A 55,411-nucleotide genomic window follows, 5' to 3' on the forward strand; every position below is an offset into this window, starting at 1 on the left:
ATCACGCCCAATACCTGAATCACGAAAGTGGCGAGAAACAGGTGGCCGAGAATCTTCTTGTACGGCTTGAGGTAGCCGACAAAGCGAATCCACGGCGAGCGCGCGGCGGACATCTGCAGTAAATGCGGTCCGCCGGTAAACAGCAGGCAGGTGCCGCTCCAGCCGCGCTCGAAATCTTCGACCGTCATTTTCTTGAAGCCGACCGCCGGATCCGCGACCCACACGTAATCCTTGGAGAGCCCGTACACCACGACGTAGTGATAGCCCTCCCAGTGGACAATGAACGGCAGATCGAAACCGCGCAACGAATCGAATGTGCATTGCACGCCGCGCGCTGTAAAGCCGAGCGATTCGCCGGCGCGCGCCAGACTGTCGAGCGTCGCGCCCTGGGTCGTGACGTTGGCGAGCTCGCGCAATTTGCCAAGCGTCATTGGAATACTGTAGTGGCGGCATACCATCGCAAGGCACGCCGCACCGCAATCCATTTCTTCCGCCTGCTCGACCAGCGCGAAGCGTTTGATGACTTTCTCGCCGAACTCGGGCTTGCTTTGCAAATCGAGCATCAGCGGCAGCTTGCGCCGCTGCTCGACCCGCTTTTGCCGCTGCAATTCACGGTCGCCGTAGCGAATCCGCTCGTCGAGCACTTCGCGCAGTTTCGGATTGCGTTCGAGGATGAAGTGAACCGTACGCTCCGGAATCACCAGCAGCCGCGTATCGGTCGTCGCGACCACCGACGCCATCTGCTCCTGGCGCATCAGGCATGCTTTCTCGCCGAATATCTCGCCTTCTCCCAGCGTGGCGAGTGTATAGTCATGCCCCTCCTCGTGCCGCACGATACGCACTTCGCCGTGGCGAACCACGTACAGGCGCCGATCCTCGCGACCGTCCTGTTTAAGGATTTCCTTGCCCGCGGCCACGCGTTTCACGCCGACGCTGCGCACATACTCTTCGAGTTCGGCCTTGTTCAGTTTGCCGCGCAGATCGAACAATTGCGCGACGAAACCGCCCGCCGAATTGATCGCCACGTAGCTGGCAACGAACGCCAAAGCGGCCTGATTGCCGGCGATCACAGGTTCGATCGCAGCTCGCGGAATGAACAGCAATTCGGTTTTCGCCGACGAGCGCACCGACGCTTCGTGGACATAGGTGCGCAACATCGCGATATCGGCGAAGATCTCGCCCGACTTGCGCACCCCCATGCTGGTTTCTTTACCGTGCTCCTCAGTAAATATCCGCACGGAACCCGAACGAATCACATACAGCCCGTCAGCCGTCTCGCCCGCTGAGCAAACCGTTTCTCCGAACGAATAGAAGCGCGCTTGCGCATATTCGGCAAGACGCTCGATCTCGTCGCGCGAAAACGGCGAAAAAATTTCCACCGAGGTGAGAAACTCGGCTGCGGAGGGCGCGGTCTGGGGTGCATCCATGTGCTTACGGACCTCGAATCGGCGTGTCGCGGTGTTGTTTCAATACGGCGCGTGGTCTCGAACGGCCTAGCGCGCTTCGATCACATGCTCCTGGGCGCGTGAGATCAACCAGCTTTCGCGCAGCAGGCGCCGGACTTCGGATGCCACGTCGGCGTCGAGCGTCGCCGGATATTTGGCCGTCACGGCGAAAATCTCGAAGCACGAACGATCCGCCGACGGAAACGGTCCCAGCAGATCGCCCACCGCCGCGTTGAAAATCTTCGCTTCGATATCGGGCTTCAACGAGCCGCGCAGCACCTTGCCGATCACGCCGCCCGCCTCGCGCGTATCCGCGATGGAATGCTCGCGCGCCATGTCGGCGAAACTGTCGGGATCGTCGTGCAGGTACGAAATCATTTCCTTCGCCTTGCCCTCGCTGTCGAGCACGATGTGGCTCACCTCGATCGCATCGAACTTCGGCGAATTGAGCGCGAAGTAATCCTTGATCGCGGCCTCGTTGCCGATCTCGTCGAGCATCTTCTCCTGATACAACCCGTCGGTAATGAAGACCTCGAATTCGTCGAGACTGACATTCAGGGCGTCGAGATACTGATTCATATCCGTCGCGCGATGCAGACCGCGCACGCGGCGGAACTGATCGGCGCGTTGCTGGATTTCATCGGCGGTCACGGTGATGCCCTGCTTCTTCGCTGCGTGAACCGTGAGCTTGTCGCGCACGATCTGCTCGATCAGGCTCTCGAACTGGCCGGTCAGTTTCAGAAGACGAATGAACTCGGCCACGTCCACGACTTCGTCATCGATTCGCACTATCGCGGTCATTTCTTCCGCTCCTTTAATTGACGTGTGATCCGTGCGGTCATCCCGCCACCTGCCTGAACGGATCGAGACCCAGATCGATCAGGCGCCGTTCGCGCACCACGATCTCAGCGCTTGCCGTCATGCCGTAGCGCAACGGATAGCGCGTGTCGGCAATCTGGTAGTAATTTTTGTCGAGCGTGACGCGCCCTTCGTAGACTGGCTGCTTGTCCGTCGCCGACGGCTTGGTGGCCGGCGAAATATAGGCCAGCGTGCCGCTGATCAGCCCGTAGCGTTGATACGGGAAAGCGTTGAATTTCAGTTTGACCGGCAAGCCCTCGTGCAGAAACGCACGATCGTGTTCGGCGATCTCGATCTTCAGCACGGGCCGCGCGTCTTTGGGCGCAATGCCGCCGAGCGGCGCATTTGCCTGAATCTTGTCGCCGCGCTGGGTCGACGTCACGTCCGTGATGACGCCCGAAACCGGCGCGAGAATCAGCAGGAAATTGTCTTTGTCGATGTTCTCGAAGCGAATCCGCGCGGCCGCTTCGGACACCAATCGTGCGCTTTGCAGTTGCAGGCGCAACTTGTCTTCGGCGTCGGTAATGTCGCGCACCGCCGAATCGTATTGAAGCTGCAGGTCGGTGGTCTGCTGGCCGCTGGTTTCCAGTTGCGCGTTCGCCTGCGTGTATTCGTGGCTCAAGCGGAAATCCAGTTCCGCGAGCTTCGATTGGGCGACACGGTACGCGTTATCCGCCTCCATTGCCGCCGTGCGTTTTTGCTCCACCTGCAATTCGGCAATGCCGCCGCCACCCGGCTGCGCGAAGAGCCGCGAGTAGCGGTCCAGTTCCTGGCGCGCCGCTTCGCGCGTGCGCCGGGCGTTGTCGAGCATGCTGCGCGCCTCGTCGAGTTCGGCCTTCTGTCCTTCCGCTAGTTTGGTCGTGCCTTCGGAGACGCGCGTTTCGTGCTGGCGGGCCTCCACTTCCATCTGCGTTTTGAGCGCGGCGGCCTTACGCTCCATTAGCGCTTTCTTCTCGGGGAACTGCTTCCAGTCGCGCTCGGCGTCTTCCAGTTTGAGTTGCGCTTGCAATGCATTGCTGGCGGCCTCGATCGCGCCGCGCGCATTCAGGCGCGCCAGCACATCGCCTTTCTGCACCGGTTGCCCTTCGGCGATATACAGATCGGCGAGTTCGCCGTCGATTGGCGCATAGATGCGGCGCACCTCCGATTCCGGCGACAAGGTGCCTTGCGCGCTGACGATTACGTCGGCACGCCCCACGAACGACCACAACAGCCCGACCACGACCAGCGCGACCATCGCCCAGATCAGCGCGCGCGCGAGCCGCACCGGCTCCGCCATCAGGATCGCGATGCCCTCGACGCTGTGATCTTCCAGCGCCTCCGACAACGGCCTAGGGTGACTGTCGCGTTTCACTCTGCTCGCCTCCGATCAATGCCAGCTTCGCTTTCAGAAGCCCCGGGTCCAGCACCATGCGCAACTCCGTTAGCGAACGGCGCTGCAAATTCGCTTCGGCTTCGATGTCCGCCAGCAGACGGTCGAAGTCGGCCGGATGATCCGCCTTCAGTTGCGTGTAGATGCGCATGCCCTGTTGCGCCGACGTTTGCGCATCCGAAAGCAGACGGGCCTCGCTGCGAAATCCCGGTGAAATGCCGGCTTCGAGCCGCTGCGTACCGCCGATCGATCCGCCCGCGCGATACTGCTTCCACAAGCTCTGGGCGCGCAGCAGCAGATCTTGCGCACGCGCCAGCGCTTTGTCATGCAAGGCGGCGACGTCTTTCTGGATCGACTGCAGGAACCACACGTCCGTTGCCGGATCGAGGCTGGCGTAGAACGACAGCAGACGCTGGTCGTAATCCTTGTCGCCGCGCGTCTTCTGCAACTGTGCGTAGTGGTCGAGCAATGACTTCTTGTGCGCCAGTTCCGCCGCGAGCACGTCGGACCACGGCCCCGCGGGCATGGCCTGCAGACCGGCGAGCGCCTGTTGCGCGTCGCCGCGCTGCCAGGCCGCCGTCACCTCATCGTGGCGAGCAATCACGTCCGGCGAAGGCAAACGGCTCGCCGCCAGTTGTTGAAACTGCGCCTGAAACGGCGGCGTGCTGAAGCGCGCCGTTTTCAACATCGCGAGCAACGGCACCAGTTGCCGGCTCAGCGCGGCGTTCAACAAATCGGTGTACTGGCGCAAATCCTGACGCACCCGGTCGATGCCCGCGAGACGCGGGTAACGCTGCGCGTAATCGTCGAGCACGGGCGGCAGCGCGTCGGGCTTATCGCGCGCCAGTTCGGTGCGGATCGTCCCATTCAGACGGTCGATGGCGGCGAGATACACCGAATCATCGCTTTCGAGTTTGCGCAGATGGCTCAGCGCCTGCGCATACGGATCGGCGAACACGGGCACGTAGGAGGCGATGCGGTCCAGCGCGCGCTGATGACTCTTCGCGTCGTCTTCCCAGCGTTGCAGCAGATTGTTGATCGTGCCCTCGTCCGCGTACATGCGAATCGGCGCGTCCATGCCGCCGCGCGCCGCGACGAAACGCTCCAGATCGCCTACCCATTGCAATTCGTTGATCAGCGACGCGGCGTCCGCGTTATTAGCGCTCAACGAACGCATTTCGTTGAGCAACGCGTCGGCCTGATCGAACTGCGCCTTTTGTAGCGCATTCAGCCAACTGGGGAGCTTCGCCTTCAACAACGCTTCGCTCGCAAGCGCGCTGACTTTAGTGTCGGTGGGATGGCTCGACAGATAGCCCGATGCCGCCGTGACCGCGCTCGTGTAATCGCCGTTCGCCAGCAGATTCTTCAACTCGCGCTCCGACGAACCGCGCATATACAGCGTGGTTCCAATCGCTGCCAACACCACGACGCCCACGCCGCTCCATATCGCCACGCGCCGTACGCTCGCGCGATCGTCGATCGCAAACGCCTTGCCGAGTTCGCCCGCGAGCAAGCGCCAACGGCGCGGCCGGCCCTTCGCGGCAGCCGCGTTGGCGGCGCCATGCGCACCGTTGGTTCCTTGCGTGCCGGTCGCCCCTTTTGCCGAGCCGGACGGCGTGTCGCGCTTCGCATGCGCGGACGCGGGCTGTGCCGCCTCGTTGACTTCGTCTTCACGTTGGAGGCTTGGGTCGACGCAAAAGATATCGAGGAATGAATGCGCGGCGCCGACGAAAGTGGTCTTGTCGGGATCCACCGCTTCGTCGGCGGCCGGATTGACGAATAGTTGTGTCACGGTGGGCTCGACTTCAGGGGGTTTCTGCAGCGTCACCCTGTAGACGAAGTGGTCTCCGCCAAATGCAACGAGGTCTCCTTCCACCAGCGGCAGCGCGGATTCATCCAGCCGCTTTCCACCGACAAATGTGCCGTTGGTGCTGCCGAGATCCTCGACATAGAGCTCGCCGCCCTTCAGAAAGATGTGCGCGTGACGGCGTGAGATGTAGTTGACCTGATGCGGATAGCGGTCCTTGTAGCGCGCAAAGACGTCGTCTGTCTTACTGACGAGAAAGGGGAATGCCTGCACCTCGATAGGTTGCAGGCCGAGGTCGTCGCGCTGCGGCACCAGCAGCAATCCCGGCGCGGCGGACGGACTGGCGGCCGCCACGATGCGCGCGCGCGGCTCGATGCTCACGCGGTAGCAGAGTTCGCCACCAAAGCACAGTTCGTCGCCGGCGCGCAGACGCGCCGGAGTCTGCCGCACCGCCACGCCGTTCACCGTCGTGCCGTTCTTGCTGCCGAGGTCGGCGACGTAGACCGCGCCGTGTTCCGTGAAAACCCGCGCATGACGGCGCGACAGGCGCGCAATCCGCTCGGCGGGATAATCGGTAAAAGGTGCTTCGCTGCGCCCGATTGCAAACAGGTTGTCGACGATACGAATCGCGTCGAGCGCGGGACGTTGCGCGGACGCGGCCGGCGACAGCACCACGTCGAACGCGGCGTCTTCTGTCGCGCGCATCTCAGCAATCGGAGCTTCGCCGGCGGCCATTTTATCTGGATCACTAAGCGTTTACCCGTTGCGGCGAGTGCGCAACGGAAACGGGACGAAGGACTACGGCGAAAAGATATTGTTCATGTGAGCCGTGCAAAAGCCGGCTCCTCAATGATTGTAAGTCACACATGGCGAGTGTCAATTTTCCGATCATCGGTTATGAACGCAACAAGTGCGTCGAATGCAGCCGAAATACCCCACGCTGCACGCCACGTTGCGGATTAGCTCAGTGTTCCTTTACTTGTGCCTGCACGTCGACGCTCGGCCAACCACCGCCCAGCGCCTTATAAAGCAGCACCGTGTCGGACAGAATCTGTTGATGGTTGGCAAGCAGTTCCTGCTGCGCCTCCAGCAAGGTCCGTTCGGTTTCGAATACCTCCAGTTGCGACACCACGCCGAGGCGCAATTGCGACTGGATCTGATCCGCGACGATCTGCAGCCGCGACGCCTCCTGCTCCAATTCCACGCGCTGCTGCTTGTGCGAATTCAGGTTGACCAGCGCGTTTTCCACTTCCTCGAACGCACCCATCACTGCCACGCGATACTGTTGCTCGGCCACCGTCGATTGCGCTTTGGTGACTTTCACATGCGCCCGCACGCCGGGATCGAGTAGCGGAATGTTGATGCTGGGCATGAAGCCATACGTGAACGATTTCAACAGATCGGTCAACGCGAAACTCGCGGTGCCGGCGTGGCCGGTCAGGCTGATGGTCGGCAGTTGCGCGAGCTTGGCCTGCCCGACGAGGTCGTACGCTTCCAGCACTCTGAACTCGGCGGCCACCACGTCGGGACGCCGCGCGAGCAGTTGCGCGGGCAAACCGTCCGGCACGGACGGCAGTTGCACACGCTGCTGCAAATGCCCTTTGGGCATCTGGAATTCGCCCGCCGGCACGCCGATCAACGTACAGAGCGCGTTGTTGGCGAGCGCGCGCGAACGGCGCAGGTCAAGCAACTGATTGGTCAGGCGGTTGATCTCAGCCTGCTGCCGCAACACCTGGGTTTGTGGCACGAGCCCGTTGCGGCGCTGCCCGTCGTAAATGGCGAGGATCTGCCGGTTCGTTTCGAGCGTTTTCTGCTGCTGTTCGATCTGGTCGTCGAATTGCAGAATCTGGAAGTAGGTGCTCGATACGTTCGATACCAACTCAAGATAGCCGGCGCGCCAGTCGGCCTCGCTGGCGTGAAATTCCGCCTTCTGCGCCTGCACGCCTTTTTCTACTTTGCCCCAGATATCGATGTCCCAGTTCACCTGCGTCGCGAGGTTGTACTGCTTCGAGAAAGTTTGATGCGTGGTCTTTTCGAAACTGGCGCCGGCGCCGATATCCATGGTCGGCAAGGCGCCCGCCCCGGCTTCGCCGATCTGCGTGCCGGCCACGTCGATACGCGCGGCCAGCACCTTGATATCGAAGTTGCCGGCAATCGCCTTTGCAATCAGCGTGTCGAGATAGGGATCGTGGAAGCCTTTCCACCAGTCGGGTTCGATCGTCGCGGCGGCCGAGACGGGCGAGCCTTTCTGATCCGACCACGAGGCTTTGGCGGGTGTGTCGGGACGCTTGTAGTCGGGCATGCTGACATCGATACAGGCCGACAGCGAGAGCGCGCATACCGTCGCCGCGCAAACGCTGCGCAGTGCGGATGTCCTGCGGAAATAGCGCTGACGAACTGACGAAAGCAACGCTGACACGATGGTCTCCGATGACGCCCACTTCGTTGCACGAGAAGCACGCGCCCTTTAAGTAAAGCATCTCCTGCGCGGCTTCACCATCGAAGCGAGGCGGGAAGATCGGCGCGGGAATCGGGCGGTGGAACGGGGGTGGCGTGAAAAGAACGATTGGTTGCGAAATCTTTTTGAGGAGCGGCCGGTAAGCGCCCGCGGAGGCTGTCGCGCCTCCGCGGCGGCCTGCGCCGTTTAGTGCACGTTGATGTTGTTGCTCGCGGTCACGTGCGGGTCGATCGTGCTCGAGATGCCGGCGACGAACGCTGCGTTGTTGCCGTTGGCGCTCTGGATGTTCAGCGTCGTGTTGATCAGCTGGGTGGCGTCGACGGTCTTGCTGTTGTTCGGCGCATACACCGGCATGAAGTTGAAGTACGACGAGGACGGATAGTAGCCGGTACCGCCACGCACGGCGCTCATGGCCTTGCTGTCGAGTTGTTCGGTGATGGACAGGTCTTTGATCATCAGCGTGTTCATGGTAAATCTCCTGGAAGGGAATACAGCACAGTTTGCGGTTGGGTTCGAGCAACTTGTCTGCTCGAGTGTCACTAATGCATGGGCTGTGCCAGGATTGCTTTCCTATCCTAAGAAATGTGCCTGAACGCCGTGGATAAAGGGTTGCGGAGCCGGCGGGATATTGAACGCTAGATTGAGCGGTGAAACGGCGCGCGGAGGATGGTGGATCGTGGCCAACAACCCGCGCGAAATTGTCGGTTGCGGCGTGACACTGAGGCGTTAGCCAGCGCGCCGCGTCTCGCCGCGCAATGGACAAGCGCGCGTCACCGCGCGATGACGGTGATCTTCTTCGAATACACCGGCGGATTGTGCGGCACATGCATGTCGTCGCCCATTAGCAACTGCAGTGTGTGCTTGCCTGGGGGGAGTTGAATCATGGTCTCCGTTTCACCCGCGCCGAAGTGCAGATGATTGCGATCCGACGGAATCTCCTGATCCATCGGCGGCAAGTCGGTGTCGATCAGCAAGTGATGGTGGCCGGTATTGGGAAACTTGACGCCTTTCGGCGCCACGCCCATGTACCGCAGGCCGAACCACACCTTGAACGGCTTGTTGGCAGGCACCACCTGGCCGTCATTGGGATAGCCGATATACGCATGGGCGCCGGCCGGCGCCGGCGTCGTACCTGCAAGGGCGGCATTCGGCGAAGCCAATGCCGCCGACATGACGAGCGCCGCGACCGCGATGATCTTGTACATGAAGGCCTCTCCGTCCTGACGGATTCGCTCTGAACGAACGGATCGCGCTAGTCTTTTAGCACGGTGATAGTGATCTTTTTCGAATACACAGGCGGCACATGCGGCACGTGGTTGTGGTCGCCGAGAATGAGCTGCAACGTGTGCTTGCCCGGCGGCAACTCGATACGTGCGTCCGTCTCGCCTGCACCGAAGTGCAGATGATTGCGATCCGACGGGATCTCCTGATCGAGCGGCGGCAGATCGGTGTCGATCAGCAAATGATGATGGCCGGTGTTCGGGAACACGACGCCCTTCGGGCACACACCCATATTCCGCAGCCCCATACGCACCCACAACTTGCCGCCGTGAATCACGGTGCCGTCCGATGGCCAGATGATGTATTCCTCGGCGCCCGGCGGCGACGCCGTATGCTCGGCCGCCGCGAATACGCTCGGCACCATGTTGCCGACCATGAGGAGCAGCGTTACGCGCAACGTTCGGCGTAATGCGTCGCGACGCGCATTCGATCCATGACACACGTCGAGAACAACGGGGGTAACGGTTCTTCGCATAGCGCACTCTCCCGAAGAGTGGTCATGGCCGAAGGCGTTCGGCTGGATGTCGCGGATGTGCGCGAGATTGGACGGCCACCTGCTTAAAACGAGCTTGCCGCCCTACTTTGTGAAATTAGCTTAGGACGTAACTTGCCAAAAAGATACGCCACGCTCGTTAACCGTATGACGCATTCGGGGCACGCGGACAGTTGTGGCGCGCAAAGCGCGTGCTATCGTTATTAAGAGGTTGCAGATGGATGGTCGATAAGGGGCGTCGATGTTTCGCGCGATTTATTCCGGCGGCGGCCGCGAGTTGTGCGGTCCTCGATTGCCTATGTTCTGTCCGGAACAAACAGGATGTGAAGATGTGGCGAATATTCATGCTGGTGTGCGTGGCCGGGGCAATGCAGACGCATTGGGGCGATGCGTTTGCAGCGCAACAACGTGAGGGCGCCGAGCGGGGTGCGAGTGCAACGAGCTTGCCGCTTACGCTGGTTACTCCGTTCGCGCCGCAACCAGGCAACGCGCCTTCTCCCCGGATCGCGCTTGTGATCGGCAACGGCGCATATGGTGCGGACGGTGTGGGTGGTGCGGGTCGCGATGGCTCACAAGTGGACGCCCTGCGGGAAAACGCGCCACGCGACGCCGCCGCCATGCGCGACAGGCTCCAGACGCTTGGCTTCGACGTCATCATGCGCACGAACGCGACGCCACGGCAAATGCGCGAGGCCATCGGCGAATTCCATCAGCGCTTGCAGGCGGGTGGTATCGGTCTCTTTTATTTCGCCGGACACGGCATGCGGATCGGCCCGCAAACCCTGCTCATTCCCGCGGGACTCGATGCTCGCTCACCGGCTGCGGTCGTGAGCAACGGCGTCGATCTGCACACCGTATTGCAGGCGATGCGCGGGCCGCGAGACGGCCGGCTCAATCTCGTGATCCTCGATACGTGTCTGAACGATCCATTCGCGGCGAGCCCGACGGACGATACATCCGCGCTCCCCGACAATACGGTGATTACCTACGCAACCGCGCCCGGCGGTTTCGCTGCGGACGGGACACGGCACGGCGTCTATACGAATGCATGGCTGCACGTGCTCGACAGCGCGCCGTCGCTAACGCTGGCGGACCTGTTGCAACGTGTCGCAGCGCAGGTACGCGAGGCCACCGGCGGCCAGCAATCGCCGTGGCTTGCCTCGTCGCTTCCTCGGCCCGTGCTGACGGCCGATGCCGCATCCACAGCGCGGGACAATCCCATCGTCACGCTGCACAGTAGAGGCATTCTGCCGAAAGACAGCAGCGAACAATACGAAATCACGTTCTGGAACTCGATCAAGGACAGCAACTACCCGGGCGACTACGAGGCCTACTTGAACGCCTATCCGAACGGTCGCTTCGCCGCGCTCGCTCATGCGCGCATCGACCGTTTGCGTGCTGCGGCGCCCTCGAACGCGCCGTCCGCCGCCACGCCTGCTGCGCCGTCAGCAGCACCCGCGCCACAGGCCGCACGGCCGACACCGCCGGCCAGTAGCCCGACACCCAAGCCCGCTCCGAGCGGCGCCCCACCTGCCGCACCACCCGCGGCGGCGGTCGCGCAAAAGCCCGTCACGCATACGCCGGTTGCCGGCGAAAGCCGCGATTGCGCGACCTGTCCGATCATGATTGCCGTGCCCGCCGGTTCGTTCTCGATGGGCAGCAGTACCGACGACCCGTCCGAAAAGCCCGTTCATCGCGTGACCATCGGCGCGCCGTTCGCGATCGGCAAGTATGAGGTAACGGTCGACCAATGGAACGCGTGCGTCGCCGCCAATGCCTGCCAGAAACTCACGCCGGAGAGCAACGCCAATAAAGCCGCCCCGGCGCGCGACCTCAGTTGGGACGACGCGCAGCAATACGTGAAATGGCTGAGCAAGGCCACCGGCAAACCGTACCGTCTGCCCACCGAAGCGGAATGGGAATACGCGGATCGCGGCGGCACCACCAGCGCCTACTGGTGGGGCGACCAGATGCGCAAGGGCAACGCCAATTGCAAGGACTGCGGTGACCCGTGGCACAAGGAAGGACCCGAGGCCGCCGGTTCGTTCGCACCGAATCCGCTCGGCCTGTACGACATGAACGGCAGCGTCTGGGAATGGACCGCCGACTGCTGGCACAACTCCTACCAGGGCGCGCCTGCCGACGGCCATGCATGGGACAGCCCCGGCTGCGACATGCGCGTGATTCGTGGCGGTTCGTGGCGCGAAGGCGGCGGCTACATGCTTAGCGCGACGCGCTTCAAGTACAGCGCGGGCGTGCGCCAATCGCAGGATGGCTTCCGGGTGGTCAAAGACCTGAAGTGAGTTGCCGGGGCCGTGTTCGAGTCTCGGTCGGACTCGCAGCCTATTACGAAAGAATACGAGAGAAACCGCGCTCCCGCTCCCGTCAGGGCGAGCGCGGTTTCGTCGTGATCGGCGCGAAATCGGCGACGATGTGATCGCGGCCGTATTTGCCGCCGATCTGCGCGAGGCGCGCATCGAGTGCCCGCAGATAATCGGCGCGCGATTCGCTCTCCGGGCGCGGCTTGTCGAAGAGCGGCGCCGGCGTGATCAGCAGCACCACCATCTCCGATCCGAACGGCTTCGAAATGATCCAGTCACCGGCGCCGCCGACCGTCGCGGCGTAGTGAGGCGGCGCCTGATTGTCCTTCGCGCGCGGGCTCGGCACCATGTGCACGACGCTGCCGTCGAGCTGGTAGTAGTCGAGGTTCACATACGAGTCATAGCCCGGCGTGGTGATGTCGACCACCAGCGGGTCACCGTCGCTCAACTGGCCGCCCGGCGGCCGCACATGCAAGGCCGCGACGTGGCCCGCCTGCATGTTGTGAATCCAGTAGGGCGCGAACGCCTTGATGGTGTCGCATTTGTCGTCGGCGAGCGGCTCGACCTGGAGCGTCAGTGTATCGACGCCCGGCAACGCCGCCACCGTGTCCTTCAGATGCGCGGCGCCATAGCGTTGCGAGACGTAGCCTCGCACCGTCAACGAGTGATCCTGTACTGAGGCGGATAGCGCGGAACAGGGCACTTGCGTCAGCGCCGGTGTGACGGCGGCGAGCGTCAGCGCCGGCTTCGCCGCGGGCGCCGCCGGTGGCGTCGCGGGCACTGCCGCGACCGGACTTGCCTGAGGTGCCACGGGCGGCGCGCTCACTGTCCCTTCGGAAATCGACGAAGCCGCCTGCTCGGTCAAAGCCTGCGATGCGCCTGCTTCCGTCTGTGCTCCGTTATGCCGGTTCGCCCCCGAGCGGAACGCGAACACGCCGACCGCCGCGGCGCACACCACCGCGAAACTCGCGAGCCCGACCTTCGCCAGGGTGCCCGACTTTTCCGCGCGTGCTTCGTTATCGAACTCGGCGATGAAGCGCGCCACGCTCGGCATGCGCGTATTGCGATCGAACGACAGCGCGGCCCGCAGCGCGCGCCATTGCTTTGAATCGAGATTGGCCGGCCGCTGCGGTTTGAAATCGGAGTTGCGGGCTTGCGTCGCGGACAAGCGGTCGAACGGATGGTGGCCGGTCAGCAATTCATACGTGATGCAGCCGAGCGCGTAAATGTCGTCGCGCGGATCCGGCTCGCGGTGCTCGATCATTTCCGGGCTGGCGTACGCGGGCGTCAACGCGCCGAGGCTGCCCGGATCGAAGACGGTTGCATCGCTCTCTTCTTCCGGACGCTGGAACACGCGTGCAATGCCGAAGTCGATCACCTTCACTTCGGCGTCCGTCGTGAGAAACACGTTGGCGGGTTTGAAGTCGCAATGCACGAAGCCGCGTTCATGCGCGTAGGCAAGCGCGCTGCACATGCCGCGCACGATCGGCAGCGCCGCGCGCACCGGCATGCCCTGATAGCCCGGCGTGCGCAGCAACTGGCTGAGCGGCTTGCCGGACAGATACTCCATTGTGAGGTAGACGATCGGCCCGTCACGATCGAAGTCGTACACCGTGATGATGTTGCGATGCGCGAGCACTTGCGCCTTGCGCGCCTCGCGCTGCAACGCGACGAGTGAATTCGGGTTGCCGCGGAACTGGACGTTGAGCACCTTGATCGCGAGATACGGTTTGCGATCCGAAGCCTCGAGCTTGCGCAGATCCAGCGCCTTGTAGACCGTGCCCATGCCGCCCACGCCGAGGCATTCCTCGAGCACGAAGCGGTTGTTGAGCGTATCGCCGGTGCCTTTGATCTGGTCGTGGCCCGTGGTACTGCCGGCGCCCGCTGCGTTCGCCGCGCTGCCCGCACTTGCTGATCGAATCGACGGAATCTCGACGGTGGTCTGGATGCCGGTTTCGTCGCCGCCCGCGGCCACGTTCGAGACGCGCAACTGCTCGATGCGCCGCCGCACTTCCACGTAGAGATCGTCGGGGAGCGGCGCTTTGCGATGTGCCGCGCCAAGCATGTCCAGCAGCTGCGTAGGGCCGAGTCCTTCGGTGGTCAGCGTGCTGTCGAGTTGAGCCACGAACTCGTCACGGGACAGCTCGCCGTTCTGAAAGTCGTGAATCACACGCGCAAGGCTAGCCATATGTGCGAAGCGCCGCCGCTGCCGTGGGGCCGGGTCGCGTGCGACCCAGGCCTGTCGGGCTGATAGAGAACCTTTCGTAACCAGTTACATGTGCCGCTTCGATACTAGCTCCCGCTCCGTCCTTTCGCAAACCAGGATTGCCCCGCTGCCGGCGCAGCGCGCCCGTGTCGTGCGATATCCGACAGCATGCGGTGGTCTGTCGGGCGCATGCCGTCGGCCGGTCATCGCGTCCGCGCCGCAGTGCGTTCGCGCGCGCCCGGCACGACGACGCGAAACCCTTATTCCGCAGGCCTTCCCGAACTTTCTTAGGAACCTTGAATAAAACTGGCACAGCCTGTGCATGAGTGACACCCGAGCAGACAAGTTGCTCGCACCCGATCGCAGCACCCTGACCTTTACCCTCTGGAGACTCACCATGAACGCACTGATGATCAAGGACCTGTCCATCACCGAACAACTCGACAGCAAGGCCATGAGCGCCGTGCGCGGCGGCACCGGCTACTATCCGTCCCCGTCGTACTTCAACTTCAGCCCCGTCTTTGCTCCGAACGACAGCAAGAAGGTTGACGCCACCCAGCTGATCAACAACCAGCTGAACCTGCAGAACGCCAACGGCAACAACGTCGCGTTCGCCACCGGCATCAGCTCGACGGTCAACCCGTACGTCACGACCAGCAACAACATCCACATGTAATACGTGGCGACACGGAGCGCCCGGCTCGCCGGCGCGCTTCGTCCGCCGACGATTACCTCCGTCTTCCGCGCACCTTTGGAGAAGCACCATGTCATCCCTCATGATTCGCGATCTGTCCGGCACCCGCGAGCTCGACCGCCGCGCCATGTCGGCGGTGGCCGGCGGCACCGGCAGCAGCGTGCCCGGCCTGCCCTCGGCCGCCGGCCTCGGCGGCATTGCCAACGTCAACGTCTCGATCAACCAGAACCTCAACCAGTTGCAGTACGTCAACGTCGCCGCACTCAACAACGTCGGCGTGATCGGCGCGGGCTTCGTGCCGCTGCACCTGAACGTCAGCCCGTCGCTGTGGGGCGCCAACTACGCCAACGTCTGACCGCTTGGCGTCGCGAGGGCCGGGGGGGCCTCAACCATGCCGGCAGATCATCGCCGGCCGGCGAGTTGCAGCGAGATTTCCTATACTGATTGTGCGGGGAGACCGCAGCACATTTCACGACACATCCGGGCGGCGGCCGGCGCATTGCACCGGCCCACCGCCCGCTTTCATTTCTGGAGCCATCATGGCCAGGCTGATCATCAGGGACCTCACCGACAGCGTCGAACTCGATCGTCAGGCAATGACGGCCATCGTCGGCGGCGCGCGTATCGGCGCGCGGCTGAACGCGGCCGTGCCACTGGTGCCGGCTTCGGCACGCGTGGTCGAATATCCGCCGGGCTTCCCCGCCGCGCATCAGACGATTGCCAAAGCGGCCATGCAGCGCAAAGCATAGCGCGCCCCGCTTCGGCGTCGCGCAGTCACGGCAACGGCACGCGTTACGCACGCGTGCCGTTTGCTTTTGTTGTCGGCAGAACACCATAAGCCGACATCCCACTCTCGATTGGTGGGAACTCGCCGAACAGTTCCGTCGAATCTCAAGCTCACTTAACGCCATAGTGGAAGAACGCATATCGTCTATTGCCTGCTGGCCTTGCGTCGCCGCCTCGCATTCTGTTCCTCGTTTATTGCTCATAGAAATTGGCATGCCCCTTGCAGAACCACGGTCGAGCACCGCACCGTGCTCACTCATCCACCCTCAGGAGTATTGCCATGAAATCCATCGTCATCATCAAGGATCTGCCACGTTCCGCGGATCGCCCACACGACGAAACGACACTCACTGCCGCGCAGATGAAGGCTGTGCGCGGCGGCCGTTCCGTCATTGTCACCGTCGATCACGGCCCTCTCGGCCAGGTCGACGACTTTGGAATCAACACCGCCATCTTTGAAGGACGTATCAAAGGGCCTTACTTATAGGACGCGCGAAGTGTCCGCAATTAGAAACGGGCCCCCTTCATATCTTGGCCGTTGGAGGGGGCCTGTTCATTGATGGGAGTCTGGTTTGAACACCGTAGTCAGGTCGAATACCGTCGCCGCTGCCCGTGTCGTGCGATCTCCAACAGCATGCGGTGGTCTGTCGGGTGTGTGCCGTCAGTCGTTCGTCGCTCACGTGCGGCAATGGACCGGCGCCGTGGCTGCATCTCGACGCGAAACCCTTATTCCGCAGGCCTTCCCGAACTTTATTAGGAACCTTGAATAAAACTGGCACAGCCTGTGCATGAGTGACACCCGAGCAGACAAGTTGCTCGCACCCGATCGCAGCACCCTGACCTTCACCCTCTGGAGACTCACCATGAACGCACTGATGATCAAAGACCTGTCCATCACCGAACAACTCGACAGCAAGGCCATGAGCGCCGTGCGCGGCGGCACCGGCTACTATCCGTCCTCGTCGTACTTCAACTTCAGCCCCGTCTTTGCTCCGAACGACAGCAAAAAAGTCGACGCCACCCAGCTGATCAACAACCAGCTGAACCTGCAGAACGCCAACGGCAACAACGTCGCGTTCGCCACCGACATCAGCTCGACGGTCAACCCGTGCGTCACGACCAGCAACAACATCCACATGTAATACGTCGCGACACCGAGCGCCCGGCTCGCCGGTGCGCTTCGTCCGCCGACCATTACCTCCGTCTTCCGCGTACCTTTGGAGAAGCACCATGTCATCCCTCATGATTCGCGATCTGTCCGGCACCCGCGAGCTCGACCGCCGCGCCATGTCGGCGGTGGCCGGCGGCACCGGCAGCAGCGTGCCCGGCCTGCCCTCGGCCGCCGGCCTCGGCGGCATTGCCAACGTCAACGTCTCGATCAACCAGAACCTCAACCAGCTGCAGTACGTCAACGTCGCCGCACTCAACAACGTCGGCGTGATCGGCGCGGGCTTCGTGCCGCTGCACCTGAACGTCAGCCCGTCGCTGTGGGGCGCCAACTACGCCAACGTCTGACCGCTCGCTGTCGCGAGGGCCGGGGGGCCTCAACCATGCCGGCGGATCATCGCCGGCCGGCGAGTTGCAGCGAGATTTCCTATACTGATTGTGCGGGGAGACCGCAGCACATTTCACGACACATCCGGGCGGCGGCCGGCGCATTGCACCGGCCCACCGCCCGATTTCATTTCTGGAGCCACCATGGCCAGGCTGATCATCAGGGACCTCACCGACAGCGTCGAACTCGATCGTCAGGCAATGACGGCCATCGTCGGTGGCGCGCGTATCGGCGCGCGGCTGAACGCGGCCGTGCCACTGGTGCCGGCTTCGGCACGCGTGGTCGAATATCCGCCGGGCTTCCCCGCCGCGCATCAGACGATTGCCAAAGCGGCCATGCTGCGCAAAACGTAGCGCGCCCCGCTTCGGCGTCGCGCAGTCACAGCAACGGCACGCGTTACACACGCGTGCCGTTTGCTTTTGTTGTCGGCAGAAGCGCAGTGCCGCAACCCGTTAACGCAAACGACCTACGAAATATTCCCCTCTGGCGACAGCGATCTCCGCTTTTTCGCCATGAAAGTTGGCTTGTGCAATTAGCCTGGCGAATGTCCGCACGCGGCGACGCCGCCCGCCCTGCGCTCACCTATGATGCTTAGGACGCCACGTGGTTTTCTTCGCTGTCCGCCAATAGCACGCACTATCCGGACAGCTTGCTGGCGCAGAACTGAACACGACGCACCGCATCCGCGACGCGCCGTACCCATAAGCGACGATGGCAGCGCGCCACGAGCCGGCATCGCCATTCACGGATTGGAGGAACGCAATGAAATTTATCGTCCTATGGAACGGTCTGCCGACCGCAGAGGGTTCCGTCATAGAACGTTTCATGAAGACCGGCGGCCAGGTGCCGGACGGCGTCAAATTGCTGGGACGCTGGCATGCTATCGGCGGCTTGCGCGGTGTTGCTATCGTGGAGGCCGACGACACGCGCGCGATCGCGGCGCTGGCGCTCGGATGGGGCGACCTGCTCACGATGGACATCTCCCCGGCCCTGACCGACGAAGACCTGGGCGCCGCGCTCGGCAAGCATATGGCCGCGGGCAACAAGTAAGTACGCCATGAGCACCGGGTTCACCGCGCCGCCTCCGAGCGGGCAACTGCTGCCGTTCCGCGAATCGCTGCTTGCGATGCTGGTGGCGCTGGATCAAACCATCGTCGGCACCGCGCTGCCGCGCATCGTCGCCGATCTGAAGGGCTTCGACCTGTACGCGTGGGTCGCGACATCGTACATGCTGGCCTCCGTGATCACGATTCCCATCTTTGGGCGGCTAGGCGATCTGTTTGGCCGCAAGCGGTTCCTGATCGCGGCGATCCTGTTGTTCACCGGCGCCTCTGTGTTATGCGGCTTTGCCAGCAGCATGTTGTTGCTGGTGGTTTCACGCGGACTGCAAGGGATTGGCGGCGGCATTCTGATCGGCACGGTGTTCGCCACCGTCGCCGATCTGTTCCCGAATCCGAAACTGCGGCTGCGGTGGCTCGTGTTCGTCACGTCCGCCTTCGGCGTGTCCAACATGGTCGGGCCGACGCTCGGCGGAATGTTGACGCAGTATGGCGGCTGGCGGCTGGTGTTTTTCGTCAACGTGCCGGTCGGGCTCGTCTCGCTGCTGTTCGTGCAGCGCTTTCTGCCACCGCTGCTTCACCTGCGGCGCAAAGGTCCCGTGCGGCTCGACTGGCTCGGCGCGTTCGTGCTCGCGGTTACGTTCGGCTCACTGCAAGTGCTGATCGAACTGTTTCCAAGGCGCGGCGTCGATACGACTACCATCGTGCTGACCGTCGTAGCGGTGACGTGTGGACTGATTCTCTGGCTATGGGAGCGGCGCATCGGCTATCCGATCGTGCCGGTCGACATGCTGATGGACCGCAAGCTCTCCGCGTTGTTCGCGATGTCGGTGCTCGGCGGCTTCGCGCTCTTTTCGCTGGTGTTCTATGTGCCGCTGCTGTTCCAGGGCGGCTACGCGATGTCCGCGCATGACTCCGGCATGCTGATCACGCCGCTGTTGCTCGGCACAACCGTGGGCAGCGTGCTCAACAATCGTATCGTCACACGAGTCCGCCGCGCGAACGGCATCATGTATGTCGGCTTTGCGCTGTCCGCGCTCGCCTGTCTGAGCGTGGTCGTCTTGCGCGGCACGGAACCTCATCTGGTGTGGGCTTCGTGCATGGGCATCAGCGGGCTCGGCCTCGGTCTGGTGGCGACCAGCCTGACCGTCTGCTCGCAGCAGATCGTCGGGCGGGACCATGTCGGCGCGGCCACCGCGCTGCTTCAATCGCTGCGGACGTTCGGCGGCATGCTCGGCACGGTGATGACGGGCGCGTTGCTCGGCCACCTCTATTCGCGCGGGGTGCATCGCTCGCTCGATTCCTATCAGGCGACGCAGTGGTTCAAGTCCTTCGCCAGTCCCGAGTTGCTGGTGGATCGCGCGGAACAGGCCGCGCTGATCAATCGTCTGGTGAGTGCCGGCCAGTCGGGCGACGCCATGATGCGCTCCGCGCGCGAGGCGCTGGTGCAGTCCATTCACATCGGCATTCTGGTGGCCGGCGCCGCCGCGTTGATCGGTCTGTGCCTCGCCTGGTTCGTGCCGCCCGTGCGCATCAGCTATCCGGAAACGGAACTCGCGCCGGATGGGCAACCGTCCGCCGACGCCCTTCCGCCGCACCGCAGCGTGCTCTAGGCGCGCCGCCGTCCATCCTCAAATGTTCTTCTTGCGTTCTGTATCACTCGATATATAATCGCTTTCTATATCGACTGATACAGAACCTGTCGTCTGCGACGCTGGAAGGACATTCACCATGGCAAGACCCCGCCAATTCGACGAACACGAGGTGCTGGAAGCCGCCAGCGCGGCCTTCTGGACCAAGGGCTACGAGGCGACCTCCACGCGCGACCTGGTCAAGTCGACCGGGCTGACGCAGCCGAGTCTCTACAACGCGTTCGGCGACAAACGCACGCTGTATCTGCGCGCGCTCGAGCATTATCTCGAGCACACTTTGCGCGAACGGATCAGAAGACTGGAGCGGACCGTATCGCCGGCATTAGCGGTGACGATGTTCTTCCACGAGATCCTCGAGCGAACACTTGCCGATCCCGCGCAGCGCGGCTGCATGCTGGTGAACTCGGCGCTGGAAACCACATCGGAGGACGAAGCATTCCGTGAAATCGTCGCGATGGAATTCGCTGAAATGCGCGGGTTTTTCTACCGTCGCATGATTGCGGCCAGCGAGAGCGGTGAAATCACCACCGTCGTTTCCGCCGACGACGCCGCCACTCACCTGCTGACCACGTTGATTGGCGTTCGCGTTCTCGCGCGAGTCGATCCGCAACAAGCGCTGCTTGTCGGCGCAATCGCGCCTGTGTTGCTGCTGCTTGGTTTGCCTGCCCTACCGGCGACCCGCTCCGACGCCTGAGCCACGCGCCTGACAAGGCGCGCCCCTTCGTTTTCCCACCGACATCCGGCAGCGCCGCCATCAGCGCGCGCACCGGTAAAGGAACCGTCATGTCCGCTGCTCCGATAACGTCAGATAGTCCAGTCTCACTCGATGCCCGCGCGCTCTTCGCAACGCTCGCGGGTCTGTGCGGCAGTCTGGTCGCCATTGGCTCGCGCGCTTCGCGTACACGCCTTTGATTCCCTCGCTGATCCAGGCGCATTGGTTCACCTCGTCGCAAGCGGTAACGCTCGGCGCGGCGAACTTCGCCGGCTATCTGGTCGGCGCGTTGATCGGCCGTCCGCTCGCATCCGTACTGTCGAACCGCAGCGCGTTGCGCCTGCTGATGGCGGTCGTGACCGCCGCCTTCTTCGCCTGCGCGTATCCGCTTTCGGTGAGCTGGTTTTTCGCGTGGCGCTTGTTGTCGGGCATTTCCGGCGGCGCAATCATGGTGCTGGTGGCGACGTCGATTCTTCCGCACATTCCTGTGCCACGGCGTGGCTTCGTGAGCGGCATGATCTTTCTTGGCCTCGGTCTCGGCATCGCGGCGTCCGGCACCTTGATTCCAAAACTGCTGCACTATGGTTTGCAAACGACGTGGATCGGTCTTGGCGTCGTGGCCCTGGTGTTGACCGCGGTGAGCTGGTTCGGCTGGCCTTCGACCAATCCGCCCGCGCCGGTCGCGCCTTCCGGTACGCATCACGCAGTGCGCCCTCACGGCTTGACGCTTCGCGTGCTGTACGCGCAATACGCGGCAAACGCACTCGGCCTTGTCCCGGCGATGGTGCTGCTCGTCGACTATATCGCTCGCGGCCTGGGACGCGGCGCCGCTATCGGCGCGGACTACTGGGTGCTGTACGGTCTCGCTGCAACCGCCGGCCCGGTGATCTGCGGCAACGTGGCCGACCGCATCGGCTTCGGCAAGGCCTATCGCGTCGGACTGATTCTGCAAGCGGCCGCCGTCGCCATGCTCGCGTTCTCGGGCAGCACGCTGGTGCTGGCTGCATCGACCGTGATTCTCGGCATCTTCACACCGGGCATCGTGCCGCTCGTGCTCGGCCGCATTCATGAACTTGTGCCACACGATCACACCGAACAACGAGCCGCATGGAGTCGCGCGACGACAGCCTTCGCGCTGTTCCAGGCGCTCGGCGGCTATGGGTACTCGTACCTCTTCTCGCATACGCATAACGACTACGCGTTGATCTTCACTTGCGGCGCGGTTGCGCTCGCTGTCGCCTTCGTCGGGGATTTGATTGCGTCGCGTATCAGCACCGCCCGCTACACGGCGGTGTGACGGTTCCAAGCCGCCTCCGTCTCGACTTTTCGCCGTGGGCACGCGGCTTGCTCAGCAGTGACACCGATACTGCCTTTCGCAAGAACACTCGCCATGCGGGGCTTGCGCGGCTGTCGTGAAGGCAGATCCAATCAACCAGGCGGAGGTCATTCATATGTTGGGAACTATTCTTCTAGTCGTGCTGATTCTTCTCCTCATCGGTGCGCTCCCCACGTGGCCGCATAGCCGCGCGTGGGGTTACGGTCCCACCGGCGGTCTCGGACTCGTCGTGATCGTGGTGATCGTGTTGCTGGTCGTCGGCGTCATATAGCCTTAATTGCCATGGCGTTGCGTAGTACCCGCATTGCTTGAAAGCGGGTCGGCCGCCGGATATCCGCGCAGTTCGCTGCACGGATATCCGGCGGCCTTACTATGTCGAGGGTCGATGCACATCCCTATCTTGTCACCCTGGGAGCAGCAATGGAAAAGTTACTCGCGAATCAGGTCGCTCTGGTCACGGGCGCCAGTTCGGGCATTGGTTCCGGCGTCGCCAAAGCGCTCGCGGACGCGGGCGCGGCCGTCGTCGTGAACTATCACTCACATGCCGAAGGGGCCGAGCAACTCGCCGCCGAGATCGAGCAAACTGGCGGCGCCGCTCTCGCGGTTCAGGCCGACGTCGCCGATCCCACGCAGGTCGAGAAGATGTTCGCGGCATGCCGCGCGCGTTTCGGGAGCGTGGATATCGTAGTCGCGAATTCGGGCGTGCAGAAAGACAATGCATTTGCCGATCTGACGCTGGACGACTGGCAACAGGTGCTGGCGACCAATCTCACCGGTCAGTTCCTGACGGCACAGGCGGCCGTGAAAGAGTTTCGGCGACGCGGCCCGACCACAACGTCCAAAGCGCTCGGCAAGATCATCTGCATGAGCTCGGTTCACGAAGTCATTCCGTGGGCGGGCCACGTCAATTACGCGGCGTCCAAAGGCGGTATCCAGATGTTCATGAAATCGCTCGCGCAGGAGGTTGCGCCCGAACGCATTCGCGTCAATTCCATTGCACCGGGCGCAATCCGCACGCCGATCAACAAGGACGCGTGGGACACCGAAACCGCGTTGCAGAAACTACTGAAGCTGATTCCCTACGGGCGGGTGGGCGAAGCGGACGACATCGGCAAGGCGGCCGTCTGGCTCGCATCGGATGAAAGCGACTACGTGGTCGGCACGACGTTGTTCGTCGATGGCGGCATGACGCTCTATCCCGGTTTCGCCGACAACGGTTAGCCGTTGCCGTCGAGCAGTCGCTCGAACAGATCCGCGTCGCCCATTTGGCCGCCCTTGAGCATGATCTCCATGCCGTCGAGTTCCGCTTGATCGGCATGGAGACGGCACACGGTAACGCCCGCCGATAACGGCGCGAGATACGACAATCCCCAAGCGCCGAGTGCGCGCCACGTCAGGCACGCCGGATGCTGAATCAACTTCGTATTCCAACCTCGATACGAAAGGAGATCACATCATGCCTTACCTTCTCGGCTGGCTGCTTGGCGTCCCGTTGATCGTACTGGTCATCCTGTACCTCATCTTCCATTAATCGTTGCTACATACTCGCAAGCGCGGTTGATCGGGGGTTCCGTTCTACCGCGCCGCAGCCCTACCGGCTACGGCGCGAAAGGCGACGCCAGCGTCCGGGCGTCGCCTTTCGTGCGTCTATGCGATGCTCGTTTTGCCGATGTATGGACGCACGCATCTTTCCGCTTGTACCGCAAGCGATGGCGCGTAAAACTAACCTTTCCTAGTCCGCGCAAATTGCCATTTCTGCACACGTACGCTCCGCATGCGTACGAGCGAGGAGGGACCGATGGCAAGCAATGAGTACACGCTGTCACACCAGGACGTGGTGAAGGCCGTCATTATTCATCAGGATATTCACGAGGGTCTATGGACGTTGAACATCCAGTTCGACGTCGCGGCCGGGCACGCTGCGCAACTCCCCGACCCTTGCCTTAACGTGACGATCAAGGGCATTGGCATCATGCGCGCGTCGCCTTCTGATCCGTTCGCGATCGACGCCGCTATCGTGAATCCACCCGCGCCTCAGCATGTGGAGGGAACGGTGCGCATCGCGGCGGGTGTCAACGGCACGCAACAAGGCGGCATGCAATTTTGCCGCGACGTCTATCGCAGTGTCGCTGTACAGAGTGCGGCCAAAGCGCCGACCAAACGAGGTTGATCGAGCGGCCGCATGTCGCTTGCCAATGCACCACCTCAATCTATGCGGGGCGGCGGCGCCAGTCGCGCGGACGGTCTTGTTGACAAGCATCGAGCGGGAACATGCATCCACGCCCGGCGAGCGCGTCTTGCGGCGCTGGTGACGCCGCAATTCGCCCGCGTGCCGTCCTTCCTGTGAAAGACGGCGAGACACCGGACGGCAGCTTGTGGCCGCGCGAGGCTGCGGGCGCGAGGCCCGCGGCCCGGACGGTTGTCCCGGGCATGAATGCACCCTGAAAATATACCGGGACGCCGGCTGGATAGGCTTCTTAAAGCAACGGACTTCTCACTCGATGCCGGGACGATCTTCCTTTAGAATGCGATTTTCAGGGAGAAACTTCCAGTGACGGCCACGACCATCCGAAATCGCCCGCTCGACAATCAGGATCGCAAGATCATGCGCGAGTTGCAAAAGAACGCGCGTCTGAGCAATGCCGAATTGGCGGAACTGGTCGGCATGTCGACCACCGCATGCTGGAATCGCACGCGTCAATTGGAAACCGAGGGATATATCCGCGGCTATGTCGCGCTGCTCGATCAGCAGAAGCTCGGCTTCGCGGACATCGTCCTGCTCGAAGTCACGCTCGACCGTCACGACGACGACGCCCTCGCCCGCTTCGGCGCCGAACTGGCGACGCTAACCGAAGTGCTGGAGGCGTATCTCGTGTCGGGCGATTACGATTATCTGGTGAAGGTTGCGGTCGACGGCACGGCGGGCTACGAGCGTTTTCTGCGTGAGAAGCTCTACAAGATCGCCGGCATCCGTCATAGCCGCTCGATGTTCGCCTTGCGTTGCATGAAGAGCATCCCGTCCGTGCAGGTGTGAAAAGCGTGCAGCGTCCGGGGCTGAATGCGCGGACTTATGTTCGGCGCAATGCTTTCTGACACGCCGCCAGCACCGCGCCCGCCGCGAGCAGCAGCGCGGAATAGACCAGCCCGCGTGCGAGACCCGCGCCGTCCGAGACCCAGCCGATCACCATCGGCCCGACAATCTGCCCGAACGCAAACACGATCGTGAATGCACTGATGCCCTTGGCCCAATGACTCGCGGGCAGATTGTGGCGCACGAAAGCCGTGGTCGACGCCACGGCGGAAAGAAACGTCGCGCCGAACAACACACCGGACACGAACGCCACCCACGGCTGCGTGAACAGCGCGGGCAGCAATGTCGCGATCGCGAGCAAAGTGTTCAGCACCGCGAGCGCCTGGCCGCCGCGCATGCGATCCAGCAATCCCGACCACAGTCGCGCGGAGATCACGGTCGCCACGCCGAGCAACAGATAGAAGCACGTGACAACAGCCGCGCTCATGCCCGCATTGCGCAGCAGTGCGACGATAAACGTCATGTAGCCGATATAACCGACGCCAAACAGCGTGTAGCCCGCCAGCGCGAGACTGAATCGCGGCCAGCGGGGTGCATCGGCGGCGGCGTGTGATTGCGTGGCCGACGACGCCATCGCGTGCACGCGTTCGACTTTTCGCGCCGCGCCGACGGCCACCGCCGCGAGCGCCGCACACGCGAGCGCGAGTGCGAACCATGCGAATTGCCAGCCGTGCGGGACGTTGAAAATAGTCAGCGGCACCAGCAGCGACGACGCCACAATGCCCCACCCAGTGCCGCCGTAATACAAGCCGAGGACGAGCCCCGCATCGTGCGGTCTCGCCGATGCAAGCCGCGCCGCCAACACGCCGCCGCTGATGAAGATCGCCGCGCTGCTCACGCCGGTGATCACGCGCAAGGTGAGCAGCGCGTTCGTGTCGGCAAGCAGACCGCTGCCTGCCATCAGCAGCGCGGTCGCCACGCAACCGCCGCCGAACAATGCCCCAGCCGACCAGCGGCGCGCAAGGCGCGGGAAAGCCAGCGCGCCGAGCAGATAGCCCAACGCGTTGGCCGTATTCATCGCGCCGGCTTGCGCGAAACTCCAGCCGAGGTCGAGTTTCATCGACGGCAACAGCAGCGCGTACGCGAAGCGGGCGAGGCCGAGCGCGATCGCGCTGCCCAGCGATAGAGACGCGGCGAGCATCAGCGTGGGGAGTCGTTGCGCTGCTTCGGTAGCCTCGGAAGTCGATGCGGCGTCGAGTGTTTTTGTCGGCATGGGCGAGCGAAAGTGGGCAAGGAGGCCGCAAGCCGCTTTTGCCAGAAGGCTGAATTCGGCACTTCGTCATAATATCCGCGGACGCCGGGCGGGGTTGACCGTTAGTTGCGTGAACGGCTTGCCGCGCGCGGCTCGGGTAGCGCCCGCGTTTGGCAGAGCGCGGGACAGACGCTAAACCCAACCAAGAGAACATTTTCTAAATGCGAATGATTTGCATTTACGCGAGAATTAGCTCATCATTCAGCCCATACCATCCGCCGAACCCAAAATCATGACGACGCTAGACATCAGCCGCCCCGAAACCGAAAGCCCGCGCCCAGCGATGGCCAAGCCTGCCACTGGCGCCGGCCCGCATGCTTCGGCGGCGCTCGACGTTCTGCTGTCGCGTCAATCGCAATGGCCGCTGACCGAGCCCGGCCCGGCGGACGCCGAACTCGACCTGATTTTCGACGCCGCCTTGCGCGCACCCGATCACGGCAATCTGCGTCCCTGGCGCTTCGTGACGATTCGCGGCGACGCGCGCGGCTCACTCGGCGACGTGCTGGTCGACCTCGCCAGCGCCCGCTCACCGGACGAACCGCGTTCGGCGCATGCGCATCGCCGGCAGAAAGCATTCGCGGCGCCGCTGGTGATCGCGCTCGGCGCGGCGATCTCGGCGCATCCCAAGGTGCCCGAGATCGAGCAGCTGCTGGCTGCCGGCGCGGCGGCAATGAACATGCTCAACGCGATCCACGCGCTCGGCTACGGCGGCTTCTGGTCCACCGGACCGGACAGTTACGAAGCACGCCTGCACGACGCGCTGGGTTTCGCTGCGAACGAGCGGCTGCTCGGCTTCCTCTTTGTCGGCACGCCGAAAACACTGGGGCAAGCACCGGCGCGTGCGGCGCGCAGCGCGCACGTGCGCGAATGGCAGCCGACGCAGCCGGCTCAAAGCTGAAGCAAACGCCGCGGTAACCGCGACCAACGCATAAGCACCCGACGCAGGCTCTGCGTCATCGCCCATCCGTCGCACGCGACAAGCGCTGGCCTGCGACGCGGCACCCGTCCCATCCGGCCGGCGCGATTCATTGGACCGTGTCCATTCAGGAGCATCGATGAACTTTCGCTCTCAACACAGCAGCCGTCCGGAACTGATCGACGATCATCCGACCGACACCGCCAACGCGCCCGATCGCACCGTCCTGAGCGCCGTGCGCACATGGCTGCGGCCCGCTTGCGAAACGGCGCGCGGCGGCGTGCATTGGCGCGACGTTCTCAGCGCCGTCGGTCTGCGGCAGGACGGCATCGAACACTTCGATCTGCTGATGCGTTCGCTGATGCGCGTGTCGTATCGTCCGCTCGATATGCGCTGCCGTTGCGCGAGCGACCTCGGCAAGGACGAAGCCGTGATTCTGCAAACCATCGCGTTGCTGCAAAAAACGCATAGCGGCGCGGCCTTGCGCCTGCTGAACGAGTGGCTTCCCGCGCCCGCGGTGAGCGGCGTCCTGAAGCTGATTCGCTGGTTCGCCATCGACCTGCTCGACGCCGGCGTCGAACTCGACGTGCAAGCGCGGCGCGTCACCTACATGCATTGAGGAAGCAGGCCTATGTCATTGGAACTGGACCAGGCTTGCCCGGCGACTTCGCCTGAGCGCGGCAGCCGCGAGTCACGCGCAGTCGCCGCTGAACGCAGCGCCGGCGAATCTGGCGTGCAGCCCGCCAGCGTCGCACCTCCCGCCGCCGCCTTCCTGTGCCGTCCGCTTACGCGCAGCTATCCGTGCAACGTCGCCGCGCCGCGCGCAGGCGAACTGCATCTTTGGCGATTCCGCTGCGAATGGCTGCCGGTGCCCGTGCAGGAAGGCGATACCTGGTTGTCGAAGAGCGAACGTGAGCGCGCGCGGCTGCATCCGAACGCCGCGTTGCGCAAACGCTTTATCAGTGCGCGCGTGGTGGTGCGCTGGATCGTCGGGAATCTGTTCGACTGCGAGCCGAACGCAGTGGATCTGCGAGACGACGGCAACGAGAAGTTGCAGGCGCGTCATCCTCGCGACGGCCGCCGTATAACGATCGATATCGCGTACGGCGGCATCTGGATCGTGATCGGCGTTGCATCGGCGACGCTGGGATTGAGCGTCGTCGTACCCTCGCCCGGCGCGGCGCCCGACGAAACGCCGGAAGCCTCGCGGCGGCGCGCTCGCTACGGCAGTCTGTGTAATGCGCTGCGCTACGCGCCCTTCGACATCGATATCGAACTGCTGTTCAGCCACACCGCAACCGGTGCGCTCAATCTCGCAGAACATGGCCGTTGGCATGTGCTCGATATCCCGATGGCCGGCAAGATTCGCGCGGCGGTCGCGCTTGCGCAGCCGGCCACGCAGCCGCTCACCCACGTGCATACGTTCGGCTGGCCGAAGGCTTTGGCGTTCGGGCAGGCCAACGCTTAGGTCGCTGAGTCTTTTTGCGCTTGCCGCAATGTGGTCACCGACCACGCTACGCACGCTGCGTAGGCGTCCGGTGCGGCGAGCCAGCGTGCGGCGACACCGCGCATATCCGCGGGAATCTGTTCGCGCAGCGTCACGCAGGTGCTTTCACGCGGCAGCACTCTCAGATGCTGCAACCCGCGCGTGAGGCCCACGCCCGTCGTTTTAACGAGCGCTTCCTTGGCGACCCACGCGTCGTAAAACGCAGCGCTCTGCTGTCCCGCGTCGAGACGTGCGATCCACGCGGCCTCTTCCTCGCCGAGCGTCAAGGCCGCGATCGAACGCCAATCGAATTTGTCGCTGCGCTGCTCGATATCCACGCCGACGCGCCGAACCGGCGACATCGCGATCAGCCCGTGCGCGCCCGCATGCGATACATTGAAATCGAAGCGATCCGAATCCGCGAGATGAGGGCGGTGATTGGCGTCGAGCGCAAAACGCACGGCGTGCGCTGCAATGTCGAGCCGCCGCGCGAGCTCTTCACGCAGCGCGGCGCGCACGCTGGCGAAGCGCAACGCGTCTTCATGGCGGCGAAAGTGACGGGCTCGGGTGCGTTCGTCGTCGCTGAGGGAGGCGAAGGCAGATGCGTCGAGCGACGCAGTGAAGTCGATGTCGATCCGCCACAACGCAATGTCGGGCGGGCCGTCGTGAGGCAGAGGAACAGGGTCAATGGAATGCATGGTTCGGACGTGATAGGAATCGCGGACGCATAGCCGCGACTCTACCCGATATAACGTCCGAAGCCTTCGATCTTCAGCGACGCTTCATGTCTTCGAATTATCGCTGACATGGCCCATCAACTGACAAAGGGTGGGGTGACACCCAAGATGCTGCGGCGCGTTCTTCACACAGCTCGCGAACTGTCGCGACCAGAATGCGTCACTCGACGATGCCGTCTCAGAACCACTCGAGATTTTTTCGCGGCATGCTGCAAGCGTCGCGGCCAACGCTTTCGCGCTCAACGGATGCGCGTAATTCACCGTGGGATAGTCGCCGAATAACTGCGATAACGGCGAATCTTCGACTGCCGCCAATTCTTTGACCGCGAGTTGCGTGGCTATCTGCAGCACTTCGCACTCGACTTCGGAAAAAAAGGCTTCAGGCACGTCCAGACCGGGCGCGTAATGGTTGATCCAGAGCAACGCCGATTCGGCAAACAGCGCTGGAGAAAGCCATTTTCCGTCGACTTTCATCGACGCCAACTCCTGAACGACAAGGTCGCTTATCAAAAACAATTTCATCTCGTGTCTCTTTTTAGCCGAACGCGGGAAATTTCCCGCCGGCAACGCACGAGGACATGGTGCGCCGGCACGAAACAATGTGGCCCACCGGAACGTCACACCCTATGCATCCTAGCTCAACAAGCCACCTAGTATGAGGCAGCGCACCAGCCGCTTTGCTAAGAAGAATCCGATAGTCGGAAAGAAAAAAGGGAGAGAAGTCACGGGTTATCAACCCCGAGTTTTAGAGGAAGCGCGTGCAACAAATCGTTACTATCGACGTCTCCCGACGTTTGCCTTACGCAAAGATAATTTTTGGTCACGCGAGGTGCTTAAGCGGCTAGCGGCTGCGTTTCACCATTTCGCGCCGGCATGTCGGTTGCGCCCTCGCGGGCATGCCGCAGCGCTTCGATCAGCGTGGCGTGATCGCCGATATGATTGGCGAGCAGCAGGATTAATTGCGCATTGGCCGACTGGCTCTGCGCATCGTCCAGGTCGCGATGCATATCGATCAATGCCTCGTAGAAATCATCGGGGCGGGCGAGATTCGGTTGCGTGTTGAGTGTCATGTTTGTCTCCAGCCATTTTTTCGCTGATGCCGCGAGCGGCCTTCGCCGCTCATTCAAGCGGTACCTTCAGCGCACAACGCGCGTTTCAACGCATTCCCGACATCACCGGCATCGAGTTGCCGCCAACGCGCGCAAACATGCTGGTCCGGACGGATCAGATAGAACGTGCCGGGCTTTGCGTCGTAGCGTGAGTGAGCCAGCCCTTCGATATCGTGCACGAGTTGCGCGCCCGTAGACGCAACGGCCTGCGGATCGCCACACGTCACCACGACGAGCTTCAACAAAATCGGTCCCGCACGCAACGTGTCCAACGCGGCCTGAATCGACTGATCGACACCTTGTTCGCCGCAGAACAGCACGCCGGTGAATTGCTGGCCGAGTTGCTGCAGCAGCCATGCCGGTTGCGCCGCGACTTGCACCGGTGCATCGACGCACGACGCGCCCGGCACCATCGCCCCTTCAAACTCGTCACAGTCCGCTGTATTCAGCGGAGAATCACGCAACACCGCCGGCACGGACAACCGGCCGCTATTGGCCAATTGCCGCGCAAACGGATGACGCCGTGAGAGCTTCAGCACCGCATCGCGGAACACGCGGCTGACAGGGCTCTTCGGCGTAATGAAATCGGTGGAGCGCGTGGAGTTGCGGATGTTTTCATCAGCGGCGTATTCGCGTTCGCTTGCATAGGTGTCGAGCAAGGCATCCGCGGCTTTGCCTTCGAGCACCATCGCCAGTTTCCATGCGAGGTTTTCCGCGTCCTGCACGCCGCTATTCGCGCCCCGTGCGCCGAACGGCGACACGCCATGCGCTGAGTCGCCGGCGAACAGCACGTTGCCGTGCCGGAAGCGCTCCATGCGCAAACACGAAAACGTGTACACGCTGACCCATTCCAGCTCGAACTTCGTGTCAGGCCCGAGCAACGCGCGCACACGCGGGATGACGCGCTCCGGTGTTTTTTCCAGCACCGGATCGGCGTCCCAGCCTAATTGGAAATCGATTCGCCACACGTTATCCGGCTGACGATGCAGCAGCACCGATTGATTCGGATGAAACGGCGGATCGAACCAGAACCAGCGTTCAGTCGGAAATTCTGCTTCCATCTTGACGTCGGCGATCAGGAAACGATCTTTGAACGTCACACCTTTGCTGTCGAGTCCCATCAAATTGCGGATCGGGCTGCGCGAGCCGTCGGCGGCGACCACGTAGCGGCCGCGCAATGCGTACTCGCCATCCGGCGTGTCGACTGTCAGCGTCACGCCGGCGTCGCGCGTGCCGGGCGTACCATCTTGCCGCACGCCGACCACTTTGCTTTTCCAGCGGATCTCGAGATTCGGCATCTCCTGCGCGTGTTCGAGCAGGAAACCTTCAACGTAGTACTGCTGCAGGTTGATGAACGCGGGCCGGTTGTGGCCCGCTTCCGGTTGCAGATTGAACGTGTACACCAACTCGTCTTTCAGGAACACCTTGCCGACATTCCAGCTGACGCCCTTGTCCACCATTCGCTGTCCACACCCCAGGCGATCGAAAATATCGAGCGAGCGCTTCGAAAAGCAGATCGCACGCGATCCCGTGGACAACGAACAATCGTCGTCGACCAGCACGACCGGCACGCCCTGCTGCGCGAGATCGATCGCGGTGGCGAGACCCACCGGGCCCGCGCCGACCACGATCACCGGATAGGCCGCCTGGTTCGCGCCGCCCTGTGCGCTCTGCTCACGGCACGGCCGGTATTCGAACGACAGCGTCTGGTAGTTGATGCTCATCTTGTGTCTCCGTCCTTCTCCGCTTTGGCTCGTCTTGCTGTGCGTCTGTTCTTATCAGGCTTGCAGTGCGTCCCACATTTCCTTGTCGCGCTGCGCGGTCCAGATGCGCGGATGCGTGATACCGCTTGCTTCATCGAAAGCGCGCGACACGTCGAACGGCAGACAGTGCTCGTAGATGAAAACGTGACCGAACTTCGGATCCATGGCCTTGCGCGTGTGTTCCATCGCGGCCTTCAGATCGAGCTTCTGTTCGACGGCTTCGCGGCCTTGTTGCAGCAGCGTGGTGACGAAATCTTTCGTGTAGTCCAGACCTTTGTCGACGTCTTCCGGCGTGGTCAGCGCGGGGCCGCGGCCCGGCACGAGTTTGTCGGCCTTCAGCGCGCGCAATGCCTCGAGCGTGGCCGGCCATTGTTCGAGCTGCGCGTCGCCGCAATAGCAGGCCGCGTCGTATTCGACCAGATCGCCCGAGAACAGCACCTTCTGCGACGGCAGCCACACTACCGTATCGCCCTTCGTATGACCCGCGCCGAGATGCGCGATGCGCACTTCGAGCTTGCCGAGGAACAGCGTGATTTCCTTTTCGAACACGAGCGTCGGCCACGTCAGGCCCGGCACCGTTTCGACACCGGCGAACAGACGCGGGAAGCGTTCGATTTCCGACTTCATGTCCGCTTCGCCGCGCTCGACGATCATCTCGTACGTGCCGCGGCTCGCGATCACTTCCTGCGCGCCTTCCTCGAAATACGCCGACGCGCCGAGCACGCGCACCGCGTGGTAATGCGACAGCACGACGTATTTGATCGGCTTATCCGTGACGCTGCGAATCTTCGCGATGAGGTCTTGCGCCATGGCCGGCGTGGCGGTGGTGTCGACGATCAGCACGCCGTCGTCGCCGATGATCACGCCCGAGTTCGGATCGCCCTCGGCGGTGTACGCGTAGGCGTTCTCGGATAGCTTGGTCCACGTGACTTTCTTGACTTCCAGATCGGCCTGGGATGCGAATGCCTTTGCCATGCTTGTCTCCCTCAAAAATTGGACGTGAGGCGAGACGGCCGGCTGCGCGAAGGCCGCGCGGGCTGACGGTATTGCAGGATTGTCTCGCCCCGTTTCTTGACTCTATGACTGCGCCGGTATGTCGGGGTGAATGCATCTTAGGACGGCGTCCGATTATTTGTCAATAGCGAAATGCATCGCTATACGCAAATCCCGCGAAGCCTAAGATGAGGATTGGAAGGCACGGGCCTTCGGTTAACATGGACCCTTTTTCACGGACGAGCGCGGGTGTGAGCAAAGCAGCGAAATCGGCCACGGGCAAAGGCGCGGGCGGCAGTGAGACGGCGGACGGCGGCAAGACGCAGCGCGGCATTCAGAGCGTCGAAGTGGGCGGCCGCGTGTTGCTGGCGCTGGCGCAGGCGCGCACGCCGCTCGCTCTCTCCGACCTCGCCAGCGCGGCGCAGATCGCGCCGGGGCAGGCGCATGCTTATTTGGTGAGCTTGAGCCGGCTGGGTTTGATCAAGCGCGACGAACTGTCGGGCCGTTACGAGCCCGGCCCGCTGTCGCTGCGGCTCGGTTTGCTGCATCTGGAAAACCAGCCGGCGTTTCGCGCCGCCGTGCCGCGCGTGGCCGCGTTGGCCGAAGCGGTCGGCTTCAGCGTCGCAATCTGCATTGCCGGGCCGCAAGGGCCAACTATCGTTCGCTATGAACATGCGGGCTTTCCGTTGCACGTCAATTTGCATGTGGGCACGGTGATGTCGCTGCCGGCTACGTCGACGGGGCGGGTGTTTTGCGCTTATTCGCGGCGCGAGATGCTTGACGCAATGTGGGCAAACCAATCGGGCGCGATCGGCAATGCCATGACGCCGCCCGACGAAGGCGCCGTCTTTGCAGCCACGCTGGACGCGATCCGCACGCGCGGCCTGGAGTACAGCGTGGATGTGCCGAGTCCGGGCATCAGCAGCCTGAGCGCGCCCGTGCTGGATGCCGACAGCCGCTTGGCGCTGGCGCTGACGGTGATCGGCTCGACCGGCGCGATCGACGTCGCCGCCGACGGTCCGATCGCGCGTGCACTGCTTGCGACGGCGCGCGACATCGGCGCCGAACTGGCTATCGCCCCTTCCTTGCTCGCTTCTTCCGCATCGTGACCGATTCTCTCGACACCTCTCAAGCTCATTCCTCCGCTGATGCGAAACCACAGCGCGGCATCCAGTCGCTCGATAGCACGGGCGAATTGTTGGCGGCGCTGGTCGCGGCGGCGCGGCCGTTGAACCTGCGCGATCTTGCGGGCGCGGCGGGCATGCCGCCGGCAAAGGCGTTTCCGCATCTGGTAAGTCTGCTGAAAATCGGCTTGCTCAATCGCGATGCGTCGGGCTGTTTCGAAGCCGGGCCGCTCGCGCTGGAACTAGGTTTGATCGGTTTGCAACGCTTGTCGCCGACGCGTGAAGCGGAGCCCGAGGTGGTCGAACTGGCGGCGTCGACGGGCATGAGCGTCGCGATGGCGGTGCTCGGGCCGCTCGGGCCGACCGTCGTGCGCCTGGAGGAATCGGCGCGGCCGCTGCATGTGAGCCTGCGGGTCGGCACGGTAATGTCGCTGGCGAATACGGCGATCGGCCGCGTGTTCGCCGCCTATGTCGCGGACGATGTGCGCGCGCGTTTGCTCGCGCAGGATCATCTGCGGTTGGCGGGAGCGGATGCGGCGGACGTTTTCGAAGGAAAGCCGGCGGGCAAAGGTAAAGCGACGGGCGATACGAACGCAGCCTCGGCAGTGCCGCCGCTGAAGCAAGCCTACGCGCAGCGTCTCGCGCAAATCCGCGCGGATGGAATCGACACGGCGCTCAGTCGGCCTGTACCGGGCATCAATACGCTCGCCGCGCCGGTGCTGGACCATACAGGCAGTATCTGCCTCGTTCTGGCGTTGATGGGGCCGAGCGGCAGCTTCGACAGTGAATTGGCGGCTGGGCCGGCGAAGACTTTGCGCGCCGCGACGTCGAGGTTGTCGCGGCGCTTTGGGTGGATGGCATAGCCCCGCGGCCTCTCAATCCCGCGCCGCCTCCGGCTCATGCGACGCCAGCCTCGCCTTCGCATGCCGCATCTTCTCGAGCGTCTTCGGCCCGGCCTTGAGCGCGACGCCGATCGCCAGCGCGTCCATGATGCAAAGATGCACGAGCCGCGACACCCCCGGCGTATTCGGATCGATCGGGCTCGGTACGCGCAGCAGCAACGGAATATCCACCAGCCACGCAAGACGCGAGCCGACATTGGTCAGCGCGATCGTAGTCGCGCCACGCTCCTTGGCAATCTGGATGCTCTCGTTGACTTCGACACTGCGGCCCGAATGCGAAATCGCGAAAGCCACATCGCCGGGTTCCATCAGGCCCGCGTAAAGACGCTGCAAATGCCCATCCGTAAACGCCGTGGATGCAATATCGAGCCGCAGAAACCGCAGCGCCGCATCTTGCGCGACCAGCCCCGAGCCCGAACCGACACCGAAGAAAAACACCCGCCGCGCGCTCGACAACGCCGCGATCGCACTCTCGACCACCGCCGGATCCAGCGCGCCACGCGCGTGCGTGATGCCATCGACCGCCGCCTCGCCCACCTTGTCCATGAGCGTCTGCACGTCGTCGTCGCGCGCCACCGCCGTGGATGCATACGGCAGCCCGCCCGCCACGCTCTGCGCCAGTTGCATCTTGAAGTCGCGCAGACCGTGCGCGCCGATGGCGCGGCAAAAGCGCGTGACGGAAGGCTCGGACACCTCGGCGCGCTGTGCGAGTTCGGTAATGCTCGCGCGCATCGCGAAGTCGACGTCGCTCAGCACCATCTCGGCGACCTTGCGCTCGGCGGGCCGCAAATTGGCGAGTGCGCTGCGGATGTGGGGAATCAAGTTCGGTGCGGACACCCGGTGTTCCTTCAAAGCGCCCCCAGACCTGTCGCTTCGCGCCAGGCCCCCGGACGGGGTGAGAAAACCTGGAGCGGTCCGGCGCGTTCTCATGCGTTGAATAATCCACGTCGCGTCGCAGCTTCAGTGAGCCTGAGGCGCGCTCGTATCGACCTCAAACGGCAACGCGCGGGTCAGACCAGCCTGCGTCCACTCTCCGTGTCGAACAGATGAATATGCTCGGCCGGCAAACGCAGCGTGACGCGCTGGCCGGGTTCGATTTTCGAGCGCTGACGTGTCGTCACGCACCACGTGCTGCCGCCTATTTTCCCGTACAAGTGAGTCTCCGCGCCAGTCGGTTCGACCACTTCGACTTCCATCGTCGCGTCGGGCGTCGGAGTCATGGTTTCGATGTGTTCCGGCCGCACGCCGAGCGTGACCTTCGCGCCGATCACCGCCGAAGCGGGCGCACCTTCCAGCACGATCTCGCCGCCATCCGTGAGATTCAGCGCGAGGCCCTGACCTTGCGCGCGGCTCGCGATCACGCCTTCGGCAAAGTTCATCGACGGCGAGCCGAGAAAGCTCGCCACGAACAGATTCGCCGGATGGTCGTACAGTTCCAGCGGCCGGCCGATCTGCTCGATCCGCCCCGCGTTCATGACGACGATGCGGTCCGCCATGGTCATGGCTTCGATCTGATCGTGCGTGACGTAGATCACCGTGTTCTTCAGCCGCTGGTGCAGCGCCTTGATTTCGGTGCGCATCTGCACACGCAGTTTGGCGTCGAGATTGGACAGCGGTTCGTCGAACAGGAACAGCGACGGCTCGCGCACCACCGCGCGGCCCATCGCCACGCGTTGCCGTTGGCCGCCCGAGAGCGCGCGCGGCAAGCGGTCCAGATAGCCGCCGAGGTTCAGCATCTTTGCCGCGGCCTCGATCCGCGGCCTGAAGCTCGCCGACGACTCCTTGCGAATCCGCGGCCCGAACGCGATGTTTTCGTAGACGGACAGATGCGGATACAGCGCATAGCTCTGAAACACCATCGAGATATTGCGCTGCTGCGGTGCGAGAGTGTTCGCGCGCGTGCCGCCGATCATCAGATCGCCGCCGCTGATTTCCTCGAGCCCGGCCACCATGCGCATCAACGTGCTCTTGCCGCAGCCCGACGGGCCGACCAGCACGACGAACTCGCCGTCGTCGATGTCGAGATCGATACCGTGCACCACTTGCGTGTCGCCATAGCGTTTGAAGATGCCGCTCAGTTGCACTGCTGCCATGCTGTCCTCATCGTCTTGCGTGGTTGACTCGATCTCGTGCTGCTTCCAATGCCGCTGCGGGCGGTTCAGAGCGACTCGAGTGTCAGTTCTTCCGCCATCAAACGGTTGCCGGCCATCAAGCCGCCGTCGACCGGCAGCGCGACCCCGGTAATCACGCGCGCCATCGGCGAGGCCAGAAACAGCACCGCGTCGGCGATGTCGTCGGGCGTCGCGAAGTCGCGCAGCGGGTACCACTTTTTCAGATCCTCGAAGACCTGCGGATTCTTGTCGACGCGCGCCTGCCACGCCTGCGTCTTTACCGTGCCCGGACATACGATGTTCGCGCGAATGCCGTAGCGGCCGAGTTCGAGCGCGAGCGCTTTCGTATAACTGATGAGCCCGGCCTTCGCCGCGCTATACGCCGGATGACCGAGCGCGGCCATGCCGTTCACCGAGCCGATCAGCACCAGCGCGCCGCGCTGCCGCTCGATCATCGACGCGCGCACCGCTTCAACCGTGTGATACGTGCCGTTCAGATTTAGATGGATGTCGCGCTGCCAACTCGCGACATTGGTCGTGGCAAGCGTCAGACCTTCGGCGGCGCCCGCGTTGGCGACCAGCACATCCACCGGACCGCGCAACTCGACCGCGGCGGCCACCGCTTGCTGCACCGCGGCGGCGTCGCCGAGATCGACCGCGATCGGCGTGACATGCGCCTCGCCGAGTTGCGCGCCCAACGCCTGCAGCGCGGCGGCGTCGATGTCGAGCGCCAGCACCGTATCGCCCTGCTCCACGAAGCGCTTGCACAACACGCTGCCGATGCCGCCGCAAGCGCCCGTTACCAACACCACACGATTCATTGTCCGCCTCGCTGTTCGACCACGCCGTCAGCCCGGATTAGCGTGTAAATTTCCTACAAATCCATTCGCGATACAGTTGTCTAGTCATCCCGAAGATTGGGTATCCGTGACATCGCGTTGTGCAGAATATCCCTGCTTTACAGCATCTTATGCACAAAACCAGCCGGGAAAAAATATGGCAGACCCTACGTGACAAGCAATTTTGCGTCATGTAGGATTTTTACAAACAATTCAACCCGAAGCGGCCGGCGACGGCAGCAAACCATCCAGGAGAGAGAGAAATGTCGTTGCATGCCCGTGCTTCCCTCGCGCTAGGCAAAGTTGCCGTGGCGCTCGCGTTTGCAGGTATCGCCGTCGCGGCTCACGCCGACACGGTTCGCGTGACCGTCGCACACTACAGCGACGCGACCGCGCCGTACTTCGAAAAAATGGCCCGCAACTTCGAGAAGGCCAATCCCGGCACGACGATCAAGATCGAAGACGTGAACTGGGACACGCTGCAACAGAAACTGCAGACAGACATTTCCGGCAACGCCAACGCCGACCTCGCGATCGTCGGCACGCGCTGGCTGCTCGACTTCGTGAAGGACGACGTCGCGGAGCCGCTCGACGGCTACATGGACGCGAACTTCAAGAGCCGTTTCATCGGCCCGTTCCTCGCACCGGGTGAGATCAACGGCAAGGTGTACGGCTTGCCGATCGCCGCGTCCGCGCGTGGGCTGTACTACAACAAAGATCTGCTCGCCAAGGTCGGCTATCCCGACGGCCCGAAGACCTGGAACGACGTGATCGAAGCGTCGAAGAAACTGAAGGCGCAGGGTATTGCCGGCTTCGGCCTGCAAGGCAAGGAAATCGAAACCGACGTCTACTATTACTACGCCCTGTGGACCAACGGCGGCGACGTGGTCGGCAAAGATGGCAAGGCTGCCTTCAATTCGCCGGCCGGCATCAAGGCAGCGACGCTGTACAAGACCTTGATCGACGACGGTCTGACGCAACCGGGCGTGACCGGCTATAGCCGTGAAGACGTGCAGAATCTGTTCAAGCAAGGCCGCGTTGCGATGATGATCTCCGCACCGTTCCTCGCCAAACAGATCAAGAAGGAAGCGCCGAACCTGAAGTACGGCATCGATCCGATTCCGATGGGCACGACACACGCCACGTATGCTGTCACCGACTCGATCGTGATGTTCAAGAACTCGAAGGTGAAGAAGTCGGCGTGGAAGTTCCTCGACTATCTGTTCACGAAGGAACCGCGCGTAGAGTTCACCACGACCGAAGGCTTCCTGCCGACCACCAAGGCTGAGGCGACCGATCCGGCGTTCAACGATCCCGACACGAAGGCCTTCGTCGCGCTGCTGCCGACCGCTCATTTCGCGCCGACCATGACCGGCTGGGAAGACACCGCGAAGGCCGTGACTGACGCTATGCAGTCGATTTATTTGGGCAAGGCGAAGCCGGCTGACGCATTGAACGCGGCGGCCACGCAGGCGAACAAGTCGCTCGGCAAGTAATCGCGCAGTCTCGCAGTGATCTGCTGAACCCGGAACGCGCACCGTCACTGCAAAGGCGGTGCGCGTTTCGGTCGTAATGCACTATCCGGCCCATCCCGTCGCGCCCGCCCCTTGATGTGGACGCGTCTTACGATCGAGCACGCATGAGCCGCTCCGCTTCTTCGCGCCTGCAAGCGCCCTGGTTGCTGATTGCGCCGAGCCTGGTGCTGGCGCTTTTCATCATCAGCTATCCGATTTTCAACATCGTGTGGCAATCGCTGCACGAGGTCTCGCGCTTCGGCGCCATTCGCGATTTCACTGGTCTGCAGAATTTCTATACGATCTTCGGCGATCCCGCGTTTCTTGCCGCAGCCAGGCGGACCATTGTCTGGACCATCTGCGTGGTGGGTGGCACGGTGCTGATCTCAGTGCCCGTTGCGCTCGTGCTGAACCAGGATTTCTATGGACGCGGTGTGGCGCGTACGATCGTGATGCTGCCGTGGTCCGTCTCGCTGACCATGACCGCCGTGGTCTGGCGCTGGGCCTTCAACGACGACTACGGCATGGTCAACGTCACGTTGCAGAGGCTCGGCCTGATCAGCGGTCCGATTCATTGGCTGGCCACGCCGGAGCTCGCGTTTCCGGTCGAAATCGCGGTCGGCATTCTGGTGTCGGTTCCGTTCACCGTGACGATTCTGCTGGGCGGCTTGTCTTCGGTGCCCGGCGATATTTACGAAGCCGCGCGCATGGACGGCGCAAGCGCCTGGCAGCAGTTCCGCAAACTCACCATGCCGCTGTTGCGGCCGTTCATCAACATGACGATTCTGTTGAACGTGATCTACGTGTTCAACTCGTTTCCGATCATCTGGGTGATGACGCAGGGCGGCCCCGACAACAGCACGCACATTCTCGTCACATATCTTTATGAGCTCGGCTTCCGGCTCGGGCGTCCCGGCGAAGCCGCGGCGGTGTCGCTGATCATGCTCGTCATGCTGTTCATTTTCTCGATCGCCTATCTGCGCCTGCAGCCCGCGAAAGAAGGGGATCCGTCATGAGTCTCAGCGTCAAGATGAAGCGCACGCTGTGGTGCTGGCTCGCGTTGTCGCCACTGATCGTAGTGGTGCTGTTTCCGTTTGCCGTCATGCTGTTCACCGCGTTGAAGCCGGCTTCCGAGATTTTTGTGTACCCGGCGCGCTGGCTGCCCGTGCATTGGCAGTGGAGCAATTTCTCCGATATGTGGGTGGCGGCCAATTTCGGCGTGGCGCTGCGCAACAGCACGGTGATCAGCTTGCTGTCGACCGCGCTTGCATTGGCCGTCAGCTTGCCCGCGGCCTATGCCTTGGCGAGATTCCCGTTTCGCGGACGCGGGCTCTACCGTCAGTTTCTGCTCGTCACACAGATGCTGTCGCCGATTCTGCTGGTGGTCGGCCTGTTCCGGCTGGCAGCGATGATTCCCTACGGCGACGGGAATCTGGTCGATTCCAAGATCGGCGTGATCGTGTCTTACGCGGCATTCAATATCGCGTTTGCCGTGTGGATGCTGTCTTCGTACTTTCAGACGGTGCCGCGGGATCTGGAAGAATCAGCGTGGCTCGAAGGATGCGGACGCACCAAGGCGGTCTTCAAAGTGTTTCTGCCGCTCGCGGTGCCTGCGATCGTCGTCACCGCGATCTTCACGTTCATCAACGCGTGGAACGAGTTTGCCGTGGTCTATACCTTGATCCGCTCACCCGAAAACAAGACGCTGACCGTGCAGGTGACCGACATGGTTGCCGGGAAATACGTGGTCCAGTGGCATCTGGTGATGGCCGCTACACTCTGCGCGACGTTGCCGGTTTCTGTGGTGTTCGCGTGGTTGCAGAGATATCTGGTGAAGGGGCTCGCGCTAGGGGCCGTGAAATAGATGTCGGGGCGAGCGCGCAACTGCATGAGCAGGTCGCGCTCGCCGTATCTTTCGCTTTCCGGTTACTCCGTGCCGCGCACAATCCGCAGATCGCGCTCAACGCCGTCGCCCAATGCGGCCAGCGCTTTCTTGTACGGCTCGCTCTCGTAGGCGGCGACGGCCGCTTCATAGGTCGGAAATTCGATCACGACCGTCCGCTCCTTCAAGCCCTGCTCGCGAGCCTCCTCGGCCACACCGCGCACGATGAACTTGCCGCCGGCAGCCGTCACGGCGGGCGCGGCGAGTTGCGCATACGCGGCCAGTTTTTCCGCGTCTTTCGTCGCGCGATATGACGTCACCCAGTATCCCTTGCTCATTTGAGGCTCCTTTCAACGTTGGAAAAGCAGTCGTTGTCGTGCACGACGGCGAACGGGGATTATGACGCCTCGCGGCATCCCCATCGTCCGCACGGTCAATCGCTCAACTGCGGCTGGTGAATTGTAAGACGCCGGCTCCCGTCACGTCACGAGGGCGGTCCTGCAAATAACGGCAATACCGGTTACGCTGTCTGCGGATTTTCGCTTTGATACAGGACCGGAACACAGCAATGACTCAAGCGCTCACTATCGATTTTGTCTCCGATATCGCATGCCCGTGGTGCGCGATCGGCCTCTCCTCGCTCCAACGCGCGCTCTCGCGTCTCGGCGACGCCGTCGACGCGCAAATCGTCGTGCATCCGTTCGAATTGAATCCGGACATGGGACCGGACGGCGAGGCCATTGTCGACTATCTCGGCAAAAAGTACGGCCGCACGCCGGAGCAGATCGCCGAAACGCAGGCCGCGATCCGCGAGCGCGGCGCGAGCGTCGGTTTTACCTTTGGCCCGCGCAACCGCGTGTACAACACCTTCGACGCGCACCGTCTGCTGCATTGGGCCGGCATCGAGGGCAAGCAGTTGCCGCTCAAGTTGGCGCTGCTGCAGGCGTATCACGCTGACGGCAAAGACCCAAGCGATCATGAAGTGCTGATCGAGGCAGCGCAGTCCGTCGGGCTCGATGCCGCGAAGGCGCGTGACGTACTGCAAAACCGAACCTATGCCGCCGAAGTTCGCGCAGAGGAGCGGAATAACGAGGCAATGGGTATCCAGTCGGTGCCGGCCATTATCTTCAACCGTCGCTATCTGGTGAGTGGCGGACAGCCTGTCGAAGCTTTCGAGCAAGCCATCCAGCAGATTCTGGCTGAAGCGAAGGACGAAGGTTCACAGAACACGTAACGCTGGACGTCGTGCCCTGATCGTTCCGAGCATGACGACGCATACCCTGCAAAAACAGGGCATGCGTGTTCACCTCACTTGAAGCGAGCCTGCTTAGAACGCGTGACGCATGCCCACGGTGACCGCCACTTGCGTGTTGGTCGCGGACGGCGACAACGTGTTGATCATGGCATGCGAGAGCACGGAGTCCGCAGGCGCGCCATGCACGTTCTGATAGACGCCTTCCAGATAGAAGTCCGTGCGTTTGCTGATCGAGTAGTCGGTTTGCAGCATGGCCGTATTCCATCCCGGCGACGAACCGTTATACGCGCCATGTGTGTACGTGTACGCGCCGGATACGCTCAACGCCGGCGTGAGCGCGTACTTTGCGTTCACCTCGTAGTTGTCGAGACGCAGCGAACCACCCAGCGATCCCGCGGAGGTGTCGCCCGAACCGAGATAGCTGCCCGTGCCGAACGAGAACACGCCCGACGCGTTGTCGATCTGAGTGTGGCTCCAAACCAGCCCGACCGTAGCCGGTCCGAACGTGTAGTTACCACCCAGCGACCAGATACGCTGGCGTTCTGCGAGGAAGTTCGCGCTGGTATCGCTCGAAGTCACCGCGCCGCTGCCATTGCCCGCGTTGTTCAGTTGCAGATAACCGGCGGCAAGATTCAGCGGACCTTGCGCATACGAAACGCCGAAACCGTAAGACCGGTTATTCCCGAAGTCGCCCGCCTTGTTGCTGAACGAATACATCGTTTCGAACGTAACGCCGCGGTAAGTCGGGCTCGCGTATTTAACCGAGTTGTTGATCACGACGGAATTCGCAGCAAGGTTGTCGTTTTCGAACGGATGCGCGGCCATGCTGCCGCCCCACGTGTTGAACTCCGCGGTAAGCGGTCCGACGAGGTCGTTCATCACGTCGAACTGGCGGCCGAACGTCAAGGTGCCGTAAGGATCGCTTTGCAGGCCGACCCATGCCTGAGAACCGAAACCATCACCGGAGAATGCCTGCGCTCCGTTGTTCAGCAGGAACCCTTGTTCGAGCTTGAAGATCGCGTGCAAGCCGCCGCCCAGATCCTCCGAGCCCTTGAGACCGAACACCGTGTTCTGGGTCGAACTGCTCAATACCTGCCAGTTGCTGTGCCCGAACTGATTGTTCGTGTAAACCAATCCCGTATCGATGAGGCCGTAGAGCGTCACGCTACTTTGCGCATGCGCCGACATCGTAAATGCGCCGAAGAGCGCGGCCGCGAGTAAAGACTTTTTCATACTTGTTGGCTCCGTGATCAAGCGGTAATTGAGGGTATCAATTGCTCTTTCCACCAACGCCGTCAACACGCATGCAATACATTCGAAACCGTTGTTGCGCAAACTGCGAGAAGCATAATTAATTATTGGATGTTTATTGCGCGACACGTCATTTCAATGGCTATGCCAAAGTGTGCGCTTATCTATTGCATGGTTTTCAAGTCGGCTCAGTCGGCGCGTGCTAGCTAGCGCGGCGGAAACGAGCCCCCCGATCATAGGACGATGAAAATAAATGCGTCGTCAAAAAAATAAGCGGCGTGGCGTCAAAGGAACAATGAGGGGCCGGAGCTTAACGTGTTGCGGCGTGTGACGGAAGTGTGGTGCGCGATTAACGACAACAATCGCGTGAAAGGGTTACGTAATTTAACGGGAAGAACTCGTTTTGGCACATCGATCCGCGGTCGTCCAGTGCGTCCCCAAACTGCCGCTTAAGGTTCTCTTAAGGACCCGGCTTACATAGTTCGGCCACTCGCGGTTCGTCTTGCCGAAACAGCACGACGTGATCCCCGACGACTTCTTCATGGCGGCGACCTGGAATCCAACAGGGCTGCCGCCGGTTCTCCATTGCCACGACATCCATGCACATTCATCGTATTCTGGAGCGAGCCCGCCTGCGGCCCACGTTCCCGCGAGTTCTGGTGCTGGAGTTTTTTCACGAGCACGCTCGCGACCACTTCACAGCTGAACAGGTCTATAAGCTTCTCAACGAAGACGTGCGCAACATGAGTCTCGCCACCGTCTATCGCGTGCTCGGTCAACTCGTGGATGCGGATTTATTGTCCGGCGTGGCCTTTGGCGACGGCCGCATGGTCTACGAACTGAATGACGGGACCCGGCACGACCATCTCGTCTGCACGGTCTGCGGTCGAATCTATGAGTTCTTTGACGCGGAAATCGAGGCGCGACAGCAGTCTATCGCGAGCAGCCTCGACTTCGCGGTGACGGGACGTCAGTTGGTTCTGTTCGGCATGTGTGCCGGCTGCAGAAAGAGCGGCGCGCAGGCAAAAGCCGTAGTCAGGAGCTAGAGACCCGCGACGCCGCCTCTCGACTCATACTTGCGCCGCTGAAGCTTCTGCCGCAGCAGCCGCAAACGCGCGGAAGTTCGCCGGCGTGGCAAAGGCCAGATACTGTTTCTGCATCTCTTCCGTCAGCACTTCGATCAGCAGAACGTTTTCGATCCACAACTCGATCACATCGAAAAAGTCACGGCCGCGCGTGCAGCGCACCGCACGCCAGCCCTCCCGCTCGCCGATCGCCAATACTTCTTCGGGGGACAGTTTGCTCGCGATGGCGATGTGAAATGCGCTATATCGCGAGGCGGTGCCCGGTTCTGGAACAAACGAGCCCTGTTCGCCTCCGGGGCGAAGCACGCGATCGTTGGGATAAGTCTCGATGATCGAGCCGCGGTTGTCGCCGGCAATCGCCATCCACGAATCGGGAAAGGAAGGGAACGGTGCGTGAAATCCGCCCCACAGTTCGGCAATGACACGTGCGACGTGTTCCGGATGGTGTGCCGGGATGGAAGCATGAAACAGCATGAGTGACCTCCGTCGAAAATCTATAGTGAGGGATCGGTCCTTGTATACGTTCTAAAGGCGGTCTTTTTCAAACCGCTCTATTTGATTTTCTTGTGTGCCGACGCATGCCGCGGCTGGCTATTTCGCCAGCAATCCGTGCAAGCGGCACATGCGCCCGCGGCGTTCAGCAATTGTGTTGCAGCGCGCGGAGCCTGCTGCGAATCAGCAATGCATGCGCATTGGGCGGCGATGCTCCCACTCGGAAGATGCACCGTCAAGTGGGCGTATTACCCGCACTTTCGTGTGATGAATTGCGTTGCGACTCGCGACCCGTTTCTTTCTGTGAGTGCGGATCGTCTTAACTAGCGCAGAGATATCTGCATCGGCGCAACGAGGCTCAGGTTTTCTTGAAAGCGCTGTACAGCGTCTTTGCCAGCGCGCTCAGCTCATCACCGCTCTCGCGAAGCGACGCGATCTCCGCGCCACTCTCCAATGTCCGTTCCACTCTGTGACTCCGATCGCGCTTGACGGCGTCCACAACAGCCTGCGGCAGCGCGGACAGTTGGTCGACCAAGTGGAAATCGCCCAAGCCCGTGAGCATTGGATTGTCGGAACCGCTGAGCATGGACCGTGCGTCAGCCTTGAAGAGCACGAGCGGTTTGCCCGCGTGCCACGCCAACGATGCCTCGACAACCGTGCCTTCATCGGCAACGCGGCCGTTGAGGTTGGCGACGACCACATCGCAACGCCTGAGCAACTGATACGTATCCAGACTGAAGATCGCGCGGTCGAGCATGTCCGCGGCTTCTTCAACCGACGCGCCGAGTTTCTCGAGTTCCGGTTTCAGCTTCGCGAACTCGAGACCGTCGCGGTGCGGAAGAAATGTCGTCAAGCCCGCCGCCTCCAGCGTGGCGGCAATCGAATCCATTTCGGCTCGTTCGGCTGCGTTGAAGAGCGGACCCGCGCAATACACTCGTGGCATCTTTGTTTGTCTCCTGAGGACGGAGGAATCGTGAAGTATTCTTCGCAACGCGTGTCGGCATACGACTGCGCTGCGAGGACCGTTTACGATAACCATCGAGGAAGCAAAGTCAATGCAGAGCGTCGGCTACTTATCGTCCGGCACTCTGGGCGCGCAAACACGTATCTGCGCTACGCACTACGCCGCCCTCTCGCGTGTCGCTCAGTCGTAATGCCGATGCTTATGATGACGCTTGCCCGATCGGTCGCCGCGCGAATAGTCGTCGGCGTACGAGTTGGAGCGCGAGATGTTGCCGCCGAGCGCCGAACCCGCGCCGCCGCCCAACGCAGCGCCGACAAGACCACCGCCGCGACCGCCCATCGCATTGCCGGCCGCCGTGCCCGCGCCGCCGCCCAGCGCGCCGCCAATAATGGCACCGGTGCGCTCCCTGCGGTTCGACGTGACCGCGCCGCCGGCGCCGCCACCCACTGCGCCGCCGAGCACGGCGCCCGTGCTGCCGCCTACCGCGCCGCCCAGCGCAGCGCCGGCCACGCCGCCGAGCGCGCCACCCAGGGCGTTGTTCATATCGCCGGCCATTGCCGACAACGACGCCGAAGCCGCGAGCGCTGCAACGGCAACAATCTTGAGGATTTTCTTCGACATAAAAAGCTCTTTCATTGTTGTTGACGGCGCCGAGTATAACCGCGCTTGTGAAAGGCTCTTGTAACCACGTCACGCCACATCGGTAAGACGTGTAACAAAATGATCGAAGGGTCGAGAGCGGAGGGTTTTATCGCTTCAAGTCGAACAGCAAGAGAACATCGTCCGGTGTTTTCCAATATCCATCGGACAGCCAACCATATTGATTATCGCGCGGACGATACTGGCGAGCTGTCGTAGTCCGCAGCCCGACAACCGCTCATTCGAACCCTATCCGCGCCGCTTCTTTTTCAACTCGACGGTCTCGAATAATTCGTAGTTCTGCGTCGGCACTTGGTCCGCGCCGGGCGCGTGATAGTAGTTCATCGTGATCGTAGTCTCGCCGCCCGGATGCCCCGGATCATGATCGAACACCGCGATCCCATAACCGGTGCCGGTATCGCGTTGCGCCGACCAGATCGCGTCTTCCACGGCGTCCGCGCTCGCGCGCACGAAGGTCCCTGCCGTCGTGCCGGCCACCGGGCGGTTCGGACGCGTAAAAATACGCGCCTGCGGCTGCCCCGTGCCGACATCCATGCCATAGACGTCCAGCGGCGCGCTCGTGCCGCCGCCGCCGAGAATCAGGTGAATCGTGCCGTGGCTGGTATCGAACGTCGATGCACCCGGCGACACCGCCGACATCACCGGTTTCGGCTGCAACGTATCCACCGGCCGGCCCGTCGCGATGTCGGTGCCCTTGTTATGGTTGCAGCCGCGCACGGGATAGCTGCGTTCGTAGTCGTGATCGTGACCGCACAGCACCAGGTCCACGCCGTAGCGATCGAACAGCGGCAACCACGCCTCGCGGATGCCCTTATCGGACCCGTTGCCGGTCTTCGACGAACTCAGCGCGTCCTGATGCATCTGCACGATGACCCAGTCGACCTCGTCGTCTTCGGCGGCATGGCGCAATGTCTTTTCGAGCCACCGCGTCTGTTCGCCGGCGCTATAACCGCGCACATAGAGCGAAGTACCGGGCTGGATGGGCGGATTGCCGGTGCTCGCAACCGGCACCAGCGGTTCCGGGCCGGCAACGAACGCAGCCGCGTCCTGATAGACGACGTCGTCGGCATCGAGCGAAATGAACAGCACCGAGCTTACGCGGAAGCTGTACCAGCGGCCCTGAAAGCGCGTGTGATTGTCCGGCAGCGTATAGCGCGCGAGATACGAAGCGAGGCCTTGTTCGCCATTATGAAACTCGAGTTCGTGGTTGCCCGGACAGGGCATCCACGGCCGGTTCGACGCGGACGTCTGGCAGTTGTTGCCGAAGTCGCGCCACACGTCCGGCTGGTGCGTCGGATTTAGATTGGCGTAACACAGGTCGCCGTTGAGCAAGTGGAACAGCGGCTGAAAGCGCTCGACCGCCTGCACCGCGAAGCGGCTTTGTGGCGATGACAGAACCCAGCCGGTGTTCGGCGTCGCGAGATCGCCGTAGCTGGTCCAGCGAAACGGCGCACGTCCGCGCGGCGCAGTACGGAAACTGGCCGTGAAAGGTTGTGCCGCATTGCTGTCGTTGTCGGCGGTCACTTCGTATTCGTAGCTCGTATCGGGCTTCAGGTCTCGCAGGCGCGCGTGATACGTAAACACGACTTCGCCGTTGAGGCCGTCGGTGTAGGTGCTTTGGATACCATGCACCGTATGTCTCCCCTCGCGCGCGCCGCTCACGCGCACCTGCGGGTTGACCGCCGGCGCAAGCGACGCCCACGACACCGTGACCTCGTGGGTCGGGTCGTTGCCCCAGGTCAGGTGGACCTGCTCCGGTGTGCCGTCGGGCGTGCTGTTCGCCGCGCGCGCGGCCGACGATAGGGTGCCGGCCGCCGTAGCGAGACTGGATGCGCCGGCAAACTTCAGGAACCCACGACGCGAGACGATGGAAGCGCCTTGATCGATCGGCGAAGCCTTAGCGATTTTTCTGTTCGACATGTCTGGTGTTGTTGTACGGGGGTGGAAGGACGCCGACGCGCAGGTCGGGCACACCGCGTTCTTCGTGAACGGCGAGTGCGCTGGAAACCGGCGCGCAACGGGAACGACCAGCCATCGTAGTCGCCAGGCTATGACACTCAGATGAAACCGCGTGAGGCGCAGAGCGCTCGCCCGCATTCGAAGCGCAAGGGCGCGGCGACGACAGGCAATGATGCGATGGTGAACGGCGAGCGAGTTTGGTGTTGAATGCCGTTCCGCGCCGAGCGAACGCCGGGCAACGGCACATGCAGAAAATGAACGGACATTGACGACACTCAGAACAGAGCGCCGAAGTTGCCGGCGCATGGATCTATCGTTGATCATGCGACCGGCGGCAAAGCGTCACTCACGTCTGCGGATTCGTGTCGTCCGTGGACTCGGTGTTGTCGGCGGCTTCCTGCGTGTCGTCGTCTTTCTTTTCGATCATTGACTCCAGCTTGCCGGCGCCTTCAAAACCGGCGATAGCGGCGATGCCTTTCGTCAGCAACCCCGCTTCCGGATCCACTTTTTCCGCTGCTTCAACGGCGGCGATCGCCCCCGCAATTTTTCCTGCTTCGTCCAAGAGTCCCATGCCGCTCTCCTCGCGTAAAAGTGAGCTTGCATCGTCTCACGAACTCGACGCCTTGTCGCCAAATGTAAAACCGGAATGACGATTCGCTGACAACGTTGAAAGGCTCGACGAACTTTACGTTTAGTAAGTGTCGCGCCTAACGCCGGGGCGGTTGCGGGTTATTCGCCGGATTGGTATCGAATCGGGACACGCGTTGTATTCCGTCTTCACTGACCAGCTGTAATAGTTCGTTCTCCAAGATATCGGCGGCATCTTTACCGTAGACTTCGCCGCCATTCACATAAACAGTAAACGACCGCAGGTACTTCGCCTTCTTCTCCGGGTTCTCGATTGTCTCGCGGGTCCATTGATAGAGCGGATAGTTTTCCGTGCCCTCGCGTTCTGCTTCGCTCACATAGTCGGCGAATGCATCGAACTGGCATTTCAACGTCGCGTCGTGCCGGCGCAGAACATCACGGAGCGCGCTATGCGACGCGTAGGTCGGGTCGGTATGTAACGTGTCGGCCAGTTCCGGCGAGACAGTAATCCGCAATTGGAATTGCAAGGCAGGTTCCATAGTCGCCTCGGTGTTGACTTTCGTGAGCGCTCATTCCTTATCAGCGGAATGAGCAGCAACCTTCTCTTCTATCCGCGCAATCTCGTGGCCTTGCAATGGCTTGCCGAGCAGAAAGCCTTGAGCATGCGTGCATCCGCAGACGCGCACGAAATCCAGTTGCTCTTGCGTCTCGATGCCTTCCGCCGTGGTCGGTATGCCGATTTCCCGCGCCAACGCGACGATCCCGCGCACTACCGCCGCCGATTCCCGACGATGCACGGACTCCTTGACGAACGAGCTATCGATCTTGAGCTTGTCGAAAGAAAAGCGCACGAGGGTCGACATGGTCGAAAAGCCCGTGCCGAAATCGTCGAGCGCGAGCCCGATGCCCAACGCACGCAGCCTTCCGACGTTGCGCCGGGTCACGACGTCGTCGTTCAGCAGCACCGTTTCCGTGACCTCGATATTCAGGCGCTGCGGCGGTAGCTTCGTCTTGCGCAGAATCGCCGAAACGGTCGACGCAAACGACTCCTCCCGCAATTGCACCGGCGATACATTTACGGCGACGGTCACCTTGTCTCGCCAGGTCACTGCTTCCTTGCACGATTGCAGCAAGGCCCACTCGCCCAGGGACAGGATAAGGCCCGTACGTTCGGCGGTGGGAATGAACGCCGCAGGCGAGAGTTCGCCGCGCGTGGGATGGGTCCAGCGTATCAGCGCCTCGCGGCCGGACACCGCACCGCTGCTCAGATCGACAATGGGCTGGTACTCCATGCGCAGACCGCAGAACGAATGCAGCGCGCCCTCCAGATCGCTGCGCAGAAGGCTCAGGCTTTCATCCGACGCGTGCTTCGCGGCGTCGAAAATAGCGAACGCGCTTTTGCCGCTGCGTTTCACGGCATACAAGGCGCGATCGGCGCAAATCAGCAGTTGCGGGCCCGTTTTCGCGTGGTCTGGATAGAGCGAGACACCCACGCTCGCGCCGATATGCACCAGCGCCTCGCGCAGCGCGAACGGGCGGGCCAAGGTCTTCACGATGCGGTCCGCCAGAATGCGCACGTCGCGAGCCTGGCCCGTGCCATCTGAAAGCGCCACGAACTCGTCGCCGGCCAGGCGCCCGACGAGGTCGCCGCTCGGCAACACTTCGCACAAGCGAATTGCCGCTTCCTGAAGAATCTGATCGCCGGCGGCATGGCCCAGGCTGTCATTGATGGCCTTGAATCCGTCCAGATCGATCAATAGAACAGCGAACGATTGATCTTTGCGCGACGCGCCCATCTCCGTGCGTTCGAGCAGCAGTTCACTGATACGCGCGCGATTGGGCAAGCCGGTTAGGCTGTCGTGATGAGCGAGCCGGTGGCTGTTTTCCCGCGCCAGAAGCAACGCGACCGTGTCGCGATTGCTGCGCAGCGCAACCGTAAAGAAGCCGGCGGCGCAGAACGGCGCCTGGAACAGCAGCACCAGTTTTCCGGAGCCGGGCGACAGCGCCGCCCCGAGAGCCAGGAGTCCAAGAATGAACGTGATTTGCAGCAATACGAGCCGAGGGGTGCCGGCATTGCGGCCGGCCAATCCACCAATAACGCCCACGGCGCAAACGTTGCCGAGCAGGAACAGCGTCTGGTCTCCGCTGATATTGCACAGCAAGGTGCCGTAGCCGAACAGCACGCTCCAGAGGAGGCTCGCAAACAGAAATGCGGAGGTAGGAGTCGGCTGGCCGTTGGCGCTGCGCGAGCAGCACAACCAGATCAAGGCGAGCCGGGCAATCAGCAATGCGACAACGGCGCTGCCCCAACTCGCGTAAAGAGCCTTGGGATAAAGGTAGTAAGCGGTGGCGCAGACGCTGATTTCACAAATCGACGCGAACACGATCGATGCGGTTCGCGTGAACAGATTGGCAAGCAGTATCTGGCGATTATCCGCGCTCAGATCCTGAGAGGAAGAGACGACCCACTTGAAAAATGGAGACCTTGGTTCGCTGAAAGCCATGACCTACGCATTTTTTGATGGTTGATAAGTCGAAACCCGCGCGTATTGCGATTATTGCGTAAACGTAGAGGATCGGGTTAATTCGACTGACGAAACGAGTCGACTTCCCTCTGGGGCGGAAAAAATGACTTGCCGCATGCCACCCGCTTGCGCCGGGTCCGCGCCTTTTCACGCTGGACATCGGCGTGCTCGCGGATCATATCGATGAGCGCCCGTAGCCCGGCCGGCGCGTGCCGTGTCTAGCATTAAACGCGGATTGGTTCGTGCGCCCGACCGTTTTCAGCGACATCACGATCGACATGACGACTGCGCGTGAGGAGATATTTGGCCCGGTGCTGTCGATCGTCGCCTATGGCGACACAGACGAGGTCATCACGCTCGCCATCGACACGCGCTACGGTTTGCAGGTTATGCGTTGTCACAAGACACGCCGCGCGCGCATGAGCTCGCGGCGCGGATCGAAGCGGAACGCGCGCGGGTCAACACGCCGGCGCATGAGCCGGCCGCGCCGTTCGGCGCATTCAGGCATTGGACGTGAATACGGTACGTTCGGGCTGGAAGCGTTTCTGGAGCCGAAGTCGGCGCTGGGGGTTCTCTGACTGTTCATCGCAGCCCCCCCCCCCCCGGGAAGCCGCGCGAGTCGAGTATCGATGTACGATGCCGTATAGTGGATGAACCGCTGATTTCCAGCGGCGTACCCGTAGATCGGCGCGATGGGGGACTACGAGATGACAGTCGCAAATACATTGATGAACGGCTCTCGCGAGCCCGTGCCAGAGTCGCTCCAGACGTTGGTCGAGTATCTCGAACTCTCGCTCGACAAGGCGGCGAGCGTGGTCATGACGCGCCCCACGAACGACGTTTGCACCGTCTACCTGGGCGACCCGTCCGGTCTGATCGAGGAAATGAAGAAGCTCGGCACGATTGCCATCCCGCTCGCCAATGAGATGCTGGAACTGACACGCTCGGGCGTCAACGAGATGGAGATCGGTGGCCAGGCCTATCGCTTTGTGCGCACTTTCACGCAGGTCGAAGACGCCGCGGCGGTTGTTTTTTCGGCGGCCTAGACAGCGGTGCGAATCGGTTGTACGGCGGGTTGCGGGGCGCGTCGCCATCACTCGTCCGCACTCGCGGGTGCGGCGTTGCGGACGCACTTTCCGGGACGCCGTCGACGACCTTGCGATCCGCCGCGTTATACTCTGCCGATGGATACGAAGCCGATCACGCTGAACTGTTGGTGGCGCGCCTGACTTAGGCGGCCCGTTTCCACTCGACCATCGAAACGTGATGCCGCCAGTCCTGGCGGCATTTTCGTTTGTGCGCGCCGACGGCTGGTGGTATCGACAAACGCACAACCCCAGACCATGACAGACGCAAAAACGACCACGAACCAACCCATTATCCTGACCGGCGACCGCACGACCGGCCCGCTGCACCTTGGCCACTATATCGGCTCGTTGCGCTCGCGCGTGCGGCTCCAGCACGAGGCGCAGCAGTTCCTGCTGCTGGCCGATGCGCAGGCCATGACCGACAACGTCGGTCGGCATCAGAAAGTCACGGAAAACGTCATCGAGGTCGCGCTCGACTATCTCGCCGTCGGCATCGATCCGGCGAAGTCGACCATCTTCATCCAGTCGCAGGTGCCCGAACTGGCGGAACTGACCCAGTACCTGCTCAACCTCGTCACGGTGGCGCGCCTCGAGCGTAACCCGACCATCAAGGCGGAAATCGTGCTGCGCGGTTTCGAACGGGACATCCCCGCCGGCTTTCTGACGTATCCGGTCAGCCAGGCCGCCGACATCACCGCGTTCAAGGCGACGCGCGTACCTGTCGGCGACGACCAGTTGCCGATGATCGAACAAACCAACGAGCTGGTACGCCGTTTCAACAACACGGTCGATCGACAGGTGCTGGTCGAATGCGAAGCCGTGCTCTCGCACGTTGCACGGCTGCCGGGCATCGACGGCAAGGCCAAGATGAGCAAGTCGCTCGGGAACGCGATCACGCTGGGCGCGACGCCGGACGAAATCACCAAGGCCGTGAACAACATGTACACCGACCCCAACCATCTGCGCGTCAGCGATCCGGGCCAGGTGGAAGGCAATGTGGTGTTCGCGTTTCTCGACGCGTTCGAGCCGGACGTCCCGATGGTCGACGAACTCAAGGCCCACTACCGCCGTGGCGGCCTTGGCGATAGCGCGGTCAAGCGCGTGCTCAACGAACGGCTGCAGTCGTTGATCGCCCCGATTCGCGAGCGCCGCCGCGAGTTCGAAGCCGACCGTGCCGAGGTGCTGAACGTCCTGCGCCGCGGGACGATGCGCGCGCGGGAAGTGGCGGGCGCGACGGTATCCGAGGTGAAAAATGCGCTCGGTCTGAACTATTTTCAGAACTGAACGGCTGGCGGCGAGGACGCTCTGCAATTGAGCGTCCGCTCGCCCAGCCTATGATTTGCCCTTGAGCGTGAATGGAGCCAGCAGCGACTGCACATCGATCTGCCGCCCCTGAAGCAGAAGCAGCCTTGCGTGAAGCACCGTGTTTTCAAGAACCAGCTTGGCGGTGCTCAGCAGGTACAGCGCATGGATGTCGGACACCGACATGTTGCCGGCCTCGACCTGGTGGTGGCGCTCGACGAGCGAGGTCATCACCAGACGCCTGAGCTCCTGCTCTCCGAAAGGAAGGTCGGCGTAGTCGATCGGGTCGTCGGCTTCGACTTCTCGCAGCATGTCAACAAGCGCTTCCGTGCTCACTTCCATGTTTCGGCTCCCACGTTGTCGGTTAGGAACTGCATCGCCAGATTGCTTCGTGCAATGCTCTCAGACTAACGGGTCTATTTGGGCGAGTCCAGTGCGAATGCGAGGCAACGCGCATAGCTGATCAGGTCGTACTGCGCGCCCGACGTG

56 protein-coding genes and 2 pseudogenes (1 of these 58 cut by a window edge) are annotated in these 55,411 nt (G+C 62.3%); 29 read left to right on the forward strand and 29 right to left on the reverse strand.

Going from position 1 to position 55,411, the window contains the following annotated elements; genetic code table 11:
- The 8 genes from B0G73_RS05820 to B0G73_RS05855 form a co-directional block, all read right to left on the reverse strand.
- Window positions 1-1,427, reverse strand: partial view of a peptidase domain-containing ABC transporter gene (locus B0G73_RS05820; protein ID WP_106278792.1) — the 5' portion only. It extends 1,630 nt beyond the left edge of the window; only the first 1,427 of its 3,057 coding nucleotides appear in the window; its start codon is at window positions 1,425-1,427; the stop codon falls past the left edge of the window.
- Window positions 1,428-1,493: 66 nt separating this feature from the next.
- Window positions 1,494-2,246, reverse strand: a complete 753-nt coding sequence (locus B0G73_RS05825) for a peptidylprolyl isomerase (RefSeq protein ID WP_106278795.1) — start codon at window positions 2,244-2,246, stop codon at window positions 1,494-1,496.
- 37 nt (window positions 2,247-2,283) lie between these two features.
- A complete protein-coding gene (locus B0G73_RS05830) occupies window positions 2,284-3,657 on the reverse strand; it encodes an HlyD family efflux transporter periplasmic adaptor subunit (RefSeq protein ID WP_106278797.1) in 1,374 nt (457 codons plus the stop codon).
- Window positions 3,635-6,217, reverse strand: a complete 2,583-nt coding sequence (locus tag B0G73_RS05835) for an FHA domain-containing protein (RefSeq protein WP_106278799.1) — start codon at window positions 6,215-6,217, stop codon at window positions 3,635-3,637. The genes B0G73_RS05830 and B0G73_RS05835 overlap by 23 nt, the downstream gene beginning before the upstream one ends.
- 229 nt (window positions 6,218-6,446) lie before the next feature.
- A complete protein-coding gene (locus B0G73_RS05840; protein ID WP_106278802.1) occupies window positions 6,447-7,901 on the reverse strand; it encodes an efflux transporter outer membrane subunit in 1,455 nt (484 codons plus the stop codon).
- 225 nt (window positions 7,902-8,126) lie between these two features.
- Window positions 8,127-8,408, reverse strand: a complete 282-nt coding sequence (locus B0G73_RS05845) for a hypothetical protein (protein WP_106278805.1) — start codon at window positions 8,406-8,408, stop codon at window positions 8,127-8,129.
- Window positions 8,409-8,710: 302 nt separating this feature from the next.
- Window positions 8,711-9,145: a DUF4399 domain-containing protein gene (locus tag B0G73_RS05850; RefSeq protein WP_106278808.1), complete on the reverse strand. Its 435-nt coding sequence runs from the start codon at window positions 9,143-9,145 to the stop codon at window positions 8,711-8,713.
- Window positions 9,146-9,192: 47 nt separating this feature from the next.
- Complete coding sequence (locus tag B0G73_RS05855) at window positions 9,193-9,597, reverse strand: DUF4399 domain-containing protein (RefSeq protein ID WP_258193208.1); 405 nt, start codon at window positions 9,595-9,597, stop codon at window positions 9,193-9,195.
- 446 nt (window positions 9,598-10,043) lie between these two features.
- Here B0G73_RS05855 and B0G73_RS05860 point away from each other — a divergent pair, with 446 nt between their 5' ends.
- Window positions 10,044-12,017, forward strand: a complete 1,974-nt coding sequence (locus tag B0G73_RS05860; protein WP_106278813.1) for an SUMF1/EgtB/PvdO family nonheme iron enzyme — start codon at window positions 10,044-10,046, stop codon at window positions 12,015-12,017.
- A gap of 82 nt (window positions 12,018-12,099) precedes the next feature.
- Here the strand turns inward: B0G73_RS05860 and B0G73_RS05865 are convergent, their stop codons facing one another.
- On the reverse strand, window positions 12,100-14,223 hold the full coding sequence (locus B0G73_RS05865; protein WP_106278814.1) for a serine/threonine protein kinase: 2,124 nt from the start codon (window positions 14,221-14,223) through the stop codon (window positions 12,100-12,102).
- A 415-nt stretch (window positions 14,224-14,638) separates the two neighbouring features.
- On the opposite strand from B0G73_RS05865, the gene B0G73_RS05870 reads away from it, so the two are divergent.
- From B0G73_RS05870 to B0G73_RS05930, 13 genes and pseudogenes are all read left to right on the forward strand, one after another.
- On the forward strand, window positions 14,639-14,917 hold the full coding sequence (locus B0G73_RS05870) for a hypothetical protein (protein WP_106278817.1): 279 nt from the start codon (window positions 14,639-14,641) through the stop codon (window positions 14,915-14,917).
- Between the two features lie 88 nt (window positions 14,918-15,005).
- On the forward strand, window positions 15,006-15,290 hold the full coding sequence (locus B0G73_RS05875) for a hypothetical protein (RefSeq protein ID WP_106278820.1): 285 nt from the start codon (window positions 15,006-15,008) through the stop codon (window positions 15,288-15,290).
- Between the two features lie 184 nt (window positions 15,291-15,474).
- Window positions 15,475-15,684 carry a hypothetical protein gene (locus B0G73_RS05880; RefSeq protein WP_106278822.1) on the forward strand — a complete coding sequence of 70 codons (210 nt, stop codon included), beginning with the start codon at window positions 15,475-15,477 and terminating at the stop codon, window positions 15,682-15,684.
- A gap of 317 nt (window positions 15,685-16,001) precedes the next feature.
- Window positions 16,002-16,208, forward strand: coding sequence for a hypothetical protein (locus tag B0G73_RS05885; RefSeq protein WP_106278824.1), 207 nt, complete (start codon window positions 16,002-16,004; stop codon window positions 16,206-16,208).
- Between the two features lie 376 nt (window positions 16,209-16,584).
- Window positions 16,585-16,863 (forward strand): hypothetical protein, encoded by a 279-nt coding sequence (locus B0G73_RS05890; protein WP_106278827.1) that lies wholly within the window; start codon window positions 16,585-16,587, stop codon window positions 16,861-16,863.
- 88 nt (window positions 16,864-16,951) lie between these two features.
- Window positions 16,952-17,236, forward strand: coding sequence for a hypothetical protein (locus tag B0G73_RS05895; protein WP_106278820.1), 285 nt, complete (start codon window positions 16,952-16,954; stop codon window positions 17,234-17,236).
- A 183-nt stretch (window positions 17,237-17,419) separates the two neighbouring features.
- Window positions 17,420-17,629 carry a hypothetical protein gene (locus tag B0G73_RS05900; RefSeq protein ID WP_106278830.1) on the forward strand — a complete coding sequence of 70 codons (210 nt, stop codon included), beginning with the start codon at window positions 17,420-17,422 and terminating at the stop codon, window positions 17,627-17,629.
- 409 nt (window positions 17,630-18,038) lie between these two features.
- A complete protein-coding gene (locus tag B0G73_RS05905; RefSeq protein ID WP_106278833.1) occupies window positions 18,039-18,326 on the forward strand; it encodes a DUF3303 domain-containing protein in 288 nt (95 codons plus the stop codon).
- A 7-nt stretch (window positions 18,327-18,333) separates the two neighbouring features.
- Window positions 18,334-19,947, forward strand: a complete 1,614-nt coding sequence (locus tag B0G73_RS05910; RefSeq protein ID WP_106278836.1) for an MFS transporter — start codon at window positions 18,334-18,336, stop codon at window positions 19,945-19,947.
- 118 nt (window positions 19,948-20,065) lie between these two features.
- Complete coding sequence (locus B0G73_RS05915; protein WP_106278839.1) at window positions 20,066-20,680, forward strand: TetR/AcrR family transcriptional regulator; 615 nt, start codon at window positions 20,066-20,068, stop codon at window positions 20,678-20,680.
- Between the two features lie 89 nt (window positions 20,681-20,769).
- A pseudogene (locus B0G73_RS05920) lies at window positions 20,770-21,995 on the forward strand (YbfB/YjiJ family MFS transporter).
- A 154-nt stretch (window positions 21,996-22,149) separates the two neighbouring features.
- The gene (locus tag B0G73_RS05925; RefSeq protein ID WP_012429014.1) at window positions 22,150-22,305 is read left to right on the forward strand and encodes a DUF3309 family protein; all 156 of its coding nucleotides are present in this window, start codon (window positions 22,150-22,152) and stop codon (window positions 22,303-22,305) included.
- A gap of 149 nt (window positions 22,306-22,454) precedes the next feature.
- A complete protein-coding gene (locus B0G73_RS05930) occupies window positions 22,455-23,255 on the forward strand; it encodes an SDR family oxidoreductase (RefSeq protein WP_106278842.1) in 801 nt (266 codons plus the stop codon).
- Here B0G73_RS05930 and B0G73_RS05935 read toward each other — a convergent pair.
- Window positions 23,252-23,422: pseudogene (locus tag B0G73_RS05935) on the reverse strand (nucleotide-binding domain containing protein); the annotation flags it as partial. The gene B0G73_RS05930 and the pseudogene B0G73_RS05935 overlap by 4 nt on opposite strands.
- Window positions 23,423-23,832: 410 nt before the next feature.
- Between B0G73_RS05935 and B0G73_RS05940 the strand changes: the two are divergent.
- Complete coding sequence (locus B0G73_RS05940) at window positions 23,833-24,204, forward strand: hypothetical protein (protein ID WP_106278845.1); 372 nt, start codon at window positions 23,833-23,835, stop codon at window positions 24,202-24,204.
- Window positions 24,205-24,585: 381 nt separating this feature from the next.
- Window positions 24,586-25,068, forward strand: coding sequence for an Lrp/AsnC family transcriptional regulator (locus B0G73_RS05945; protein ID WP_106278848.1), 483 nt, complete (start codon window positions 24,586-24,588; stop codon window positions 25,066-25,068).
- 34 nt (window positions 25,069-25,102) lie between these two features.
- On the opposite strand, the gene B0G73_RS05950 is transcribed toward B0G73_RS05945, so the two are convergent.
- Window positions 25,103-26,338: a YbfB/YjiJ family MFS transporter gene (locus tag B0G73_RS05950; protein ID WP_106278851.1), complete on the reverse strand. Its 1,236-nt coding sequence runs from the start codon at window positions 26,336-26,338 to the stop codon at window positions 25,103-25,105.
- 271 nt (window positions 26,339-26,609) lie between these two features.
- On the opposite strand from B0G73_RS05950, the gene B0G73_RS05955 reads away from it, so the two are divergent.
- The 3 genes from B0G73_RS05955 to B0G73_RS05965 all read left to right on the forward strand — a co-directional run bounded on the left by B0G73_RS05955 (window position 26,610) and on the right by B0G73_RS05965 (window position 28,761).
- Window positions 26,610-27,275, forward strand: coding sequence for a nitroreductase (locus B0G73_RS05955; RefSeq protein WP_106278854.1), 666 nt, complete (start codon window positions 26,610-26,612; stop codon window positions 27,273-27,275).
- A gap of 157 nt (window positions 27,276-27,432) precedes the next feature.
- Entirely contained in the window at window positions 27,433-27,912 is a 480-nt protein-coding gene (locus tag B0G73_RS05960) for a hypothetical protein (protein ID WP_106278857.1), read from the forward strand.
- A gap of 12 nt (window positions 27,913-27,924) precedes the next feature.
- Window positions 27,925-28,761 carry a hypothetical protein gene (locus tag B0G73_RS05965; RefSeq protein ID WP_106278860.1) on the forward strand — a complete coding sequence of 279 codons (837 nt, stop codon included), beginning with the start codon at window positions 27,925-27,927 and terminating at the stop codon, window positions 28,759-28,761.
- Here B0G73_RS05965 and B0G73_RS05970 read toward each other — a convergent pair.
- From B0G73_RS05970 to B0G73_RS05990, 5 genes are all read right to left on the reverse strand, one after another.
- Entirely contained in the window at window positions 28,758-29,477 is a 720-nt protein-coding gene (locus tag B0G73_RS05970) for a 4'-phosphopantetheinyl transferase superfamily protein (protein WP_106278862.1), read from the reverse strand. The two genes, B0G73_RS05965 and B0G73_RS05970, sit on opposite strands and share 4 nt — an antisense overlap.
- An 84-nt stretch (window positions 29,478-29,561) precedes the next feature.
- Window positions 29,562-30,137, reverse strand: coding sequence for a hypothetical protein (locus tag B0G73_RS05975; RefSeq protein WP_181196500.1), 576 nt, complete (start codon window positions 30,135-30,137; stop codon window positions 29,562-29,564).
- A gap of 212 nt (window positions 30,138-30,349) precedes the next feature.
- On the reverse strand, window positions 30,350-30,586 hold the full coding sequence (locus B0G73_RS05980) for a DUF2783 domain-containing protein (protein WP_106278868.1): 237 nt from the start codon (window positions 30,584-30,586) through the stop codon (window positions 30,350-30,352).
- 53 nt (window positions 30,587-30,639) lie between these two features.
- Window positions 30,640-32,349 (reverse strand): FAD-dependent oxidoreductase, encoded by a 1,710-nt coding sequence (locus B0G73_RS05985; protein WP_106278870.1) that lies wholly within the window; start codon window positions 32,347-32,349, stop codon window positions 30,640-30,642.
- Between the two features lie 54 nt (window positions 32,350-32,403).
- A complete protein-coding gene (locus tag B0G73_RS05990) occupies window positions 32,404-33,363 on the reverse strand; it encodes an MBL fold metallo-hydrolase (protein WP_106278872.1) in 960 nt (319 codons plus the stop codon).
- 239 nt (window positions 33,364-33,602) lie between these two features.
- Here B0G73_RS05990 and B0G73_RS05995 point away from each other — a divergent pair, with 239 nt between their 5' ends.
- Both B0G73_RS05995 and B0G73_RS06000 read left to right on the forward strand, forming a co-directional pair.
- A complete protein-coding gene (locus B0G73_RS05995; RefSeq protein WP_106278873.1) occupies window positions 33,603-34,490 on the forward strand; it encodes an IclR family transcriptional regulator in 888 nt (295 codons plus the stop codon).
- Window positions 34,487-35,368 (forward strand): IclR family transcriptional regulator, encoded by an 882-nt coding sequence (locus tag B0G73_RS06000; RefSeq protein ID WP_106278876.1) that lies wholly within the window; start codon window positions 34,487-34,489, stop codon window positions 35,366-35,368. The genes B0G73_RS05995 and B0G73_RS06000 overlap by 4 nt, the downstream gene beginning before the upstream one ends.
- A 12-nt stretch (window positions 35,369-35,380) precedes the next feature.
- On the opposite strand, the gene B0G73_RS06005 is transcribed toward B0G73_RS06000, so the two are convergent.
- The 3 genes from B0G73_RS06005 to B0G73_RS06015 form a co-directional block, all read right to left on the reverse strand.
- The gene (locus B0G73_RS06005; RefSeq protein WP_106278879.1) at window positions 35,381-36,244 is read right to left on the reverse strand and encodes a MurR/RpiR family transcriptional regulator; all 864 of its coding nucleotides are present in this window, start codon (window positions 36,242-36,244) and stop codon (window positions 35,381-35,383) included.
- Between the two features lie 173 nt (window positions 36,245-36,417).
- Window positions 36,418-37,500 (reverse strand): ABC transporter ATP-binding protein, encoded by a 1,083-nt coding sequence (locus B0G73_RS06010; RefSeq protein WP_106278881.1) that lies wholly within the window; start codon window positions 37,498-37,500, stop codon window positions 36,418-36,420.
- Window positions 37,501-37,565: 65 nt separating this feature from the next.
- On the reverse strand, window positions 37,566-38,339 hold the full coding sequence (locus B0G73_RS06015) for an SDR family oxidoreductase (protein ID WP_106278884.1): 774 nt from the start codon (window positions 38,337-38,339) through the stop codon (window positions 37,566-37,568).
- A gap of 281 nt (window positions 38,340-38,620) precedes the next feature.
- On the opposite strand from B0G73_RS06015, the gene B0G73_RS06020 reads away from it, so the two are divergent.
- The 3 genes from B0G73_RS06020 (at window position 38,621) to B0G73_RS06030 (ending at window position 41,735) form a co-directional block, all read left to right on the forward strand.
- Window positions 38,621-39,853 (forward strand): ABC transporter substrate-binding protein, encoded by a 1,233-nt coding sequence (locus B0G73_RS06020; RefSeq protein ID WP_106278887.1) that lies wholly within the window; start codon window positions 38,621-38,623, stop codon window positions 39,851-39,853.
- A 143-nt stretch (window positions 39,854-39,996) separates the two neighbouring features.
- A complete protein-coding gene (locus tag B0G73_RS06025; RefSeq protein WP_106278889.1) occupies window positions 39,997-40,887 on the forward strand; it encodes a carbohydrate ABC transporter permease in 891 nt (296 codons plus the stop codon).
- Window positions 40,884-41,735, forward strand: coding sequence for a carbohydrate ABC transporter permease (locus B0G73_RS06030; protein WP_106278890.1), 852 nt, complete (start codon window positions 40,884-40,886; stop codon window positions 41,733-41,735). The genes B0G73_RS06025 and B0G73_RS06030 overlap by 4 nt, the downstream gene beginning before the upstream one ends.
- Window positions 41,736-41,797: 62 nt before the next feature.
- Here B0G73_RS06030 and B0G73_RS06035 read toward each other — a convergent pair whose 3' ends face one another.
- Window positions 41,798-42,091 carry a DUF1330 domain-containing protein gene (locus tag B0G73_RS06035; RefSeq protein WP_106278892.1) on the reverse strand — a complete coding sequence of 98 codons (294 nt, stop codon included), beginning with the start codon at window positions 42,089-42,091 and terminating at the stop codon, window positions 41,798-41,800.
- 230 nt (window positions 42,092-42,321) lie between these two features.
- On the opposite strand from B0G73_RS06035, the gene B0G73_RS06040 reads away from it, so the two are divergent.
- Window positions 42,322-42,987, forward strand: a complete 666-nt coding sequence (locus tag B0G73_RS06040) for a DsbA family oxidoreductase (RefSeq protein WP_106278894.1) — start codon at window positions 42,322-42,324, stop codon at window positions 42,985-42,987.
- A gap of 93 nt (window positions 42,988-43,080) precedes the next feature.
- On the opposite strand, the gene B0G73_RS06045 is transcribed toward B0G73_RS06040, so the two are convergent.
- Window positions 43,081-44,241 (reverse strand): porin, encoded by a 1,161-nt coding sequence (locus B0G73_RS06045; RefSeq protein ID WP_106278896.1) that lies wholly within the window; start codon window positions 44,239-44,241, stop codon window positions 43,081-43,083.
- A 617-nt stretch (window positions 44,242-44,858) separates the two neighbouring features.
- Here B0G73_RS06045 and B0G73_RS06050 point away from each other — a divergent pair.
- Entirely contained in the window at window positions 44,859-45,305 is a 447-nt protein-coding gene (locus B0G73_RS06050) for a Fur family transcriptional regulator (RefSeq protein WP_106278898.1), read from the forward strand.
- Between the two features lie 24 nt (window positions 45,306-45,329).
- Here the strand turns inward: B0G73_RS06050 and B0G73_RS06055 are convergent, their stop codons facing one another.
- The 7 genes from B0G73_RS06055 to B0G73_RS06085 all read right to left on the reverse strand — a co-directional run bounded on the left by B0G73_RS06055 (window position 45,330) and on the right by B0G73_RS06085 (window position 52,511).
- Window positions 45,330-45,818, reverse strand: coding sequence for a hypothetical protein (locus tag B0G73_RS06055; RefSeq protein ID WP_106278900.1), 489 nt, complete (start codon window positions 45,816-45,818; stop codon window positions 45,330-45,332).
- A gap of 376 nt (window positions 45,819-46,194) precedes the next feature.
- Window positions 46,195-46,779, reverse strand: a complete 585-nt coding sequence (locus B0G73_RS06060; RefSeq protein WP_106278902.1) for a nucleoside 2-deoxyribosyltransferase — start codon at window positions 46,777-46,779, stop codon at window positions 46,195-46,197.
- A gap of 201 nt (window positions 46,780-46,980) precedes the next feature.
- Window positions 46,981-47,421, reverse strand: a complete 441-nt coding sequence (locus B0G73_RS06065) for a hypothetical protein (protein WP_106278903.1) — start codon at window positions 47,419-47,421, stop codon at window positions 46,981-46,983.
- 267 nt (window positions 47,422-47,688) lie between these two features.
- The gene (locus B0G73_RS06070; protein ID WP_106278905.1) at window positions 47,689-49,380 is read right to left on the reverse strand and encodes a metallophosphoesterase family protein; all 1,692 of its coding nucleotides are present in this window, start codon (window positions 49,378-49,380) and stop codon (window positions 47,689-47,691) included.
- Between the two features lie 385 nt (window positions 49,381-49,765).
- Window positions 49,766-49,990, reverse strand: coding sequence for a hypothetical protein (locus B0G73_RS06075; RefSeq protein ID WP_106278907.1), 225 nt, complete (start codon window positions 49,988-49,990; stop codon window positions 49,766-49,768).
- A gap of 136 nt (window positions 49,991-50,126) precedes the next feature.
- Window positions 50,127-50,546 carry a hypothetical protein gene (locus tag B0G73_RS06080; protein ID WP_106278908.1) on the reverse strand — a complete coding sequence of 140 codons (420 nt, stop codon included), beginning with the start codon at window positions 50,544-50,546 and terminating at the stop codon, window positions 50,127-50,129.
- A 30-nt stretch (window positions 50,547-50,576) separates the two neighbouring features.
- Entirely contained in the window at window positions 50,577-52,511 is a 1,935-nt protein-coding gene (locus tag B0G73_RS06085; protein WP_106278910.1) for a bifunctional diguanylate cyclase/phosphodiesterase, read from the reverse strand.
- A 230-nt stretch (window positions 52,512-52,741) separates the two neighbouring features.
- On the opposite strand from B0G73_RS06085, the gene B0G73_RS06090 reads away from it, so the two are divergent.
- From B0G73_RS06090 to trpS, 3 genes are all read left to right on the forward strand, one after another.
- Window positions 52,742-53,110, forward strand: coding sequence for an aldehyde dehydrogenase family protein (locus B0G73_RS06090; RefSeq protein WP_106278912.1), 369 nt, complete (start codon window positions 52,742-52,744; stop codon window positions 53,108-53,110).
- A gap of 129 nt (window positions 53,111-53,239) precedes the next feature.
- Window positions 53,240-53,578: a hypothetical protein gene (locus tag B0G73_RS06095; protein WP_106278914.1), complete on the forward strand. Its 339-nt coding sequence runs from the start codon at window positions 53,240-53,242 to the stop codon at window positions 53,576-53,578.
- A 297-nt stretch (window positions 53,579-53,875) separates the two neighbouring features.
- Window positions 53,876-54,904, forward strand: a complete 1,029-nt coding sequence (trpS, locus tag B0G73_RS06100; RefSeq protein ID WP_106278916.1) for a tryptophan--tRNA ligase — start codon at window positions 53,876-53,878, stop codon at window positions 54,902-54,904.
- 48 nt (window positions 54,905-54,952) lie between these two features.
- Here the strand turns inward: trpS and B0G73_RS06105 are convergent, their stop codons facing one another.
- Window positions 54,953-55,264: a hypothetical protein gene (locus B0G73_RS06105; protein WP_012428971.1), complete on the reverse strand. Its 312-nt coding sequence runs from the start codon at window positions 55,262-55,264 to the stop codon at window positions 54,953-54,955.
- Window positions 55,265-55,411: the final 147 nt, after the last annotated feature.

Source organism: Paraburkholderia sp. BL25I1N1, assembly GCF_003002025.1.
GTDB lineage: Bacteria > Pseudomonadota > Gammaproteobacteria > Burkholderiales > Burkholderiaceae > Paraburkholderia.

What these genes read in the sequence shown, in the direction of transcription:
- B0G73_RS05825 (WP_106278795.1), bottom strand. Translation starts at nt 2,246, where the DNA reads ATGACCGCGATAGTGCGAATCGATGACGAAGTCGTGGACGTGGCCGAG.
- B0G73_RS05835 (WP_106278799.1), bottom strand. Translation starts at nt 6,217, where the DNA reads ATGGCCGCCGGCGAAGCTCCGATTGCTGAGATGCGCGCGACAGAAGAC.
- B0G73_RS05845 (WP_106278805.1), bottom strand. Translation starts at nt 8,408, where the DNA reads ATGAACACGCTGATGATCAAAGACCTGTCCATCACCGAACAACTCGAC.
- B0G73_RS05850 (WP_106278808.1), bottom strand. Translation starts at nt 9,145, where the DNA reads ATGTACAAGATCATCGCGGTCGCGGCGCTCGTCATGTCGGCGGCATTG.
- B0G73_RS05855 (WP_258193208.1), bottom strand. Translation starts at nt 9,597, where the DNA reads ATGGTCGGCAACATGGTGCCGAGCGTATTCGCGGCGGCCGAGCATACG.
- B0G73_RS05860 (WP_106278813.1), top strand. Translation starts at nt 10,044, where the DNA reads ATGTGGCGAATATTCATGCTGGTGTGCGTGGCCGGGGCAATGCAGACG.
- B0G73_RS05865 (WP_106278814.1), bottom strand. Translation starts at nt 14,223, where the DNA reads ATGGCTAGCCTTGCGCGTGTGATTCACGACTTTCAGAACGGCGAGCTG.
- B0G73_RS05870 (WP_106278817.1), top strand. Translation starts at nt 14,639, where the DNA reads ATGAACGCACTGATGATCAAGGACCTGTCCATCACCGAACAACTCGAC.
- B0G73_RS05875 (WP_106278820.1), top strand. Translation starts at nt 15,006, where the DNA reads ATGTCATCCCTCATGATTCGCGATCTGTCCGGCACCCGCGAGCTCGAC.
- B0G73_RS05880 (WP_106278822.1), top strand. Translation starts at nt 15,475, where the DNA reads ATGGCCAGGCTGATCATCAGGGACCTCACCGACAGCGTCGAACTCGAT.
- B0G73_RS05885 (WP_106278824.1), top strand. Translation starts at nt 16,002, where the DNA reads ATGAAATCCATCGTCATCATCAAGGATCTGCCACGTTCCGCGGATCGC.
- B0G73_RS05890 (WP_106278827.1), top strand. Translation starts at nt 16,585, where the DNA reads ATGAACGCACTGATGATCAAAGACCTGTCCATCACCGAACAACTCGAC.
- B0G73_RS05895 (WP_106278820.1), top strand. Translation starts at nt 16,952, where the DNA reads ATGTCATCCCTCATGATTCGCGATCTGTCCGGCACCCGCGAGCTCGAC.
- B0G73_RS05900 (WP_106278830.1), top strand. Translation starts at nt 17,420, where the DNA reads ATGGCCAGGCTGATCATCAGGGACCTCACCGACAGCGTCGAACTCGAT.
- B0G73_RS05905 (WP_106278833.1), top strand. Translation starts at nt 18,039, where the DNA reads ATGAAATTTATCGTCCTATGGAACGGTCTGCCGACCGCAGAGGGTTCC.
- B0G73_RS05910 (WP_106278836.1), top strand. Translation starts at nt 18,334, where the DNA reads ATGAGCACCGGGTTCACCGCGCCGCCTCCGAGCGGGCAACTGCTGCCG.
- B0G73_RS05915 (WP_106278839.1), top strand. Translation starts at nt 20,066, where the DNA reads ATGGCAAGACCCCGCCAATTCGACGAACACGAGGTGCTGGAAGCCGCC.
- B0G73_RS05925 (WP_012429014.1), top strand. Translation starts at nt 22,150, where the DNA reads ATGTTGGGAACTATTCTTCTAGTCGTGCTGATTCTTCTCCTCATCGGT.
- B0G73_RS05930 (WP_106278842.1), top strand. Translation starts at nt 22,455, where the DNA reads ATGGAAAAGTTACTCGCGAATCAGGTCGCTCTGGTCACGGGCGCCAGT.
- B0G73_RS05940 (WP_106278845.1), top strand. Translation starts at nt 23,833, where the DNA reads ATGGCAAGCAATGAGTACACGCTGTCACACCAGGACGTGGTGAAGGCC.
- B0G73_RS05950 (WP_106278851.1), bottom strand. Translation starts at nt 26,338, where the DNA reads ATGCCGACAAAAACACTCGACGCCGCATCGACTTCCGAGGCTACCGAA.
- B0G73_RS05955 (WP_106278854.1), top strand. Translation starts at nt 26,610, where the DNA reads ATGACGACGCTAGACATCAGCCGCCCCGAAACCGAAAGCCCGCGCCCA.
- B0G73_RS05960 (WP_106278857.1), top strand. Translation starts at nt 27,433, where the DNA reads ATGAACTTTCGCTCTCAACACAGCAGCCGTCCGGAACTGATCGACGAT.
- B0G73_RS05965 (WP_106278860.1), top strand. Translation starts at nt 27,925, where the DNA reads ATGTCATTGGAACTGGACCAGGCTTGCCCGGCGACTTCGCCTGAGCGC.
- B0G73_RS05970 (WP_106278862.1), bottom strand. Translation starts at nt 29,477, where the DNA reads ATGCATTCCATTGACCCTGTTCCTCTGCCTCACGACGGCCCGCCCGAC.
- B0G73_RS05980 (WP_106278868.1), bottom strand. Translation starts at nt 30,586, where the DNA reads ATGACACTCAACACGCAACCGAATCTCGCCCGCCCCGATGATTTCTAC.
- B0G73_RS05985 (WP_106278870.1), bottom strand. Translation starts at nt 32,349, where the DNA reads ATGAGCATCAACTACCAGACGCTGTCGTTCGAATACCGGCCGTGCCGT.
- B0G73_RS05990 (WP_106278872.1), bottom strand. Translation starts at nt 33,363, where the DNA reads ATGGCAAAGGCATTCGCATCCCAGGCCGATCTGGAAGTCAAGAAAGTC.
- B0G73_RS05995 (WP_106278873.1), top strand. Translation starts at nt 33,603, where the DNA reads ATGGACCCTTTTTCACGGACGAGCGCGGGTGTGAGCAAAGCAGCGAAA.
- B0G73_RS06010 (WP_106278881.1), bottom strand. Translation starts at nt 37,500, where the DNA reads ATGGCAGCAGTGCAACTGAGCGGCATCTTCAAACGCTATGGCGACACG.
- B0G73_RS06015 (WP_106278884.1), bottom strand. Translation starts at nt 38,339, where the DNA reads ATGAATCGTGTGGTGTTGGTAACGGGCGCTTGCGGCGGCATCGGCAGC.
- B0G73_RS06020 (WP_106278887.1), top strand. Translation starts at nt 38,621, where the DNA reads ATGTCGTTGCATGCCCGTGCTTCCCTCGCGCTAGGCAAAGTTGCCGTG.
- B0G73_RS06025 (WP_106278889.1), top strand. Translation starts at nt 39,997, where the DNA reads ATGAGCCGCTCCGCTTCTTCGCGCCTGCAAGCGCCCTGGTTGCTGATT.
- B0G73_RS06030 (WP_106278890.1), top strand. Translation starts at nt 40,884, where the DNA reads ATGAGTCTCAGCGTCAAGATGAAGCGCACGCTGTGGTGCTGGCTCGCG.
- B0G73_RS06035 (WP_106278892.1), bottom strand. Translation starts at nt 42,091, where the DNA reads ATGAGCAAGGGATACTGGGTGACGTCATATCGCGCGACGAAAGACGCG.
- B0G73_RS06040 (WP_106278894.1), top strand. Translation starts at nt 42,322, where the DNA reads ATGACTCAAGCGCTCACTATCGATTTTGTCTCCGATATCGCATGCCCG.
- B0G73_RS06045 (WP_106278896.1), bottom strand. Translation starts at nt 44,241, where the DNA reads ATGAAAAAGTCTTTACTCGCGGCCGCGCTCTTCGGCGCATTTACGATG.
- B0G73_RS06050 (WP_106278898.1), top strand. Translation starts at nt 44,859, where the DNA reads ATGCACATTCATCGTATTCTGGAGCGAGCCCGCCTGCGGCCCACGTTC.
- B0G73_RS06055 (WP_106278900.1), bottom strand. Translation starts at nt 45,818, where the DNA reads ATGCTGTTTCATGCTTCCATCCCGGCACACCATCCGGAACACGTCGCA.
- B0G73_RS06060 (WP_106278902.1), bottom strand. Translation starts at nt 46,779, where the DNA reads ATGCCACGAGTGTATTGCGCGGGTCCGCTCTTCAACGCAGCCGAACGA.
- B0G73_RS06065 (WP_106278903.1), bottom strand. Translation starts at nt 47,421, where the DNA reads ATGTCGAAGAAAATCCTCAAGATTGTTGCCGTTGCAGCGCTCGCGGCT.
- B0G73_RS06070 (WP_106278905.1), bottom strand. Translation starts at nt 49,380, where the DNA reads ATGTCGAACAGAAAAATCGCTAAGGCTTCGCCGATCGATCAAGGCGCT.
- B0G73_RS06075 (WP_106278907.1), bottom strand. Translation starts at nt 49,990, where the DNA reads ATGGGACTCTTGGACGAAGCAGGAAAAATTGCGGGGGCGATCGCCGCC.
- B0G73_RS06080 (WP_106278908.1), bottom strand. Translation starts at nt 50,546, where the DNA reads ATGGAACCTGCCTTGCAATTCCAATTGCGGATTACTGTCTCGCCGGAA.
- B0G73_RS06085 (WP_106278910.1), bottom strand. Translation starts at nt 52,511, where the DNA reads ATGGCTTTCAGCGAACCAAGGTCTCCATTTTTCAAGTGGGTCGTCTCT.
- B0G73_RS06095 (WP_106278914.1), top strand. Translation starts at nt 53,240, where the DNA reads ATGACAGTCGCAAATACATTGATGAACGGCTCTCGCGAGCCCGTGCCA.
- trpS (WP_106278916.1), top strand. Translation starts at nt 53,876, where the DNA reads ATGACAGACGCAAAAACGACCACGAACCAACCCATTATCCTGACCGGC.
- B0G73_RS06105 (WP_012428971.1), bottom strand. Translation starts at nt 55,264, where the DNA reads ATGGAAGTGAGCACGGAAGCGCTTGTTGACATGCTGCGAGAAGTCGAA.